This window comes from Bacteroidota bacterium, assembly GCA_038746285.1.
Taxonomy (GTDB): domain Bacteria; phylum Bacteroidota; class Rhodothermia; order Rhodothermales; family JANQRZ01; genus JANQRZ01.
In genome coordinates this window covers 1-45,131 of sequence record JBCDKT010000031.1, presented here as the reverse complement: position 1 = coordinate 45,131, position 45,131 = coordinate 1, and the positions used below count along the sequence as shown (strand labels likewise).

At 70.1% G+C, this 45,131-nt stretch carries 45 protein-coding genes; 21 read left to right on the top strand and 24 right to left on the bottom strand.

All coding sequences use genetic code 11. The features are described 5' to 3' along the window. Nucleotides 1-322: 322 nt before the first annotated feature. The 5 genes from AAGI91_11190 to AAGI91_11170 are packed head-to-tail and all read left to right on the top strand — an operon-like array spanning nt 323 to nt 4,486. On the top strand, nt 323-880 hold the full coding sequence (locus AAGI91_11190; protein MEM1043182.1) for a carboxymuconolactone decarboxylase family protein: 558 nt from the start codon (nt 323-325) through the stop codon (nt 878-880). 58 nt (nt 881-938) lie between these two features. Next, nucleotides 939-1,418: a MarR family transcriptional regulator gene (locus tag AAGI91_11185; GenBank protein ID MEM1043181.1), complete on the top strand. Its 480-nt coding sequence runs from the start codon at nt 939-941 to the stop codon at nt 1,416-1,418. Between the two features lie 59 nt (nt 1,419-1,477). Further along, a complete protein-coding gene (locus tag AAGI91_11180; protein ID MEM1043180.1) occupies nt 1,478-2,581 on the top strand; it encodes an alkene reductase in 1,104 nt (367 codons plus the stop codon). A gap of 32 nt (nt 2,582-2,613) precedes the next feature. Next, the gene (locus AAGI91_11175; GenBank protein MEM1043179.1) at nt 2,614-3,588 is read left to right on the top strand and encodes an MBL fold metallo-hydrolase; all 975 of its coding nucleotides are present in this window, start codon (nt 2,614-2,616) and stop codon (nt 3,586-3,588) included. A 13-nt stretch (nt 3,589-3,601) separates the two neighbouring features. Then, nucleotides 3,602-4,486 carry a hypothetical protein gene (locus AAGI91_11170; protein MEM1043178.1) on the top strand — a complete coding sequence of 295 codons (885 nt, stop codon included), beginning with the start codon at nt 3,602-3,604 and terminating at the stop codon, nt 4,484-4,486. A 1-nt stretch (nt 4,487) separates the two neighbouring features. Here AAGI91_11170 and AAGI91_11165 read toward each other — a convergent pair whose 3' ends face one another. The 13 genes from AAGI91_11165 to AAGI91_11105 all read right to left on the bottom strand — a co-directional run bounded on the left by AAGI91_11165 (nt 4,488) and on the right by AAGI91_11105 (nt 15,321). After that, on the bottom strand, nt 4,488-5,117 hold the full coding sequence (locus AAGI91_11165; GenBank protein ID MEM1043177.1) for a 4'-phosphopantetheinyl transferase superfamily protein: 630 nt from the start codon (nt 5,115-5,117) through the stop codon (nt 4,488-4,490). A 26-nt stretch (nt 5,118-5,143) separates the two neighbouring features. Beyond that, the gene (locus AAGI91_11160; protein MEM1043176.1) at nt 5,144-5,419 is read right to left on the bottom strand and encodes a hypothetical protein; all 276 of its coding nucleotides are present in this window, start codon (nt 5,417-5,419) and stop codon (nt 5,144-5,146) included. 113 nt (nt 5,420-5,532) lie between these two features. Next, nucleotides 5,533-6,024, bottom strand: coding sequence for a PaaI family thioesterase (locus AAGI91_11155; protein ID MEM1043175.1), 492 nt, complete (start codon nt 6,022-6,024; stop codon nt 5,533-5,535). A gap of 114 nt (nt 6,025-6,138) precedes the next feature. After that, entirely contained in the window at nt 6,139-7,014 is an 876-nt protein-coding gene (locus tag AAGI91_11150) for a T9SS type A sorting domain-containing protein (protein MEM1043174.1), read from the bottom strand. A 195-nt stretch (nt 7,015-7,209) separates the two neighbouring features. After that, nucleotides 7,210-7,824 (bottom strand): superoxide dismutase, encoded by a 615-nt coding sequence (locus tag AAGI91_11145; protein ID MEM1043173.1) that lies wholly within the window; start codon nt 7,822-7,824, stop codon nt 7,210-7,212. 135 nt (nt 7,825-7,959) lie between these two features. Next, a complete protein-coding gene (gene rpiA, locus AAGI91_11140) occupies nt 7,960-8,712 on the bottom strand; it encodes a ribose-5-phosphate isomerase RpiA (protein ID MEM1043172.1) in 753 nt (250 codons plus the stop codon). 50 nt (nt 8,713-8,762) lie between these two features. Then, nucleotides 8,763-9,995 carry an ABC transporter permease gene (locus AAGI91_11135; GenBank protein MEM1043171.1) on the bottom strand — a complete coding sequence of 411 codons (1,233 nt, stop codon included), beginning with the start codon at nt 9,993-9,995 and terminating at the stop codon, nt 8,763-8,765. Nucleotides 9,996-10,097: 102 nt separating this feature from the next. After that, nucleotides 10,098-11,330, bottom strand: coding sequence for an ABC transporter permease (locus AAGI91_11130; GenBank protein ID MEM1043170.1), 1,233 nt, complete (start codon nt 11,328-11,330; stop codon nt 10,098-10,100). A gap of 107 nt (nt 11,331-11,437) precedes the next feature. Then, complete coding sequence (locus tag AAGI91_11125) at nt 11,438-11,827, bottom strand: DoxX family protein (GenBank protein MEM1043169.1); 390 nt, start codon at nt 11,825-11,827, stop codon at nt 11,438-11,440. 94 nt (nt 11,828-11,921) lie between these two features. Then, a complete protein-coding gene (locus AAGI91_11120; GenBank protein MEM1043168.1) occupies nt 11,922-12,065 on the bottom strand; it encodes a hypothetical protein in 144 nt (47 codons plus the stop codon). 248 nt (nt 12,066-12,313) lie between these two features. After that, entirely contained in the window at nt 12,314-12,544 is a 231-nt protein-coding gene (locus AAGI91_11115) for a hypothetical protein (GenBank protein MEM1043167.1), read from the bottom strand. Nucleotides 12,545-12,603: 59 nt separating this feature from the next. Continuing rightward, a complete protein-coding gene (locus AAGI91_11110; protein ID MEM1043166.1) occupies nt 12,604-13,053 on the bottom strand; it encodes a GNAT family N-acetyltransferase in 450 nt (149 codons plus the stop codon). Between the two features lie 207 nt (nt 13,054-13,260). After that, nucleotides 13,261-15,321: an ATP-dependent helicase gene (locus AAGI91_11105; protein ID MEM1043165.1), complete on the bottom strand. Its 2,061-nt coding sequence runs from the start codon at nt 15,319-15,321 to the stop codon at nt 13,261-13,263. Between the two features lie 235 nt (nt 15,322-15,556). On the opposite strand from AAGI91_11105, the gene AAGI91_11100 reads away from it, so the two are divergent. The 7 genes from AAGI91_11100 (at nt 15,557) to AAGI91_11070 (ending at nt 22,046) form a co-directional block, all read left to right on the top strand. After that, nucleotides 15,557-16,441 (top strand): AAA family ATPase, encoded by an 885-nt coding sequence (locus tag AAGI91_11100; protein MEM1043164.1) that lies wholly within the window; start codon nt 15,557-15,559, stop codon nt 16,439-16,441. A gap of 24 nt (nt 16,442-16,465) precedes the next feature. Beyond that, nucleotides 16,466-17,425, top strand: coding sequence for a ParB/RepB/Spo0J family partition protein (locus AAGI91_11095; protein ID MEM1043163.1), 960 nt, complete (start codon nt 16,466-16,468; stop codon nt 17,423-17,425). A gap of 73 nt (nt 17,426-17,498) precedes the next feature. Continuing rightward, nucleotides 17,499-18,107, top strand: a complete 609-nt coding sequence (locus AAGI91_11090; GenBank protein ID MEM1043162.1) for a DUF5683 domain-containing protein — start codon at nt 17,499-17,501, stop codon at nt 18,105-18,107. Nucleotides 18,108-18,390: 283 nt separating this feature from the next. Next, a complete protein-coding gene (locus AAGI91_11085) occupies nt 18,391-19,710 on the top strand; it encodes a pyridoxal phosphate-dependent aminotransferase family protein (GenBank protein ID MEM1043161.1) in 1,320 nt (439 codons plus the stop codon). A 28-nt stretch (nt 19,711-19,738) separates the two neighbouring features. Further along, a complete protein-coding gene (locus AAGI91_11080; GenBank protein ID MEM1043160.1) occupies nt 19,739-20,104 on the top strand; it encodes a four helix bundle protein in 366 nt (121 codons plus the stop codon). Continuing rightward, nucleotides 20,101-21,306 carry a hypothetical protein gene (locus AAGI91_11075; GenBank protein MEM1043159.1) on the top strand — a complete coding sequence of 402 codons (1,206 nt, stop codon included), beginning with the start codon at nt 20,101-20,103 and terminating at the stop codon, nt 21,304-21,306. Before AAGI91_11080 ends, AAGI91_11075 begins: the two co-directional genes overlap by 4 nt. Nucleotides 21,307-21,359: 53 nt before the next feature. Then, entirely contained in the window at nt 21,360-22,046 is a 687-nt protein-coding gene (locus AAGI91_11070) for an HAD-IA family hydrolase (protein MEM1043158.1), read from the top strand. Between the two features lie 20 nt (nt 22,047-22,066). On the opposite strand, the gene AAGI91_11065 is transcribed toward AAGI91_11070, so the two are convergent. After that, entirely contained in the window at nt 22,067-22,690 is a 624-nt protein-coding gene (locus AAGI91_11065; GenBank protein ID MEM1043157.1) for a rhomboid family intramembrane serine protease, read from the bottom strand. 56 nt (nt 22,691-22,746) lie between these two features. On the opposite strand from AAGI91_11065, the gene AAGI91_11060 reads away from it, so the two are divergent. After that, nucleotides 22,747-23,238 (top strand): hypothetical protein, encoded by a 492-nt coding sequence (locus AAGI91_11060; GenBank protein ID MEM1043156.1) that lies wholly within the window; start codon nt 22,747-22,749, stop codon nt 23,236-23,238. Continuing rightward, a complete protein-coding gene (locus tag AAGI91_11055; GenBank protein ID MEM1043155.1) occupies nt 23,235-23,654 on the top strand; it encodes a hypothetical protein in 420 nt (139 codons plus the stop codon). The genes AAGI91_11060 and AAGI91_11055 overlap by 4 nt, the downstream gene beginning before the upstream one ends. Here AAGI91_11055 and AAGI91_11050 read toward each other — a convergent pair. After that, entirely contained in the window at nt 23,651-25,312 is a 1,662-nt protein-coding gene (locus AAGI91_11050) for a DUF2357 domain-containing protein (GenBank protein ID MEM1043154.1), read from the bottom strand. The genes AAGI91_11055 and AAGI91_11050 overlap by 4 nt on opposite strands. 80 nt (nt 25,313-25,392) lie before the next feature. On the opposite strand from AAGI91_11050, the gene AAGI91_11045 reads away from it, so the two are divergent. Next, nucleotides 25,393-26,019 (top strand): GNAT family N-acetyltransferase, encoded by a 627-nt coding sequence (locus tag AAGI91_11045; GenBank protein MEM1043153.1) that lies wholly within the window; start codon nt 25,393-25,395, stop codon nt 26,017-26,019. Between the two features lie 149 nt (nt 26,020-26,168). Here AAGI91_11045 and AAGI91_11040 read toward each other — a convergent pair whose 3' ends face one another. Continuing rightward, entirely contained in the window at nt 26,169-27,860 is a 1,692-nt protein-coding gene (locus AAGI91_11040) for an AAA family ATPase (protein MEM1043152.1), read from the bottom strand. Between the two features lie 106 nt (nt 27,861-27,966). Between AAGI91_11040 and AAGI91_11035 the strand changes: the two genes are divergently transcribed. The 5 genes from AAGI91_11035 to AAGI91_11015 all read left to right on the top strand — a co-directional run bounded on the left by AAGI91_11035 (nt 27,967) and on the right by AAGI91_11015 (nt 34,729). Beyond that, entirely contained in the window at nt 27,967-29,100 is a 1,134-nt protein-coding gene (locus tag AAGI91_11035; GenBank protein ID MEM1043151.1) for a pectin acetylesterase-family hydrolase, read from the top strand. A gap of 123 nt (nt 29,101-29,223) precedes the next feature. Further along, the gene (locus AAGI91_11030) at nt 29,224-30,339 is read left to right on the top strand and encodes a pectin acetylesterase-family hydrolase (protein MEM1043150.1); all 1,116 of its coding nucleotides are present in this window, start codon (nt 29,224-29,226) and stop codon (nt 30,337-30,339) included. Between the two features lie 174 nt (nt 30,340-30,513). Next, entirely contained in the window at nt 30,514-34,251 is a 3,738-nt protein-coding gene (uvrB, locus tag AAGI91_11025; GenBank protein MEM1043149.1) for an excinuclease ABC subunit UvrB, read from the top strand. A gap of 35 nt (nt 34,252-34,286) precedes the next feature. Continuing rightward, nucleotides 34,287-34,556: a hypothetical protein gene (locus tag AAGI91_11020; GenBank protein ID MEM1043148.1), complete on the top strand. Its 270-nt coding sequence runs from the start codon at nt 34,287-34,289 to the stop codon at nt 34,554-34,556. A 41-nt stretch (nt 34,557-34,597) separates the two neighbouring features. Next, complete coding sequence (locus AAGI91_11015) at nt 34,598-34,729, top strand: hypothetical protein (GenBank protein MEM1043147.1); 132 nt, start codon at nt 34,598-34,600, stop codon at nt 34,727-34,729. 18 nt (nt 34,730-34,747) lie between these two features. On the opposite strand, the gene AAGI91_11010 is transcribed toward AAGI91_11015, so the two are convergent. From AAGI91_11010 to AAGI91_10975, 8 genes are all read right to left on the bottom strand, one after another. After that, nucleotides 34,748-37,324 carry a TonB-dependent receptor gene (locus AAGI91_11010; GenBank protein ID MEM1043146.1) on the bottom strand — a complete coding sequence of 859 codons (2,577 nt, stop codon included), beginning with the start codon at nt 37,322-37,324 and terminating at the stop codon, nt 34,748-34,750. Beyond that, nucleotides 37,321-38,214, bottom strand: coding sequence for a FecR domain-containing protein (locus tag AAGI91_11005; GenBank protein MEM1043145.1), 894 nt, complete (start codon nt 38,212-38,214; stop codon nt 37,321-37,323). Before AAGI91_11005 ends, AAGI91_11010 begins: the two co-directional genes overlap by 4 nt. A 64-nt stretch (nt 38,215-38,278) precedes the next feature. After that, nucleotides 38,279-39,187, bottom strand: a complete 909-nt coding sequence (locus AAGI91_11000; GenBank protein ID MEM1043144.1) for a hypothetical protein — start codon at nt 39,185-39,187, stop codon at nt 38,279-38,281. Nucleotides 39,188-39,295: 108 nt separating this feature from the next. Beyond that, complete coding sequence (locus tag AAGI91_10995) at nt 39,296-39,904, bottom strand: sigma-70 family RNA polymerase sigma factor (protein ID MEM1043143.1); 609 nt, start codon at nt 39,902-39,904, stop codon at nt 39,296-39,298. Nucleotides 39,905-39,952: 48 nt separating this feature from the next. Next, entirely contained in the window at nt 39,953-40,561 is a 609-nt protein-coding gene (locus tag AAGI91_10990) for a hypothetical protein (protein MEM1043142.1), read from the bottom strand. Beyond that, a complete protein-coding gene (locus AAGI91_10985; protein ID MEM1043141.1) occupies nt 40,558-41,232 on the bottom strand; it encodes a DUF4230 domain-containing protein in 675 nt (224 codons plus the stop codon). The genes AAGI91_10990 and AAGI91_10985 overlap by 4 nt, the downstream gene beginning before the upstream one ends. 103 nt (nt 41,233-41,335) lie before the next feature. Continuing rightward, nucleotides 41,336-42,244 (bottom strand): hypothetical protein, encoded by a 909-nt coding sequence (locus AAGI91_10980; GenBank protein ID MEM1043140.1) that lies wholly within the window; start codon nt 42,242-42,244, stop codon nt 41,336-41,338. A gap of 108 nt (nt 42,245-42,352) precedes the next feature. After that, a complete protein-coding gene (locus tag AAGI91_10975; GenBank protein ID MEM1043139.1) occupies nt 42,353-43,342 on the bottom strand; it encodes a hypothetical protein in 990 nt (329 codons plus the stop codon). Nucleotides 43,343-43,529: 187 nt separating this feature from the next. Between AAGI91_10975 and AAGI91_10970 the strand changes: the two genes are divergently transcribed. Further along, a partial coding sequence (locus AAGI91_10970; protein MEM1043138.1) for a CRTAC1 family protein occupies nt 43,530-45,131 on the top strand: 1,602 nt, incomplete at its 3' end.

Sequence of the window (45,131 nt, the reverse complement as noted above, 5' to 3'; positions counted from 1 at the left end):
CGCGCAGGCGGGAATCCAGAGCTTGTAGTACGCCTTCTGGATTCCCGATCAGGGTCGGGAATGACTCGATGTGAGGAGGTAACAGTAGCAGAGCAGCGTTTCTGCGCCATCAGGGCCTCTCAAGTTGCTAACAAGCTCTAGAGGCACCCCGCCTCGACCCTTCCGGCCCGGTCTGCCACATGGCGGGCCGGGCTTTGCTGTGCTCTGCTGTGCTCCGAGACCGGACCGCTCTCCAGAGCGTAGGTGAGTTTTTTATTTGATGTCGAAATATTGATGTTTTGACTTTGATACAAGCTCCCATCACAACCAACCCCAGACGACCATGCCTCACTACACCGTTCCCACCCTCGACGACGTCGCCGACGCCGACGCCCGCGACACGCTGGCGCAGATCGAGCAGCAGCTCGGCACGCTCCCCAACCTCTACGCCTACGAGGCGCACTCGCCGAAGACCTTCCTGGCCGGCCTCGGGCTCTCCCACGCCGCCGAGCACGCCAACTTCTCGAACCGCGAGGCCCAGGCAGTCTACCTCGCCACGAGCGAGGTCAACAGCTGCACCTACTGCCTCGCCGCGCACACGGCGCTCGCCCAGATGAACGGCTTCTCGGAGGACGAGACGTTCGGCCTCCGCGCCGGCACCACCAGCGACCCGAAGCTCCGGGCGCTGACCCAGCTCACGCGGGCGTTCGTCGAGACGAAGGGCCGGCCGGGCGAGGCGCTCCTGGACGCGTTCTTCGACGCGGGCTACACCCAGGCCCACCTCGTGGACCTCACCGGGCTGATCGCCGTCAAAACCTTCTCGAACTACCTCCACAACGCGACCGACATCCCGGTCGACTTCCCGGAGGCGAAGCCGCTCCCGGCTGCCGTCCTCGCCTGACCTGACACGCGCGGAGCGCGAGGAGGGCTCTGGTCCTCCCCGCGCTCCCACACCGCTCATGGCTGACACCGATACGCACCCGCTCGCCGGCACGTTTGCCAGCCCGCACCACCGGCTGCGCGTGAACTTGCTCTACACGGCGACGTGGCTCCAGGACCGCATCCGCGCGTTTCTGGAGCCGCACGACCTGACGCAGCCGCAGTTCAACATCCTCCGCATCCTGCGCGGCCAGCACCGTACGGGAGCAGGGACGCTCAGCACCTCGTGCCTCCGCAAGCGGATGATCGACCGGGCGAGCGACACCTCGCGGCTCGTTGACCGGCTCGTTGCGCGCGGGCTCGTCAGCAAGCAGCCGTGCACCGAGGACCGCCGCCGCGTCGACGTCCGCATCACCGAGGCGGGTCTCGCACTGCTCGACGAGATCGACGCCGGCCTCGCCGGCCTCGACGCGGTGACCGGTGCCCTTTCGGACGCCGACGCCGAGCGGCTCAACGCGCTCCTCGACCGGCTGCACGGCTTCGTCCCGGAGACCGCCTGAACCCGTCGCCGCAGAGCGCGTTACCCCGTCTCACCTCTCTCCACCTCTCCTCCCTCTCCATGTCGCTCCTCTCCGCCCACACCCTCGGTCCGCTCCACCTCCCCAACCGGCTCGTCTACGCCCCGATGACGCGGAGCCGCCACGCCGGCACCGTTCCCAACCGTCTCGCCCCGACCTACTACGCGCAGCGCGCGAGTGCCGGGCTGATCGTCACCGAGGCGACGCAGGTCGCGCCGCGCGGGCAGGGCTACCCGCTCACACCCGGCATCCACTCCGACGCGCAGGTCGAGGCGTGGCGGGCGGTCACCGACCTCGTCCACGCGACCGGCGGGCGCATCTTTCTCCAGCTCTGGCACGTCGGGCGCGTCTCGCACCCGGCCTACCACGACGGCGCGCCGCCGCTCGCCCCGTCGGCGATTGCCGCTGAGGGTGAGGTGATGCTACCGGACTTCAGCATGGAGGACTTCCCCACCCCGAAGGCGATGACGACGGACGAGATCGCAGACGCCGTCCGCCAGTTCGGCCACGGCGCGCGGCGGGCGCACGAGGCCGGCTTCGACGGCGTCGAGATCCACGGTGCCAACGGCTACCTCGTCGAGCAATTTCTCTCGTCGTCGTCGAACCAGCGCAGCGACGCCTACGGCGGCTCGGCCGAGAACCGGGTCCGCTTCCTCACCGAGGTCACCAAGGCCGTGCTGGAGACGTGGGACCCGGCGCGCGTCGGCGTCCGGTTCTCGTTCGGCCAGGGCCGGCTCGGGACGACGGACGACAACCCGGCCGAGACCTTCGGCCTCGCCGCACGGAAGATGCAAGAGGTGGGGCTGGGGTACGTCCACGCCGTCCGCGCCGACGGGGCGGACATGCTCCGCGTCGTCCGCGAGCACTACGACGGCACCCTCATCGCCAACGGCGGCTACGACCGCGAAGAGGGCGAGCAGGCCCTCGCCGACGGCCGCGCCGACCTCATCTGCTACGGCCGCCCCTACCTCGCCAACCCCGACCTCCCGCTCCGCTTCGCCGCCCAGGCTGCCGGACTCGACGCCCCACTCAACGAGCCCAACAGCGATACCTTTTACGGCGGCGGCGCCGAAGGCTATACCGACTACCCCCTCTGGCCCGCCACCGGCGTCGCGCTCGCCCACGAAGAGCCGGCCGACGCGTAGAGCGCTTTTCCCTCACCTCAACCCACGCCGCCATGCATACCCTCTCCCGCCGCGACGCCCTCCGCAGCGTCGGCCTCGACGGCCTCGGCCTCGGCCTCGCTCCGCTCTCCGCAACGGCGACCCCGACGCCGGACCGCCGGCGCGACGACCACCCGGCTCCGTTCTACCAGACGGCCATCGGGGATACACGACTCACGGTGGTGCAGGACGCGGCGCTCGAAGCCCCGCTCGCGGCCGTCTCTGGCGGCGCACCCGAGGGGGCCGTCGAGGCGCTCTTCGCCGAGCACAACCTCCCGACTGACGCGGCGGCCGTCCCGGTAACCGTCGCCCTCCTCCAGCGCGGCGACCGCACGGTCCTCCTCGACACCGGCCTCGGCGACTACAGCCTCCCGATTGTAGCCGACGGCGGCGGACGGCTCCTCGACACCCTAGCCGCGCTCGGCGTCCGTGCCGAGGACGTGGACACGGTCGTGATCTCGCACATGCACCCGGACCACATCGGGGCGGTGACGCTCGGCGGCGCGCCGGTCTTCCCGAACGCGGCCTACCTCATGCCGGAGCCGGAGCGGGCGTTCGTCGATGGCTACACGATGACCGGCAACGAGGAGATGGACGGCACGATTCAGTTCGTGCGCAGCAAGCTCGATCCGCTCGCGGCGAGCGGGCAGCTCGATGTGTTCGCCTACGGCGACGAGGTCGTGCCCGGCCTCACGTCGGTTGCGGCACCGGGCCACACGCCGGGCCACTCCGCCTTCCTCGTTGCCGACGGCGACGCCCAGCTCATGCTCCCGATGGACGCGGCGAACCACTACGTCGCCCTCTTCCATCACCCCGAGTGGCTCTTCGCCTTCGACGCGATCCCCGAGCAGACCGTCGCCACGCGGCGGGCGCTCCTCGGCCGCGCCGCGGACGACGGCCTGCAGATCTGGGGACCGCACCTCCCGTTCCCCGGCCTGGGCTACGTCGTCCGCCGCGGCGAGGGCTTTCAATTCGTCCCTGCTCCCTAACGCCTCTATTCCTATGAAGCGCCTCATCTTCCTCGCCCTCCTCCTCGCCGGCTGCGCCGCCGAACCCGAACCGCCGACCGCCGAGCCCGCGACCAGCGACCGCGCCCGTCCGTCGGACGCGGTGATCGCCGAGCGCGTGGCCGAGGCTACGGCGCGGCTCGAAGCCACCGAAGGGGGCCGCCTGGTCCTCGCAGCGATTGACGCGCACGGTGGGCTGGAGCGGTGGTACGCCAACGGGCCGGTCCACTTCCGCTACCGCTACGAGCGCCTCACCGGCGACGACCCCATCGACACCGAGCAGACGGTCGACACCTGGAGCGCCCGGGCGCGGCACCTGATGAACCCAGACTCGTCTGTGCCGGACTCGTCGGCGGCGTTCGGGTGGACGGGCGAGGAGGCGTGGGTGATCGGCACCGACTCGCTCCCGACGAACGCTCGGTTTTGGTCGCTCACGCCGTACTACTTCGTCGCCATGCCCTTCGTCCTCGCCGACCCCGGCGTGAACCTGGAGGCGGCCGGGCAGATGACGGCTGAGGGCGAGACCTACGACCTCGTCCGCGCCACGTTTGAGGCCGGCACGGGCGACGCGCCGGACGACTACTACTTCCTGCTTCTCGACCCCGAGACGCGGGAGGTGGGCGGCGTGCGCTACGTCGTCTCCTACCCCGGCTTCTTCCCCGAGGGCGGCTCGACGCCCGAGCGGCTGATGCTCTACGACGGCGCGCAGACCGCGAGCGGGATCGTGCTCCAGGAGGGCTTCCGCTCGTTCGCGTGGACCGGCGACGGCACGGGCGAGGCCGCAGCGCGCGGCACCGTCACCGACCTCGAGTTCCTGCCCGACGCTCCGGCTAGCCTCTTTGCTATGCCGCCGGACGCTCGCGTGCAAGAGGCGATGTAGCTCAGGGCGCCGTCCCGAACGCGACGGCGACGAAGCAGCCCTCGACCTCGGCGAACTGCAGGTCCCAGAGCGCGCCCTCGTGCCGAAGCACGGCCATTCCTTCGAACGGGGGCACGACGAAGCGGAGCGCCTGGGGCGAGACGCGGAAGCCGGTCCGCATCGCCTTGAGCGCGGCCTCTTTCAGCGTCCACACGAGCACCTGCGCCGCGTCGTGCTCGAACGGAAGCGTCTCGATTAGCCCGTGCTCGTCCGGGTGCAAGATGCGCCGGTAGAGGTCGGGGCGGCGGGGACGGACGACCTCGAGGTCGACCCCGACCGGCAGCGGTGAGACGGCGGCGGCGGCGAGGGTCCGGTCGTCGGTCGAGGCGTGGGCAATCGAGAGATGCCCGGTCTCGGTCTCCGGCGCGCCGTCCTCGGCTACGCGCAGCGACACGGCCTCGGGCGGAGTCCCCACTTGCTCGGCGAGGAGCCGGCGCGCCACGTCGCGGCCGAGGGCGAACTCGCGGCGGCGCTTCGCGCTGCCGAACCCGCTGAGGCGCGCGCGCTCCTCGGCCGAGAGCACGTCGAGCGGAGGGTCGGCGGCGGCTTCGCAGACGGCGAAGCGGAGGGCGATGTCATCGGGCAGGTCCACCCTGCAAGGTACCGCGCCGTCAGCGGTCAGGCCGCCCGGCGCAGTCCTCCGTGCCCACCGACTGAGACCAGCACGCGGGCACCCGCAACGAACCGGCCTATCGTACCCTGAACTTCGTCGGCGACCCGGCGGCGGAGCGCGTGCGCGGTCGGTGCGTCGAAGAACCCGGCGTAGACGTTGCGCGGGAGGTCAGCCTCGTCGCCCTCGACTTGGTTGCGGAGCCCGAGGAAAGCCAGCTCGCGCTCGACGCGGGCACGGTCGGTGTCGGCAACGTCGAGGGTGGTGACAACGAGGTAGCTCATGGCGGCAGCGCTGGGTGAGTGATGCCTCAGGCTACGACGCGCCGGTGACACCCCTGCGTCACACTAGGCCAACGGAATTCGCTGGCGAGCCTCGCCTGCCGTAGGGCTCGGCTCTAGCGGCCGGCTCGCTCAGCGGCGGCGCCCATCCCCTCTGCCCCGACCTCGACGAACAGCCCCGATGCCTCGCACGCCGTCTGCCCTCCGCCGAGCCGCAGCGTAGCCTCGACAGGCGTCTTCACTCCGTCCGCCTCCCCGACGGTAGCCTCGACAGTTACCACGGCGCCGAGTGGCACGAGTGCCCGGAAGTCGACCTCGATCCGGGCACCCACGACGACCCGGCCGGTGGCGAGCACGGCCATCCCCATAACTTCGTCGAGGAGCGCTGCCAGCGCGCCACCGTGGGCGTGGCCGGGCGGCCCCTCGGCCGCCGCTCCGAACCACGCCCGTGCCCACGTCCGCCCGTCAGAGTCCGCGTAGTACCGGACGCGGATGGCATCGCCGTCTTCGGAGGACACGAACGACCGCGTTCCGACCGCTTCCCAGAACGGCGTGAGCGGGGTCCAGTCGGGGGAGGTCGCGGAGAGGTCGGGCGGGCTCGCGTGCATCGCCGCAGGGGTCAGGGGGCTTGGTGGGCAGACGTAGGCGAGGCCAAAGAAAGCGCAACGCCCTCCCGCCGCGGCGGGAGGGCGAGGGCGGAGTCTGAACGCCGCGAGGCGACGCTAGCGAACAACCGTTACGCGGCGCGTTTCGGAGAACGCCTCGCCGCGCGCCTGGATCACGTACAGGCCCGCCGGCAGCGCCTCGGCTTCGAAGGCGAGCGCCAGCACCTGGCCCGCTGCCAGGCCACCGTCGAAGAGGTCTGCCACGCGGCGGCCGAGGAGGTCGTAGACCGCCACGGTGACGCGCTGCGCCTGGCCCACGGTGAGGTTCAGCGCGGCGCGGGACGTGACTGGGTTCGGGGACGGCTGGCTGAGGCGGGTGGTGACGGTGCTGGTCTCTTCGCTGGAGAGGCCACCCGGCGTGCCCTCCGGCCCGGTAACCGCGAGGAGGACCTGCCCCTCCTCGCGCCCACCGCCGGAGTAGGTCGAGACGCGGATGAGGTACTCTTCGCCGGCGTCTACCCCGAAGTCCTCGATGCGGGACGTGAAGTCACCCGAGTCCGGCTCGTTGTTGGGATCGTCGTCGTTGCACTCGACCTCGAAACCGGCCTGATAGATCGTGACGATGGTGTCGGTGAACCCGGCTCCGTCAGGGAGCATGGAGCCGTCCGTGTCGAGCGTGAGGTCTCCGTCTGTGAGGGGCGTGTAGGACCACCAGACGGAGAAGCCGGAGTCGTCGTCGGGGGAACCGAAGGTGCAGGAGGCATTCTCTTCGTCCTCTTCGCTCGTCGCGCCGATGGTCGAGCTTTCGTAGACCTCGGCGGCGGTGATGACGGTAGCATTTTCTACGTCATCGTTCTCGGGGCCCCCTCGGTCGGAGACCTCTACCGGCGTGTGGTCGGTGATTTTGCTCGTGGCAGTGCTTTGCGCTGCGGCCAGCGGAGCTAAGGTCAGGATGGCTGCAAGAGCCAGGGTGGCAGTAGCGAAACGGTTCATGGCGTGTGGGTTGTTGGGTGAGAAGAAGTACGTGACGCGAGCACGCGGCGATAACATCAACAGGGGCTCGCCTTGTGCTCTGGCTGCAAGGTACGGCACGCTCACTTTCAAATCCCACCACGAGGCGTGCCTGCCTGTGCTAAAAAAGGGCGGCGAGCCTCCGGCCCACCGCCCTGTCTTAGGCTGCCCGCTGCCCTACGACGTGTACTTCCGGTACCGGCGGTCGGCCTCGTCCCAGTTGACCACGTTCCACCACGCGCTGACGTAGTCCGGGCGGCGGTTCTGGTAGTGGAGGTAGTAGGCGTGCTCCCACACGTCGATGCCGAGGATGGGCTTGTCGCCGTGCATTACCGGGTTGTCCTGGTTCGGCATCCCGTGGATGTGCAGGCCACCGTCCTCGTTGACCGCGAGCCACGCCCAGCCGGAGCCGAACTGGCCCTTCGCTGCGGACTCGAACGCCTCCTTGAACGCGTCGAACGAGCCGTACTTCTCGTCGATGGCTTCGGCGAGGTCGCCGGTCGGAGTGCCCCCGCCGTTGGGGGACATCGTAGTCCAGAAGATGCCGTGGTTGAAGAAGCCGCCGCCGTTGTTGCGGACGGCGGTCTGCTTGTCCTCGGGCAGCGAGTCCAGGGCAGCGAGGGTTTCTTCGATGGGCTTGCCGGCCCACCCGGTGCCTTCGAGCGCGGCGTTGAGCTTGTTGGTGTAGCCCTGGTGGTGCTTCGTGTGGTGAATCCGCATCGTCTGCTCGTCGATGTGCGGCTCCAGGGCGTCGTAGTCGTAGGGAAGGTCGGGAAGGGAGAACTGAGCCATGATTGGGAAGGGCTTGGGTGAATGGCGGTTGTGGAGGATGGTGGTACGGTCGTCCCGGCTCGGCGTTTCCCTGCGTTCGGTGGACGGTGGACAGTCAGACGGTCTTGGCGGCTCACCCGCGCCATTCGTCGTTCGTCACTCGGCGCTCGTCATTCGCCGCACCGTGCCGTCCGGCTCGCCGACGAGGACCTCGGTCGCCAGTCCGATGAACAGGCCGTGGTCGAGCACGCCGGGAATGGCATGGATCGACGCACCGAGCGCGGCGGGGTCGGCGATGGGCTCGAAGCGGGTGTCGAAGACCCAGAACCCCTGATCGGTCACGACCGGCCCGTCTTTCTTCTCGCCCATTCGCAGCGCCGGGTCGCCGCCGAGCGCCCGGAGCGCCCGCTCGACCGGCCCCGCCGCGAACGGCAGCACCTCCACCGGCACCGGCATCGTCGCCCCGAGCCGGTCTACCTCTTTCGAGGGGTCGATGAGGACGGCGAACCGGTCTGCCGCCGCCGCGACGACCTTCTCGCGCGTGTGCGCCGCGCCGCGCCCTTTGATGAGGTGGAGCGCGCCGTCGTAATCCGCTACCTCGTCGGCCCCGTCGAGGGCGAGGTCGAGCCGGTCCACCCCGCCGGAGCGGGGCGGGCAGTCGTCGAGCGTCGCGAGCGGGATGCCAACGGCGCGGGCGAGGCGCTCGGCTGCGAACGAGGTCGGCACGCCGACGACATCGAGGTCCTCGCTTTCGATCCGCTGCCCCAGGGCGCGGAGGGCTTCGGCGGTCGTCGAGCCGGTCCCGAGGCCGAGCCGCATCCCGGACTCGACGAGCCGGGCCGCGGCCGCGCCGACGACCTCTTTTGGGTTTCTAGTTCCGAGTTTCTCGTTTCTCGTTTCGTCTGGCATCGGTCTCATCCAAGAGAAACCAGAAACTATGCACCAGGAACCCGAAACGCCTACTCGTACCGCAGCGCCTCGATGGGACTGAGCCGCGCCGCCTTGTAAGCCGGATACACGCCGAAGACGAGCGCGATGACGGTCACGCCGACTACGCCGATCAACGCCCACGCCCACGGGAACGTCGCCCGCAGGTCGAAGGCGAAGGCGAGCGCGTTGCCGCCGAGCACGCCGAGGCCGATCCCGATCAGCCCCCCGATCTGGCAGAGGAAGACGGCCTCGAGGAGGAACTGGCTCAGCACGTCGCGCCGCGTCGCGCCGAGCGCCTTGCGGATGCCGATCTCGCGCGTCCGCTCCGTCACCGAGACGAGCATGATGTTCATGATCCCGATCCCGGCCGCGAGGAGCGCGATCAGCCCAATCGCCGCCCCGCCGACGGTGAGCGTAGCGGTGAACGAGTCGACCGGCCCGCGCATGAGGTCGTTGGTGACCACGTCGAAGTTGTCGTCGTCCTGCGGGGGCACGCCGCGGATGATGCGGAGGTGCCCCGTCACCTGGTCGATCGTCGCCTGCAGCATGGGCGCGCTCGGGGCGCGGATGTCGTACGAGATGTTGCGGTCGAGCCGGCCGTAGATGTCGAACGTCCGGGTGACCGGGGCCATCGCGATGTTGTCCGGCGAGTCGCCGAGGAGCGCGCCCTTCTCGACGAACGTCCCGACGACCTGGAAGCGCCGCCCGTCGATCCGCACGTTCTTGCCGAGGGGCTGCTCGACGTCGAAGAGTTGCTTGACAATCGGCGCGCCGAGCACGACGACGGGGCGGGCGTAGCGCACGTCGTCCTCGGTCAGGAAGCGCCCCTGCTCGATCTCGAACCCGTTGTTGACGGCCCAGTCCTGGTTGACCCCGCGCAGGCTGACGTTCGGCTCGGTCTCCTCGCCGCTGAACTTCACGGCGTGGCGCCCGAACCAGGCGTCGGGGGCAATCGAGACCGGGAGGTCAGCGCGCCGGCGGAGCGTCTCCATGTCGGCGTAGGTGAGGTTGGGCCGGTTGCGAAGGCTCGGGTCCTCCGGCCCGATCTGGATGCCGTTGCGGTCGACTTTGGTGACGTAGAACGTGTTGGCTCCCATCCCGCGGAAGGTGTCGTTGAAGTAGACCTCGATCACCTGCACCGCCGTCACCGCCGCGATCACAGAGAAGACGCCGATCACGATCCCGAGGAGGGTAAGCGCGCTGCGGAGCTTGCTGCTCCTGAGCGACTCAAACGCCATGCGGAGGTATTCGAGGAAAAGCACGGGGTTCTGGTTTGCAGTTTCTGGTTTACAGTTTCTAGTTTTTAGTTTGACGCTTCCGGTCCTTCTAGCTCGATCAGAAACGAGGAACCAGAAACTAGAAACTCATTCGTACCGCAGCGCTTCGATGGGGCGGCTCCGGGCAGCGGCCCAGGCGGGGATGAACCCGAAGAAAACGCCCACGCCGACGCAGATACCGAAGGCGAGCGCGACCGTCGCGGGCGAAAGGACGGCCGTAAAGACCTGGTTGATGAGGTACGTCACGACGCCGGAGAGCGCCACCCCGAACAGGCCGCCGATCATGCACACCACGACGGCTTCGAGGAGGAACTGCGTCAGGATCGCCCGGCGGCTGGCCCCGACGGCCTTGCGGATGCCGATCTCGCGCGTCCGCTCGCGGACCGAGACGAACATGATGTTCATCACCCCGATCCCGCCGACGAGCAGGGCAAGGCCGGTCAGGAACAGCCCGATCCCGTAGATGGCCGCCTTGACGCCGGCGAGCTGCGTGGCGAAGGCGTCGTTGCGGTTGATGGCGAAGTTGTCCTCCTCCATCGGGTCGAGGCCGCGCACGGCGCGGACGATGCCGGTCAGCTCGTCTTCGGCGGCGACCATGTTGTCGGCGTTGTCCACCTTGACCTGCACCGAGATCTGCCGCCACCGGCTGAGGCCGAACGCGTTCTCGAACACCGAGAGCGGCATCGTCACCTGGGTGTCGAACGAGACGAGGCCGAGGAACTTGCCCTGCTCCTCCAGCACGCCGATGACCTCCACCCGCTTCCCGCCGACGCGGATGTACTTGCCGATGGGCGTCTCGTTGAGGAACAGCGCCTCGGCCACGTCCCGCCCGATGATGCAGACCGGCCGGCCGGAGCGCTCCTCGATCTCGCTGTAGAACCGCCCGGCGGACAGGTCGAGGCTGTTGATCTCGGCGATCGCGGGCGTGGCCCCGCGCACGAAGACGGTCGATAGCTCCCGGTCCTTGTACTGGACGCCGCGCACCGTCCCGACCGCCGGGGCAACGGCGACGGCGTAGCGCGAGCGCGCCTCGACGGCCTCGGCGACGGCCTTCGTGATCGGCGGGCGGTTGACGTAGCGCCACCAGTCATTCTCGAGCGTCTGCGGGTTCTTGTCGATCGAGAGCGTGTTCGTCCCGAGCATCGCCATCGAGCGGTCGAACCCCTGCTCAATGCCGTTGATGGTCGTGAACATCGCCGTGACCGAGACGATGCCGATGATGATGCCGAGGGTCGTCAGGACCGCCCGGAGCTTGTTGGCCCAGATCGCCCGGAGCGCGATGCGGAGGCCTTCGGCGAATTCGAGAAGCGCGGTGCGCACGGGGGCGGGTCGGGAGTCCAGGGGCGAGAGTCGGGCGTCTGCCTCAGCAGGCCCGGACGCCTACGACCACGCCGAGCCGGAGTTGCGCGGCCGCGGGACCGGCTCGGTCAGACCGCCGGCTGGGCACGCTGGACGAGGAGCGGCATGAGCGCATCGCGGTAGGCCCAGAGCAGGAAGGCAGTCATCGCCGCCAGCGCGTAGGCCGGGACGCCGCCCGCCGGGTCGAAGACGAGGTGGTAGAGCACGATGCCGACGGCAATCGGGACGAGCATCACGAGTGCCAGCGGCACGAACCGGCCGGCGAGCAGGAGCGCCCCGATCACGACCTCGAACACCTTCACAAGCGGCATCACGCCGCCGGTGACGAGCGCGCCGAGGAACGCTCCCCCGGCCTCGGGCGGCGGGGGCTGCGGGATGGAGTTGAGGAAGCCGTTGAGGCCGAAGACGAAGAGCATCGCGCCCAGCAGGTAGCGGACGACAGTGGCGGCGGTGGCCATGAGCACCAGGGGTCTGGAGTGAACGCTTGTTGCGACAAGCGATCAACTAACCTCACCATGTCCCGTCGGTTCCACCATCCTCCTCACGGGCATCTCACATCGGTCCCCTGGTCGCTGTGCCGGCGGTAGATGAGGAAATCGCCTCCACCGTGACGACCTCGCAGTCCCGTCGCTGCTCGGTCATCCGCACGAGACAGGCGTCGGCGAAGTCCATTGGCACGTCGGCATGCTTCGCCATCAGCGCTGCCACGTTCGCTTCGTCACCACGAACCGTCTAAGCGATCTCCAGCACGCCCGACTCCAGAAGTCCGAGTACTCGCGCTACGCCGTCATGCTGACGCTGCGACAAGTGGCACGACTCTGTAATGACCGCTTCGCATGTCAGCAGAGATGGAAAGCGTTCCCACTGCTCAACGGCCCAACCGTGGTGCTGGTCGCGCGGGTTCAGGTAGGCGACAATCAGCCCTGTGTCAGCAATCCCAACGTTCACGACAGCGAACTTTTGCCGAGGTCCCTGAGGTAGTCCTTGTTGCTCGACAGATCACTCGGACCCGAAATGCTACCGATCAGGTGCTTGGCTTTGTCGTGGGCGCTGAGGGGCTTCGGAGCCGGGGCCGCTGGATCGGAGCGGCGCAGTTCGTCCAGTTCGGACCAGACCTTTCGGCGCTCCGCTTCGGGCAGGGCGGCAATTGTGGTGATGATTTCTTGGGTGCTCATGACGGCGCGGTTTGTAAGCCGGAAAACTGGTAAACGCGAACACGACCCTCCTGGTCCTGTCACAGCGCCTTCTCGAACCGGATGCGGTAGTCCTGGTAGGTCGCGTTGTAGCCGGCGGCCGTCACCTCGAAGCCCTCGCGCAGCCCGAGGACGGTCATGCCCGGGTGCATGTTGGGGAACGTGTCGTAGGCGAAGCGGGCGTAGCCGAGCGCCCGCGCCTCGCGCTCCATCGCGTGGAGCAGCGCCCGCGCCACGCCGCGCCCCCGGTGCGCCTCCAGCACGCCGCCCTTCGCGCTGTAGTACGTCGTCTCGCTCAGCCCGTAGCCGACCTTGAACCCGACCGGCTCGCCGTCGAGCCAGGCGAGGAACAGCAGCAGGTTGCGGCGGTCGAGTTGGTTGATGACGCGCGCCTCGCCGAAGACGGTCCGGTTGAGACGCCGGATCGTCGGGAAGTCCTCCATCCCCACGCGGGCGACGTGGAGCGTGCCGAGTTCGGTTACGGTCTGCACGGGGTTGAAGATTAGCGCACCGGAGGATACACCCGCCATCACCTCGTTCAAAGCCCCCTGTCGTTGCGAGGAAGCGCGCAGCGCTGACGCGGCAATCTCCTCAGGAACGCAACCTGACCCTTTTGCGCTCCATCGGTCTGCTCAAGCAGGGAGATTGCTTCGTCGCTACGGGACGAGTCCCTCCGCTTCTCGCAATGACAGGCAAGGTCAGAACGGAAGCCCGTCGTTGGTGTCGCGGGCAGGGGGAAGCTGAGGGCGGGGCGGGGCGTCGAGTTGGGCCGGCTCGGCGTCGCCTTCCTCGGCCAGGGTCCAGGGTTCGAGGAGCGGCTCGGGCACGTCGGCGAGGAATCGGCTGGGGTTGGTGAAAAAGTCGCCAGCGCGGCGGCGGGTCTGGACCGTCGGGTAGCTCACGAACAGGTTCCGCTCGGCGCGCGTCAGAGCGACGTAGAGCAGGCGCAGTTCCTCGTCCAGCTCCTCATCGCTTTTGGCCGCGTACTGGCTCGGGAGAATGCCGTCGAGCGCCTGGATCAGAAAGACGGTGTCGAACTCCAGCCCCTTCGCGCTGTGGATCGTCGAGAGGACGAGCGGGGCTTCGTCCTTGTGGGTGCCCTCCACGTCGGTCGCCGTGAGGTCGATGGGGTCGAGCGCGAGCGATTCGAGGAAGGCGCTGCGGCTGCCGCGCCCTTCGGCGAGGCCGGCGAAGCTCTCGAGGTCCTGCGCCCGCTTCGGATGGTCCTCGAAGTAGACCTGCTCCAGCACGGGCTGGTAGTAGCTCAGCAGCGCCTCGACTTGGGCCGGCAGCGGCACGTCGCCCGCGCGCATCCGCTGCAAGAGGTCGCCGAGGTGCCGGAGCTTCGCCTCGAAGCGCGGCGAGACGGCGGGCGCGGCGAGCGTGTACGGCTGCTCGGCCGCGAGCACCCAGTCGACGAGGTCGCGCGCGGTCCTCGGCCCGATCCCCTCGATCAGCTTCAGCACCCGGTTCCAGGCGACCACGTCGAGCGGATTCTCCGCGACCCGGAGGTGGGCGACCACGTCCTTGATGTGCGCCGCCTCGGTCAGCCGCAGCCCGCCGAACTTGACGAACGGGACCCGCCGCCGGTCGAGTTCGACTTCGAGGTCGTACGAGTTGTAGCCGCTGCGGAAGAGCACCGCCATCCGGCCCAGCGCGGTCCCCTCCTCGCGGAGCTGGAGGAGCATGTCGCAGACGAACCGGCTCTGCCAGCGGTCGTCGGGGGCGGCGATGAGCGCGGGCTTCTCGCCCTCGGGTGTCTCGGTGTAGAGCCGCTTCTCGTACTTCCGCTTGGCCCGGTCGAGGACGAAGTTGGCGAGGTCGAGGATGGGCTGGGTCGAGCGGTAGTTTTGCTCCAGCTTGAAGAGGCGCGTGCCGGGGAACGTGTCCGGGAAGGCGAGGATGTTGCCCACGTCGGCCCCGCGGAAGCGGTAGATGCTCTGCGCGTCGTCGCCGACGGCGGTGACGTTGCCGTGCACGCTCGCGAAGAGTTCGACGAGCCGCGCCTGGAGCCGGTTCGTGTCCTGGTACTCGTCGACCAACACCCACCGGCACGCGCCGGCGACCTTCTTCCGGACGGCCTCGTCGTTCTCCAGCAGGCGGACGGTGAGCGCGAGGAGGTCGTCGTAGTCGACGAGGCCGTGCCGCTGCTTGTAGGTCGAGAAGGCGCGGCCGAGGTCCTCGATCTCGTCGAGGTGAATGAGGAACTGCGGGTAGGTCTGTTCGAGGACGTCCGCGACGTCGAGGCCCCGGTTGGCGGCGGCGGAGTAGAGGTTCTGGAGCGTCCGCTTTTTCGGAAACCGCTTCTTCGACCGGTGCAGCCCGCGCTCCGACCGGAGGAGGTCGATCACGTCGGCGGCGTCCGAGGCGTCGAGGATCGTGAAGCTCTTGGGGTAGCCGACGGCCTCGGCATGGCGGCGGAGGACTTGGAGGCAGAAGGCGTGGAACGTCCCGCCGCGCACGCGCTCGCAGCGCCCGTCGAGCAGCCCCGCCGCCCGGCCGAGCATCTCCCGTGCGGCGCGCCGCGTGAAGGTCAGGAGCAGAATCTCCTCGGGCCGCGCGCCGGTCTCGATGAGGTAGGCCACGCGGTAGACGAGCGTCCGCGTCTTGCCCGTCCCCGCTCCAGCCACGATCAGCACCGGCCCCGGCCCGGCCGTCGCGGCGGCGTGCTGCTCGCCGTTGAGTTCCCCCGCGTAGTCGATGGTCAGGGTCGACGGCGCGGCGTCCGGCTCTTTTTTGAGGACGAAGCGGCGGGCCACGTTCTGGGTATGAGGGTATGGGCGGAAGAGGGTGTGGGGGTGGCAAAGTACGTGGACTGAGGCGACGATTTCGAGTGCCGCCCCGTCCTACCCTCCCATACCCCCACCTTTCCGCACTCCCACACCCGAGCCGTCTTCGCTTGCGGGGGCGGAGGCGCACGGGTATATTGCCGGGGCCGCTTTCCGCGACCTCGGCGCACCCACTCACGGACCCACTTTCACACCCAGCGACGACATGGGGAAGGTCATCGCCGTAGCGAACCAGAAGGGCGGCGTCGGCAAGACGACGACGGCCGTCAACCTCGCCTCGTCCCTCGCCGCGACCGAGCACCCGACGCTGCTCCTGGACATCGACCCGCAGGCCAACGGCTCGTCGGCCGTCGGCGTGGACCAGCGCGAGGTCGAGCACTCGACCTACGAGGTCCTCACCGGCGACGTGGCCCTCGAGGAGGCCGTCCTCCCGACCGAGATGCCGTTCCTCGACGTCGTCCCGAGCCACATCAACCTCGTCGGGGCCGAGATCGAGATGATCGACGTGATGGAGCGCGAGCGGGTGCTCAAGCGCGCCGTCAAGGGGGCCCGCCGGAAGTACGACTTCGTCGTGATCGACTGCCCGCCGTCGCTTGGGCTGCTGACGCTCAACGCGCTCACCGGGTCGGACTCGGTCGTGATCCCCGTGCAGTGCGAGTACTTCGCGCTCGAAGGGCTCGGACAGCTCCTGAACACGATCAAGATCGTCCGCCAGCACCTCAACCCGCACCTCGAGATCGAGGGCGTGCTCCTGACGATGTACGACACGCGGCTGCGGCTCTCGAAGCAGGTCGCGGCCGAGGTCCGGCGCTACTTCGGCGAGAAGGTCTTCAAGACCGTCATCCAGCGCAACGTCCGGCTCTCCGAAGCCCCGAGCTTCGGCAAACCGGTGCTGCTCTACGAGGCGACGAGCATGGGCTCGCGCAACTACATCGGCCTCGCCCGCGAGGTGATCGACGCCAACCGCTCCTACCTCCTCGCGCCCGACGAGCCGCTAGCGGGCAGTCCGGTCGCCGCCGGGCTCCGCGCCGGCAACGGCGCCCACACGGGCCCCGTCGCCGCCGACGTCTCCGCGCCGGACTCCCACTAACCCTTTCTTTTCGAGGCTACGCTCATGGCGACGAAAAAAGCAGCGCTCGGCAAGGGCCTCAACGCGCTGATCCCGTCTATCTCCGAACGGGCCGACGACGCGCCGGCACCCGAAGGCGGAGTCGGGCAGACGAAGCTCTACAACTTCGAGGACCGCGTCCGCCTCCTCGGCCGCGTCGCCGAACTCGACGTGGAGGCCATCCGCCCTAACCCCTACCAGCCGCGCCAGGACTTCGACGACGCGGCGCTCGGCGAACTCGCCGGTTCGATCCGCCAACTCGGCATCATCCAGCCGATCACCGTCCGCGCCCTCGGCGAGGGGCGGTTCGAGATCATCTCGGGCGAGCGCCGCCTACGGGCCGCCAAGCGCGCCGGCCTCGGCCGCGTCCCGGCCTACGTCCGCGAGGCCGACACCGAGGCGATGCTGGAGATGGCGATCGTCGAGAACATCCAGCGCGAGAACCTCAACCCGGTCGAGGTCGCCCTCGGCTACCACCGGCTGATGGAGGAGTGCGGGCTGACGCAGGAGGTGGTAGCGCAGAAGGTCGGCAAGAACCGCTCGACGGTGGCGAACGCGCTCCGCCTGCTCCGCCTCCCGCCGCCGGTGCTGGCCTCGCTCCGCGACGGCACCCTCACCGGCGGCCACGCCCGGATGCTGGTCTCGGTGGAAGACCCCGACGCGCAGCTTCAGCTTCACCGCAAGATCGTCGAGGACGCCCTCTCGGTGCGCCAGGTCGAGGCGCTCGTCCGCGCGTACCGCCAGCGGCTCGGCGAGGCCCCCGCCGCAGAAGCTGCCGACGAGGCCGCCGCGGCCGTCACCGCCCCAGGCCGCGACGCGCTCCAGATCGAGCAGTTCACCGACGCGCTCCGCGACCGGCTCTCGACGCAGGTCGCGATCCGCCACAAGGCCGGCGGCGCGGGCAAGATCGAGATCACTTATTACTCGCAGGACGACCTCGAACGTGTCCTCGACCTGCTGCTGTAACGGAGACAGAAGAGCGGAGGAGCGAAGGAGCGGAAGAAGGGCGACCGCACGCGCTCTGCTCGCCTTCGTCGCCGTGATTTGGGCCGGGGGTGCCTCGGCGCAAACCGACACGACGGCGACGGCCCCGGCGGTCGTGGCTCCGGGCCTCGCCGATTCGACGCAGGCCGAGCCGGTGGTCGCCGAGTCGCTTTCTCCCGCGCCGACACCGACCTATCCGGCCCCGAGTTCAGTGCTGCGGCGGAGCCTGCTCGTCCCTGGCTGGGGGCAGCTCACCAACCGCGACTACCTCAAGGTGCCGGTCGTGGCCGCGGGCGTGGGCGGGGCGGTGTGGCTCGCGGTGCTCTACGCCAACCGGACGGTGCTCTACCGCCGCGCCGCCATCTTCGCCGACTGCGACACCGGCGTGGCCGTGCCCGAGGGGACGTGCGACAACTTCGAGGACTTCCGCGACGAGTGGATCGAGGCCGGGCAGCCCGCGGCGAACGTCAGCCGCAGCATCCGCGACGACAGCCGCCGCAACCGGGACTTCTCGATCCTGCTCGGCACGCTGGCCTACGCCCTCCAGGCGCTCGACGCCTACGTCAGCGCAGAGCTGGCCGGCTTCGACGTGAGCGACGACCTCTCGCTTCGCGTCCTCCCGACGCCGACCGGCGCGGTGGCATCGCTCCGGTGGCAGTTCTAGGGCAGGGCCCCCGGCGTGCAACCTTCCGCCGGTGCCTCCGCTAGACGCGTGCCGCCCGGTTCCCCTCGGCGCGCCGGGGAACTCCTCCGCGGCGGACCGCATCGAAGCTGCTTGTGACAACAAATACCGCCTTACCGCCACCGATCCGGTCCAGCCGCAGGTCCCTGTTCCGGCAGCATAACAGCGTTTCACTGTATCTTGCTGCCCCCGTCCTACCCCCGGCCGTAGCTTGTGCCGACTGCGCGGCTGACCGCCCCTAGCGACCTGGAGAGCGCCTATGACGATGCCCGACCTCACGAAGCGGCCTGCACCGCCGACGCTGACCAGCGAGGAGCGCCCCATCTTCAGCAAGACGCGCAAGTTCCTCGCCTCCGACGGCGACTACGCACGCGTCAAGGGGGCCGACCTCTACCCCTACTTCCGCCCCATCGAGGTCGCCGAGGGCACCCAGGCCGTCATCCGAGGGCGCAAGGTCATCATGGCGGGGTCGAACAACTACCTCGGGCTAACGAACCACCCGCGCGTGGTCGAGGCCGCGCAGCAGGCCATCGCGGACTACGGCACCGGCTGCACCGGCAGCCGCTTCCTCAACGGCACCCTCGACCTCCACCTGGAGCTCGAGCGCCGGCTCGCGGCGTTCATGGGCAAGGAGAACTGCGTGCTGTTCTCGACGGGCTACATGACGAACCAGGGCGTCGTCCAGTGCCTCGCCTCGAAGGGCGACCTCATCTTCAGCGACAAGGACAACCACGCCTGCATCGTCGCCGGCACCCAGACCAGCCTCGCCGAGACCGTCCGCTACCGCCACGACAACGTCAGCCACCTGGAGCGCCTGCTGGAGAAGTACGACGAGGAGCGGCCCGAGGCGGGCAAGCTGATCGTCTCCGACGGCGTGTTCTCGATGAACGGGAAGCTCGCCAAGATCCCCGAACTCCTGGCCCTCGCCCGCGAGTTCGACGCGGCGCTCCTGATCGACGACGCCCACGCCATCGGCGTCGTCGGCGAGGGCGGGCGCGGCTCGGCCGACGTCTTCGGGCTGCGCGGCGAGATCGACCTCATCACGGGGACCTTCTCGAAGAGCTTCGCCTCGCTCGGCGGCTTCGTCGTCGGCTCGGACGAGGTCATGGAGTACATCCGCCACTCGGCGAGCACCCACATCTTCAGCGCCTCGATGCCGGCGGCCAACGTGGCGACCGTCCTCGCCTGCCTCGACATCTTGACCGAAGAGCCCGAGCGTCTCGACCGCCTCGACGCCATCTCGACCTACATGCGCGACGGCTTCCGCAACCTCGGCTTCAACGTGTGGACGAGCCAGACGCCGATCATCCCGGTCGTCGTGGGCGACATGATCACGTGCTTCCAGTTCTGGAAAGACCTCCTGGAAGAGGGCGTCTTCGTCAACGCCGTCGTCCCGCCGGCCGTCCCGAAGGGGCAATCGCTGATGCGGACGAGCTACATGGCGACCCACACCGACGAGGAGCTCGACTTCATCCTCGACGCCTTCGAGCGCGTCGGCCGCCGCCACGGCGTGATCGGGAAAAACGGCCAGCCCGGCCCGAACGGCCACGCCACCAACGGGCAGGGCCATTCGGTGACTGGGTGACTCGCCGATTGGTGATTTTCGGGGGCCGATGAGCGACTACGAGCAGCAGGCGGAGGCGCTCCGGCAACGCACGAAGGCATTCGCCGTGCGCGTCGTCCGGCTGTTCCGAACGCTCCCGAAAACGGATGGAGCTCGCGTCATGGGCAGGCAACTGCTTCGGTCCGCCACGTCGGTAGCAGCTAACTACCGCGCCGTCTGCCGCGCCCGCTCCCGGGCTGCCTTCGTCGCAAAGCTAGACATCGTCGTAGAAGAAGCCGACGAGTCTGTGCTCTGGCTTGAGTTGTTGGGCGAAACGGAGACGGTGTCTGCCAGCCGGCTGAACGACCTGCTGAACGAGGCCACCGAACTGACCAAAATCTTCGCCGCCGCTCGCCGAACGTCGCGCTCCCGATGACCTTGCCTGTCAATCAGCCAATCAGCCAATCAGCCAGTCAGCGAATAGTCGTCCGGCGCGTCGCCTCGGGCAAAGACAAGAGCCGGTTCATCGACTTCCCGTACCGGCACTACGCCGACCATCCGGTCTGGGTCGCGCCGCTGCGGATGGATCAGGCGAAGGTGCTGAACCCGAAGAAAAACCCATTCTTCGAGCACGGCGAGATCGAACTCTTCCTGGCCGAGAACGAGCGCGGCGACACTGTCGGCCGCGTCGCGGCGATCCGCAACGGGATGCACCTCCAGAAGTACGACGACGGCAACGGCTTCTTCGGCTTCTTCGAGTGCGCCGAGGACTACGGCGTGGCCGAGGCCCTCCTCGACGCCGCGACCGCCTGGCTCCGCGCGCGCGGTCTGACCGGCGTGCGCGGCCCGACGAGCCCGTCGATGAACGACACCTCGGGCCTGCTCGTCGAGGGGTTCGACCGCGAGCCGGCGATTCTGATGCCCTACAACCCGCCGTACTACGTCGACTTCCTTGAGCGCTACGGGTTCGAGCGCGCGATGACGATGTGGGCGTACTACGTCCACGAGGCCTACGTCCACAAGGACAAGCTCCGGCGCGGGGCCGAGGTCGTCCTTCGCCGCAACCCTGGGCTCCGCCTTCGCACGCTCGACACGGGCCGGTTCTGGGACGACGCGGCCGCCGTGCTCCGCATCTACAACGAGGCGTGGTCGAGCAACTGGGGCCACGTCCCGATGACCGAGCGCGAGTTCGAGCACCTCGCCAAAGACCTCAGGAAGGTCATCGAGCCCGAGCTGGTGTTCCTCCTCGAAAAAGAAGGAGACCCCGTCGCCTTCTCGATCTCGATCCCCAACCTGAACCAGGCGCTCAGGCACGTCCCGGACGGCCGCCTCTTCCCGCTCGGCCTGCCCACGCTGCTGGCGCGCGCCAAGCTCGGCGGGGTCTACGAAATCCGGCTCCCGCTCCTGGGCGTGCTCCCTGAGTTTCACGGGCGCGGGTTCGACGCCGTGCTCATCGACGCCACCATCCAGGACGGCCTCGCCCGGGGCTACGACGCCTGCGAGATGAGCTGGGTGCTCGACGTGAACGCGCCGCTCGTCAACGCGCTGGGCAAGCTCGGGGCCGTGCGCGACAAGGAGTACGCGATGATGGAGATGTCTATCGGAGGACTGGAAGATCGAGGGACCGGAGGATTGTGATGTCGCCCTCTCGCGCTCCCAATGCCCCGATCTCTCAGTCCCTCCTTCCCCCGATGGCACCTCGCTTCGTCTACTTCGACCTCGACGACACGCTCCTCGACCACCGGGCCGCCGAGCGGGCCGCCCTCGCCGACTGCTGCTCCGCGTTTCCTGCCCTCGCCGGGCGCGACGTGGCTGAGGTGCAGGCGACCTACCACGCGGGCAACGTCCCGCTCTGGAAGCAGTACGGCGCAGGCGAGATCGGGCGCGAGGACGTGCAGCGGCTCCGCTTCGAGCGGCTCTGCGCTGCCCTCGACCTGGATCTCGACCCCGCCGTGCTCGGCGCGGCCTACCTCGACCGCTACGCGGCCCACTGGCGGTGGATACCGGGAGCCGAGGCCGCGTTCCACGCCATCGCCGACCGCTACCCCGTCGGCCTGCTCACCAACGGGTTCGCCGAGCAGCAGCACGGCAAGCTGGACCGCTTCCCGGTGCTGCGCGAGCGGGCACAGGCCGTCGTTATCAGCGAGGAGGTCGGGGTGATGAAGCCGCACCCGGCGATCTTCGCGCACGCCACCGACCTCGCGGGGGTCGCGCAGAGCGAGGTGCTCTACGTCGGCGACTCGCTGCACTCGGATGTCGAGGGCGGGCGCGCCGCCGGGTGGCAGGTCGCGTGGTTCCGGGGCGCCGAGGGCCACGACGGCGTCTTCGCCTTCGCCGAGTGGACCGCGCTGACCCGGGCGCTCGGTGCCGCCTCATAGGGGTTTGATTAATCGAACCCCTACAGCCCGAGTTGCTGGAAGAAGATGGCGAGCGCGTCGGGGTAGACGAGGATCGTCAGCAGGACCCCGCCGAGCGCGCCGCCGAGGTGCGCCTCGTGCGCGATCCGCCCGCCGCCCTGCTGCGAGGCGTAGATCGACCCGACGACGTAGAGCACGGCGAACAGGATGGCCGGCATTGGAATCGCAAGGAAGACGTAGATCAGCTCCAGCGGCGCGAAGAGGCAGAACGCGAACAGCACGCCGGAGATCGCCCCCGACGCGCCGACGGCCGAGTAGGCGGGGTTGTTCTTGTGCTTGGCGAGCGTCATCAGGTTCGCCGCGATCTCGGAGCCGAAGTAGATCGCCAGAAACCGCGCCGGGCCGAGCAGCCCCTCGATCAGCGGCCCGAAGAAGAACAGCGTGATCATGTTGAAGGCGAGGTGGGCGAGCCCGGCGTGGACGAACCCCGCCGTGAGCATCCGCGCGTACTCGCCCTGGAGAAAGCGGACCGGCTTGAACGCCCACCGGTCCAGCACCTGGGGGTCCACGAAGAAGGTGTGGACCGCGACGAGCACGTTGAGGGCGAGCAGGATGAAGGTGACCGGCGTTTCGAAGAGCATGGGGGCGAGCTGGAGATCGCGCATCGGGAGTCGGTGTAACTTACCACTCCGCCGCGTTCGTCTCCCTCGCCGCCCTCGCCATGCCCCGCCCGTCCCGCGCCCTGGCCCTCGCGCTCTTCGCTACTGCCGCCCTCGCCGCCTGCGCCACCGAGGACGCGCCGCCGGACCCGGCCGCCCTCCTCGTCGGGACGTGGGAGGTGACGGGCGAGGCCGGCACGTTCAACCGCAACGGGCAGCGCTACATCTTCGGCGGGGACGGCGTGCTCCAGATCACGCGCCCCCGCGCCCTCGGCCCGGCCTCGACGATCAACGCGGCCTACGACTTCGTCGACGACTCGACGCTCCAGATCCGCACCGAGTTCGACGCCGAGCAGCTCCGCCCGACCGTGCGCACGGACTCGCTCCTGCTCCGCCCCCTCGGGACCGGCGACCCGCTTCTGCTCGTGCGGGTCTCCGACGACACGCCCGCCGCGACCCCGGCCCCGGTCGCCCTGCCGGTCGACTCGGTCTACTCGCCGCCGCCGGACGCGCCGCTCGACGAGCTGCCGCCCGCCCAGGAGCCCGCGCCATGACGTGTCGCACGGCCTGCCTCCTCGCCGCTCTCACGCTCGCCGCGTGCGCCGAGCCCGCCGAGCCGGACCCGGTCGTCGAAGCCGACACCGGAGCCGTGGCCCCTGCCGAGCCGGCGGTCGTGATCGAGGGGGCCGACGAGATCCTCGGCGAGTGGGTCATCACCGAGCAGACCGGGGCCGCGCCCGAGGGCCTGTACTTCGTCACGCTCGGGCGCGACGGCAGCTACCTCATCCGCAACGAGGCTGGGACGACGAAGCGCGCCACCTTCCGCCTCGACGGCGAGGGCATGATCGCCGTCACCGACAGCGCGGGCACCCACCGCTTCGCCTACGACGTGGAGGGCGACCTGCTGACCCTGTCCGTCCTCGGGGCCGAGACGCGGACCGTGATGGAGCGGCGCAGCGCGAACTTCTAGCCCCCGAGCGCGCGGCGCAGCCAGCGGCTCAGGTAGGCGGTCTCGCCCGGCACGAGCGGCAGCGCCCCGACGCCGATCCGCCCGATGGCCGTCCACAGTCGGCTCTCGCCGAATGCCTCGCCCCCGGCACCGGGAAAGAGCGCGACGGCTTCGTCGATGGTCCGCTCGGCCCGCCCTGCCTGCGTCTCGACAATCGCGTCGCGGTAGCGGTGGAGGTCGCCGAGGGCGTCTTCGGGCGGACCCGCCGCGCCGTAGCGGCGGGCATAGGCCGGGCTGTCGTCGCGGCGGTACTTGGCGTCGAGCACGAAGCGCCGAGGGCGTCCGCCGTCCTCGACGGTCATCAGGATGTCAGGCCGCTGCGCCATCAGACCCGTCCGGCCGGAGAAGTGCGGGTTGTAGGCGAGCCGCACCCGCCGCCCGCCCTGCTCGAACGCGACGCCGTGCCCCCGCCCGCGCCGCAGCAGGAACCGGATGCCCCGGTGCTCGGCCTGGAAGAAGGCCGACGGCGGGACGGGCTGCCCGAGCACGTCGGCCACGGCCTGGACGAGCGTGAGGTAGGTCCACAGTTCGTAGAGCAGGTGGAGGTTTTTGGTCGCGTGCGGCACGGGCCCGGCGGCGAGGGCGAGGCTGAGGTCGAGCACCCGGCAGGCGGCGTGGGCCTCGGCGTAGCCCGGCGCGGCGACGAGTCGCTGCGTCGGTGCAGGCACCGGGCCGGGCGAGGCTGCCACGAGCGGGGCGAGGCTGAGCATCCGGGCGAGGCGGGTCTCGGCCTCGTCAAGGTCGGCGAGGACGCGGCGGCGGCGGGCCGAGAGCGGGCGGGCCGCTTCGGCCGCCTGCAGCGCGGTGAGGGTGCGGCGCGCGGCCACGAGGCGGGCGCGGAGCCAGCGGTGCTCGGTCGTGTCGAGCGTCGCGAGGGCGCGGCGGGTCGGCAGGACGGAGCGCACGGGCCTCCCGGTTCGGAACCGCTCTACGGCCCCGCTCCCCTGCCCCTGGCGGACGGCGCGCAGCACGGACGGCCCCGCCCGCTGCACCTGCTCCACGCGGACCGGCCGCGCCTCGCGCCGCAGGTCCCGGTGCGGACGCGCCGCGACCTGGCCGAGCGCCTGTTCGAGGCCGGGCAAGGTGCGCCGCAGCAGCGTCAGCCACGTCGCGCGGCGCGGCGGCACAGCAGCTTCGATGGAAAAGGCCTGCGTCGCCCGGAGGTACTCGAAGGCCAGCCCGGCGAGGGCCTCGTCGATCTCGGTCCGCATCTGCTCCATCGCCCGGTGCGATACCTTCGTCGGGACTACGTCCAGCTCGAAGGCGACCTCGTCCTCGCCGCCCACCGTCACCATGAACCGGCTCCGCCCCACCTGCCCGCCGAAGTCGACCGGCCCGGCGACCACGCGCCCGTCGTCGTCCTCGGCCAGCCGCCCCACGATCACCGGGTCCCGGTGCCGGACCTGTACCGGTTCGCCGCAGCGGCTCGTCACGAACAGGCGGTACGGCGTCTGCTCCGCCAGCCGGAGCATGGGCTCGCCCTCAGCGCGCAGCGCGGCTCCCTCGCGGAGCCCACGCAAGGCAAAGCAGCCGGGCGGCGCGGCCGGGTCCGGCGGCGCGGGCGGCCCGCTCCACGTCAGCCGGAGGCGGTCGGTCGTGATCGTAAACAGGGATGGCATACGGTCGAATATCCGACACGGCGGCGCACCCCGGCGGCGTTTGCAGCGTGCCCACCCCTCGGACTACCTTGGCCCCCCTGATGCCTGATTCGCCCGATCCCGCTCTGCTCCGCCTACGCCTCGACGACGGCCGCCCCGTCGTTCTCCGACCCGTGCAGCCTAGCGACGCACCACTTCTGAAAAGGGGGCTCGACCGGCTCTCCGACGCGTCCCGCCTGACGCGGTTCTTCTCGCCCCTCGACCACCTCAGCGAGCAGCAGCTCGACTACCTCACCGACGTCGACCAGCGCACCCACGTCGCCTGGGGAGCGCTCGACCTGTCCGGGGACGAGCCGGTCGGGCTCGGCATCGGCCGGTTCGTGCAGCTACCGCAGGAGCCAGGCGTCGCCGAAGTCGCTCTGACCGTCGCTGACGAGGCGCAGCGGCACGGCTTGGGGAGCCGGCTTCTCGCGGTCCTCTTTCACCAGGCGCGGTGCCGCAGGATCGCGACGTTCCGCGCCGTCCTGATGGCGCAGAACCGGCCGCTCGCCCGGTACGCCCAGATGATCGGTGGCACGGCCGGTTTCGACGAAGGCGAGACCACGGTCGACCTCCCCGTCGCGGCAACCGCGGGCGACCTCCCCGAGACGCCGGAGGCTACCGCGTTCGGCCGCGTCCTCGAGGAGGTCGAGGCCGCCTTCGCGGGGCAGGGCTTCGGAGACTGTTGAGATTTCGAATGTGAAGGCGAGAGCGAGCGAAAACTGAACCCGCCGAGGCGCAGGCGGAGCCCGATGCCATGCATCGGGTGACGAGCGCAACGACGCTGGGGCGGTTTGTGGCCGCTCGTAGCCCGCGAGCGTGAATCCTCAGCAGGCTCTTACTCCCAGAACGACGCAAACCCGTCCGCCTGGAGCCGGTTCGCCATGAGCGCGAGGCGGGCGGCAGTACGCGGGTAGCGGGCTTCGGCGAGGGCGGACGCGCGGCCGGCCCGATCCCACGCGTCCACAACCTCGCGGGCGTCGTCTTCCGAGACGAGCGAGGTGCCGTCGGTGGCCCAGCCGAGGAGGGCGAAGAGCGCGCGGCGGACGCTCCGGCTCCCGCCTGCGATGCGCGGCAGGAGCTTCAGGAACAGGGCGAGGTCGAGCGGGGCGACGGGCTCGCCGTCGCGGGTGCGGAAGGCACCGGGCGTCTCGGCGGCGTGGAGGACGAAGAGAGCGGCCTCGTCGCGGAGCCGGTACCCCAGCCCGAGGCCGGCAGGCGCGAGGAGCGCGTCGGCCTCGGCGAGCACGCCGACCACGCGCTCGACGCGCTGCCGCTCCGGCTTCGAAAGCGCGCCGAGGCCGCCGAGCGTGACCGCGCGCGGCCACCACGCCGCCACCGGCCAGGGGTCGGAGGTTGGCGGCTGTGCTTGGGCAGCGTGCCAGGTGCCGAGATCGACGTCCGACAGTTCCAGCGTGAACGCCCGGTCCAGCACCTTGCGGCTGAACCCGAACGCGCTCTCGTCCATGTTCACCGTCCCCACGAGGCCGAGGTTGGCCGGGAGGCGCACGTCCGACGCAGCCGTGAGCGGGGCGCTCTCAAACCCACCGCCGGGAGCCGGCTGCCGCCCCTCGATCCGGCTGAGGACTTCGGCGAGGTAGTGCTCCGGGCGGGCGAGGTTCATCTCGTCGAGCACGGCGACGGCGTAGCGGTCCGGGCGCTCGGCCGCGGCGCGGGCGGCGGCGAGGAGGACGCCCGGCCGGAATGCGCCTGGGAGATCGGTGTAGCCCAGGACCTCGGCGCTGTCGGTCCAGTCAGGGCGGACCGGGAGGAGTCGCGTATGCCCGCCCGTCGCCTCAGCCACGAGGACCGGTAGGCGGCTCTTCCCGACCCCGGTGACGCCGGCGAGGAGGACGAACGGCTTCGTCCTGAGCGCCGTCACGTACGCCGCGACGTGCCACGGCTGGTAGACGAACCCCCGCGCCTCGACGGCGCCCGTCAGCCGGTCGAGGGCAGCGGCGCGGTCCCACGACGCAAGCGGCGGGGCCTCATAGCGGTCTGGAGCCTCGCGGACGACCGTAGGCGTGGCCTCGGGCTCCGCGCCCTGCGCGTGCCGCAGGCGCTCGTACGCCGTCATCACCGCCTCGAAGTCCGTCCCTTCGCGGGCGCGGACGAGGAACTCCAGCACCTTGCCGTCGACCGGCGGGAGCGGGTGGACCACGCGCTGCGCCACCGCCCGGAACTGCCGGTCCGGGTCGCCGAGGTGGGCGTACTCGTCGAGCACCGTGAGCTTGCCTGCGAAGGCTTCGTAGGAGACCCGGACCTCCTCGTTGAGCGCCGCGAGGGGGCGGACGCGCAGGCGGTGCGGGTAGGTCCCGCCGGAGACGAGGGCCGTCGCGTCCTCGAACGCCGCGCTCGTCGCCTCGAACAGCCCGGCTACGGCGCGCTGCCGCGAGAGGTAGGCCACGATGCGGTCGCCTGGGCGCACCTCCTGCATCGCCTTGCGCCCGACGCGTCGCACGGCGAAGGTGCTCGTGCGGACGAACGTCGGGTAGTGCTCGGGGCGGACGGACCAGATCCAGTAGCGCATGCGCCAACATACTCCTGTGGCGCTAGACGGATGCGCCGCTGGTCCTGGACACACGCCGCTGCTGCCTCTATCTTACCGGTCTCTCTCACCTATCCCCGGTCTTGCCATGCCCTTACCGACTCGCTTCCTGGCACTCGCCTGCTTCGGCCTCGCCCTCGCCCTCTCGGCCTGCGGCGACGCCTTCTCGCCCGAGGAGACGGCCCCCGAGGGCCTGTTCGACGACAGCCCGCTCCTCCCTGCCCTCTCGGCAGCCGATGCCGGCGACTGGCAGTGGATCCCCACCGACGGGATGCAGTGCCGCGACGGCTCGGACACCGGCTTCGGGCTCCGCCGCGCCGCCGGCTCGCGCGACCTCCTGATCTACCTCGAAGGCGGCGGCGCGTGCTTCGACTTTCTCACCTGCCTCCTCAACCCGCGCCGCTTCAGCGAGGCCGACTTCGACGCCCGCGTCGCGGAGGTCGGCGAGAGCGGCGCGTTCTCCTCCACGGCCGCCGCCAACCCGTTCCTCGGCTGGAACGTGCTCTACGTGCCCTACTGCACGGGCGACGTCCACAGCGGCGACGCCACCGGTGTCCGCGTCCCCGGCGTCGGCCGCCAGGACTTCGTCGGCCTCCGCAACATGGAGGCGATGCTGAACGTCATCGACGGCCCGGCCCGGCAGGCCGACCAGGTCGTGCTCTCGGGCAGCAGCGCCGGCGGCTTCGGCACCGTCGGGACCTACGGCCTCGTCTCGGACCGCCTCGCGCCGGCACCCGTAGACCTCCTCAACGACTCCGGCCCCTCGGTGGAGGACGACGCCGTCTTCCCGCCCAGCCTCCAGCAGACCTGGCGCGACCTCTGGGCGCTCGACGCGTCGATCCCCGCCGGCTGCCCGGACGCGATCTGCTCGCAGCCCGACGGCGACGGGCTGGAGGCCGTCCTGCCGTACTACGCGATCACCAACCCGGACCGCAACTTTGGCCTGTTCACCTACGACCGGGACCTCGTCATCCGCTCCTTCTTCGGCGGGCCGAGCGGGCCGGCGTTCGAGAACAGCCTGTTCGACCTCCGCCCGGTTCTCCCGGCCAACGCAGGGACCTACTTCGTCCCCGGCAGCGACCACACGTTCCTGCTCGGCGACGCGTTTTACAACACGACTGTCGAGGGCGTGCCGCTCACGAGCTGGGTGGCGAACCTGGTGAACGGCCAGGCGACAGATCTCCCGGCCGCGCAGTCCCTCATGGTCGCCCAGGGCAGGTAGTCTGCCGGCGAGGAGACCGAGCTACGGGGGAGGCTGCCGCGCAGGGTGCGGGGCCTCCCCTTTTCCTCGGGCCAGGTCCGGGCGTAGTTTGGGCGCTTCTCCCACCAGACCATCCTCTTTTCGATGACCCGTTTTCCCTTCCGTGCCGCCGTGCTCTGCCTCGGCGCGCTCCTCCTCGCCCTCCCGGCTTGCGACAGCGACGACCCTGACGGGGACGACCTCGGTGACACCTCTGCGCTCGACGAGGCGCAGGCCAACCCCGGCCAGTGGTTCTTCGTCGAGACCGAGGGCGCGCAGTGCCGCGACGGCTCCCCGACCGGCTTCGGCGTCCGCTTCCAGGAGGGCTCCGACGACCTCGTGATCTACCTCGAAGGCGGCGGCGCGTGCTTCAGCCCCGAGACGTGCTCGGTCAACCCGGCGGCCTTCGGCGAGGCCGAGTTCGTGAACCCCGTCACCGGGTTCGTCGCGACCGGCGGCAACCTCGGCCTCTTCAACGCCGACGATCCCAGCAACCCCATCGGCGACTGGAACGCGGTCTACGTGCCCTACTGCACCGGCGACGTCCACGGTGGCAGCGCGCCCGACGCGCTCGTCCTCGGGGTCGACGGCCTGCAGCAGTTCGTCGGGCACCGGAACATCGAGGCCTACCTCGCGCTCCTGCGCCCGGCCTTCGCCGACGTGGACGAGGTGCTGCTCACCGGCTCCAGCGCCGGCGGCTTCGGCTCGCTCGTCAACTTCGCCGCCGTCGCCGACGCCTTCGACGGGGCCAGCCTCACGCTCCTGGACGACTCCGGCCCGATCCTCTTCAGCGACGCCGTCTTCACTCCCACGCTCGGCGGGGCCTTTGCCCAGCTCTTCAACTTCCCCGCCTCGTTCCCCGACGACGCCGGCGCGCTCTTCCAGCCCGACGGCCTGCAGGGGGTCTACGCCTACTACGACCAGCGCTACCCCGACGCTACGTTCGGCCTGTCATCGTACACCCAGGACCAGACGATCCGCTTCTTCTTCGGGTTCGACCCGCTGACCGGCATGCCGTTCGAGATCACAGGCGAGCAGTTCGAGGCAGCCCTCGAAGAGACCGCGGCGACGATCCCCGACAGTTGGGGCACCTACCTCGCGGCCGGTGCCGACCACACCTTCCTCCGCTTCCCCGACCGCTACCCCGGCCCCTACGCCGACTGGCTCGGCGAGCTGATCGACGGCAACCCGGCCGACGTCGCCGTGGGCGGGACGCCGTAGCACGGCCCCCCTGGCCTGCTGGACCCAGCCCCGCTTTGGCCGCTGCCGGAGCGGGGCTCGTTGTGCCCCGGCGGTGGGGAACGCGCGCTGGCCCCGGCCGCGTATAGCTGACACACTGTTGGCACTCCGGGCCGCTAGGTTTCGGAGTTGCCCTCCTCGCTTCTCCCGTGCGCTATGGCTATCACCAAGATCGACACCCCGTTTCGCCTCGACGCGCCGTTCCGCCCGACCGGCGACCAGCCCGGCGCGATCGCCGAGCTGACCGAGGGCCTCTTCCGCGGCGACCGCTACCAGACCCTCCTCGGGGCCACGGGCACGGGTAAGAGCATCGGCCACGACGACCCGGTGTTTGTGGTCGAGGACGCAGACGGCGAGCGCGTCCCGCGCGTGTGCGCCATCGGTCCGTGGATGGACGCGCTGCTAGAGGACGATGCGGCGGAGGTAGCACGCTGGGGCGATACGGAGGAACTCGACGTGCGAGGCCGGGGGCTGCACACCCAGGCCTTCGACCCGGAGACGGGCGAGGTGCGGCTCTTCCCGGTCCACACACTCATCCGTCACGACGCACCGGCGGCGATGTACGGTCTCCGCACCGCGTGCGGACGCCGGGCGACGCTCACGGGGGACCACAACCTGTGGGTACTCCGAGACGGGCGGCTCACGCTCATCGAGACAGCAGACGCCCGCGCCACCGACTACCTGCCCGTGCCCGAGCAGTTAGAGTCCGGGGGCAGGCGCACGGACCTCGACCTGACCGATCAGCTCGGAGATACGAGCCTGTTCGTTCATGCGCAGGACCAGGTGCTGAGCTTTGTCGGAGACCGGGGGCCCGGGGCTTTCACTGGGCCGTTCGCCGCACTCAGCGGAGGCAACCCTTACACCAAGCTCCACGATATGCGGTCCCCAGAGCCCAGGCACGGCGGGGTAGCGGCTCCCGTGTTTCGGGGCGTGCTCGCAGCGACCGGAGGACTCGGCGGGCGCTGGCGTCCCGCAAGAGCTCAGGTCGGAGCAAACGTGCGCCTCCCGGCTACGCTCGCTCTGACGCCCTCGCTCCTCCGCCTGCTTGGGCTATACATCGCCGAAGGGCACGCTACGGCGTCGTACGTCGTCCTCGCCAGCCGCGACGAGGAGGTCCGGCGGGATGTCGAGGCTACGGTGGACACGCTCGGGCTGCCGGTTCGGGTACGCTCCTCCTCGGACTTCCAGATCGGCGGGCGCGTCTTCGCCGAACTGGCGCGCTCGGCGGGCGGCTCCGGCTCCGCGCAGAAGCACCTGCCGGACTTCTGGCCCTCGCTCTCCGACACCGACCTCGGCACGCTCCTGCGAGGCTACTTCGACGGCGACGGCACGGTCGAGCGCGCCGGGGCGGTCTCGGCGACGACGGCGAGCGAGCAGCTAGCCTCCGACCTCGCCTACGCGCTCCTGCGCTTCGGCATCTGGGCGCGGCTCCGGCGGCGCTTCAAGCGCGCCACCAGCAGCAACCATGCGGGCGGCTGGTACTGGCAGGTCACGGTCTCCGGGCAGGAGGACCTGCGCCGGTTCGCCGAGCACATCGGCTTCGGACTGACACGAAAGCGGGAGGCGCTGAACGCCCATCTCGGTCGCAAGAGCAACACGAACGTGGACGTGGTCCCGATCTGCGGGGCCGATCTCCGCACGCTCCGGCAGACACTCGGCGTGCCCACCCGCGTGCTCGGCGGCTGGGCCGGGGTCTCGCGGAGCGCCGTCCAGCACTGGGAGACCGAACAGCGCCGTCCGTGCCGCACGGTGCTCCGGTGCGCCCTCGACGCGCTGCGCCGCGAGGCCGTGCAGCGCAACGTCGCGGCGAGTTGGTGGGAGCGCTGGCAGCGGCTCCGCGCCCTCTGCGACGTACGCTGGACACCCGTCGAGGCCGTCGAGCCAGTCTCATACCCGCACCCCCACGTCTACGACCTCTCCGTCCCCGGCCCCGAGACCTTCCTCGCCGGGCACGGCGGCCTCTTCGTCCACAACACCTTCAGCCTCTCGAACGTCGTCCAGAACACCGGCAAGCCGACGCTCGTGTTCTCGCACAACAAGACCCTCGCGGCCCAGCTCTACGCCGAGTTCAAGGCGTTCTTCCCGAACAACGCCGTCGAGTTCTTCATCTCGTACTACGACTACTACCAGCCCGAGGCGTACATCGTCTCGAACGACACCTACATCGAGAAGGACTTCGCGATCAACGAGGAGATCGACCGCCTCCGGCTGCGCGCCACCTCGGCCCTCGTCTCGGGGCGCAAAGATGTCATCATCGTTGCGAGCGTGTCGTGCATCTACGGCCTCGGCGACCCGAAGGAGTACAAGGCCCAGGTCGTCCAAGTCCAGCCCGGCACCGTCGTCGACCGCGACGACCTCCTCCGCCAGCTCGTCAACGTCTTCTACAACCGCAACGACGTCGAGTTTGAGCCGGGCGCGTTCCGCGTCCGGGGCGACGTGGTCGAGGTCTTCCCAGCCTACCTCGAAGACGTGGCCTACCGCATCGCGTTCTGGGGCGATGAGGTCGAGACGGTCGCGTCGTTCGACCCGCTGACCGGGCAGGAGACGAGCAAGGAGGACCTCCTGACGATCTACCCGGCCAAGCACTTCGTCACCCCGAAAGACCAACTCGACCGGGCGATTGCGAGCATCGAGGAGGAGCTGCGCTGGCGGCTCGCGGTCCTCCGCAACGAGGGCCTGATGCTGGAGGCGCAGCGCCTGGAGCAGCGGACCATCTTCGACATCGAGATGATCAAGGAGATCGGCTACTGCTCGGGGATCGAGAACTACTCGCGCCACATGGACGGGCGCGAGCCGGGAAGCCGACCGCACTGCCTGCTCGACTACTTCCAGCAGAGCTACGGCAACGACTGGATGCTCGCCATCGACGAGAGCCACGTCACGATCCCGCAGGTGCGCGGGATGTACAACGGCGACCGCGCCCGCAAGCTGAACCTCGTCGAGCACGGCTTCCGCCTCCCCTCCGCGCTCGACAACCGGCCCCTCACGTTCGAGGAGTTCGAGGCCTTCCACAACCACGTCGTCTTCGTCAGCGCCACGCCCGCCGACTACGAACTGGAGCAGAGCGAGGGCATCGTCGTCGAGCAGGTCATCCGCCCGACCGGCATCCTCGACCCCGAAGTCGAGGTCCGCCCCGTGGACGGGCAGATCGACGACCTCCTCGACGAAACCCGCACGCGTGTCGAGCGCAACGAGCGCGTCCTCGTCACCACGCTCACCAAGCGGATGAGCGAGGACCTGACCGACTACCTCGACAGCTTCGGCGTCCGCGTCCGCTACCTCCACTCCGACATCGACGCCCTCGCCCGCGTGGACATCCTGCGCGACCTCCGCCTCGGCGAGTTCGACGTCCTCGTCGGCGTCAACCTCCTCCGCGAAGGCCTCGACCTCCCCGAAGTCTCGCTCGTCGCCATCCTCGACGCCGACAAGGAGGGCTTCCTCCGCTCCGAGCGTTCGCTGATCCAGACGGCGGGCCGGGCGGCGCGCAACGCGAACGCGTCGGTCATCATGTACGCCAACAAGGTGACCGACAGCATGCAGCGGATGATGGACGAGACCGAGCGTCGGCGCGCCCTCCAGGTGGCCTACAACGAGGAGCACGACATCGTCCCGCAGACCGTATCGAAGTCCACCGACCAGATCCGCAAGGGCACCGCGATCGCCGACCACAAGGCGGCGCAGGACGAGAAGCGCGAGGTCCACTACTACGCCGGCCCCGACCAGCTCCCCCGCGTTGCCGACCCCGTCGTGAAGTACCTCACCGACGACCAGAAGCGCGACCTCGTCGCCCAGCTGACGCGCGAGATGGAGACCGCCGCCGAGAACCTGGAGTTCGAGAAAGCCGCCGAGCTCCGCGACTCGATTGCCCAGATCGAGGCCGAGCTCGCGGCGTAGCGTACCTTCTCCCCTGCCCACCGGAGACCCGAGCCATGACCCAGCTACTCAAGCGAGCCATCGAGCGGCTGCACGACCTGCCGCCGGAGGAGCAAGACCGCATCGGACAGCGACTCCTGGACGAACTGCCTGCGGGCAACACGTCGGCTTCCGCCGAGCCGGAGACCCTGGCGGATGCCCTCGCGCCGTACATCGGCACATTCGACAGTAGCGAACACGTACCCGGCGGAGCGCGGATGTCTGAGGACACCGGTCGGAAGTTTGCCGAGGGCATGGCCGAGAAGCGGAAGCAAGGACGGCTGTGATCCTGACGGATGTCCGACTCGTCCTGGATGGCCTTACCCCGATGGACCTCGCGGATACCTCGCTCTGCGCACTCGCGGAGCGCCTAGACCTCCGCCGCGTGTTTACGCTCGACAGTGACTTTCTCGTCTACCGGCTCGGCGATGGGTCTGCCTTCGAGGTCATTCCGTCGTGAAACGCCTCCCCGTCTAGCTCACCACCGGAGCGCGAGGTCGAACGTCGGGAGGAAGCCGGCGTCGTAGAGGTCGAGCGGGACGACGCCCAGGCGGGTCTCGCCGCGGACGGTGCGCCGGACGAGGGTCGTCGGCTCGCGCGTGAGCACGTTGTCCTGGTCGAGCACGTTGCGGACGGCGAGGCTCATCGAAACCACCGCTCCGCCCCACCTGCGCTCCGCCGTGAGGCGAAGGTCGAGCCGGGATAGGGCGGGGAGCCGCTCGTCTTCCATCTGGAAACCGGCGAGCGGGTTGGGTGCGCCGGACGCCAGGGTCCACGACGACGCGAGGCGGAGGCCAGCGACGACCGGCCCGTCAGCAAGGAAGGTGACGCGGGCGAGGCGGTCCCAGTCGGCGGAAAAAGCCTCGCCGCCGTTGAGAAAGGGGTGCTGCAACTCAGCGCGGGCAAGGGCCGCGCTGACGCCGAAACTCCAGGGCCGAACCGGCACCCGGACGAGGGTTTCGAGGCCGTACGCGTTCGCCTCGACATCGGTGAGCCACGGGCGCGTGAGGACCGTACCCTCGTTGAGGCGGCGGGCCGACCGGTCCTCGACGTGAAGCCACTGCCCGCGCGTGCGCTTGGCATATCCCGTGATTTGGGCCGTCGCGGTGCCCGCGCTCGCGCTCAGCGTCACCTCGGCGAGGTCCGCGACCGTGACCGTCTCCCGGGAGTCGGACAGCGTCCACGACGCCGCGCCCGCCACGTCGCCGAGCGTGAGGCGGTGCACGAACTGAGCGCTCCGCCCGAGCGACGCTGCCACGCTGAGCCTGGGCGCGAGGTCGAACTGCGTGCGGAGGCGGGGGCTGAAACGCACGCCGCCCTCCGAATAGAGGTGCACTCGGAATCCCACGTCGAGGTCTAGCGCGGAAGCGGCCCGTCCGGCCCAGCCTGCGTGGAGGTCGAGGCGCGCTGCCGTCTGCTCGGTCGCAAACGTGGGAAGCGAAGCGGCCTGCTCCTCATAGCGCTGGCGGTAGGCGTGGAAGCTGTAGCCGCCGGAGGCTACGCCGTCGCCGAGCACGGCGTCGAGGCGCTGCGCAGCGACGGCTTCGGCGAGGCGGTTGTCGTACCCGAGCGTGTCGATGCGCACCGTCGGCACCTGCCGGATGGTCGTGTTGAAGCTGAAGTCGTCCTGGGCGAAGCGGGCGTCGTAGGTGCTGCCGCCGAGGCGGGTGGTGAGGACGAGTCGGGGCGAGAGCGGCCGCTGATCGAGGAGGCTGGCGGCGCGGCTGCCCCAGCGGTTCTGCGTCGCCACGGGCTGCTGATTGAGGTCGCCCTCGCTCTCACCCCGGAGCAGGCGGAGAGCGCCGAGGTCCGTGTCGTCCCCACCGGCGTAGACCGTCAGGGCGGTCCGCCCGCCGCCGGGCCGCTCATCGGCCGCGCCGGCGTGGAGGTCCCAGAACGACGCGCTCGTCTCCTGCACGTCGGTCACGCGGTCGGTCACCTCCGCCGCCGCCCTCGGGAGCGGACTCGTCCGCCGCGCCGCCCCCAGCCCCTGCTCCACGAGCGCGTCGCTCACCCCGAGCCCGATGCCAAGCCGCGAGGTGCGACCGCCGACGAGCACGGTCGTCCGTCCGGGCCGGACCGGGGCGGCGACGGCCCCTCGGGCGGCGAGGCTCGACACCCCGACCTCGGCGGTGGGGCGGCGCGGCGAGCCGGTCGCGGTGACATACTCGACCGCTCCGCCAGGGGCGACCGCGACGCGGGCCGGGGCTACGCCGACGTAGAGCGCCACGGCGCGGAGCGCGTCGCCGTTGAAGGCGTCCACGAGGCCGAACAGGTGGCGCGGGTTGTAGACCGGGACCCCGTCGAGGCGGACCTCGAAGGCGTCGCTCGGGCTACCCCGGACGACGGGCCCGTCCTCGAATGCCGCCGACGGCGCGACGGACGGCAGCACGTCGAGCGCGCGGAGCCCCCCGCCCTCACCGATAGCGTCGTAGCGGCCGGGCTGGAGCCGCGCCGCCCAGGCCGTATCGACTGCCGCCGAGAACAGCAGGCCATCCACCACGACCGCCGGCACCGCCGACGCCTCGGGCCGCAGCCGGAACGCGAGCGCCTCGCCCTGCGGCGCGGCCGTCTGCGCGTCGTACCCGACGAACGAGGCCGTCAGCGGGACAGATGAGGCCGAGGGCAGGGTCAGCACGAACCGTCCCGACTCGTCGGCGACGACGCCGCGCTGCCCGTCGTTCCACGTCACGGTCGCGTACGGCAGCGGCTCGCCGGTTTCCGCATCGAGCACACGCCCGCGTACGATGCGGGTTTCCCCGACCGGCTTCGGTCCGGCGGGCACGAGCAAGATGCGCTGCCGCTCGTAGTCGGCTTCGACGCCGATACCGTCCGGCGCGAGGACCTGCCCAAGCGTGTCGGGCAGCGAGGCTGCGTCGGTGCGCAGATCGACGGTGCGGCCTGCCACGAGCGCGTCGGAGTAGAGGAAACGCCACGGCGTGCGGCGCTCCACGTCCTCGATCACGTCGCGCAGCGCCTCGCTGTCGTAGACGAGCGGCTGGGCCTGCACGGCCCCGGCCAGCAGGAAGAGGCCAAGCGCGAGGCGTCGTCTCATGGCCGGACGAAGCGGTAGCCATCACCATCGGCCTCGAACCCTCCGCCGAGGATGCGGCCCAAGTCGCCGAGCGCTTGGCGCACGTCGTCCAGTCTGATCACGCCCGAGACCGTCTCGTCGGCTGCGGCCCCCACGGCCACGCGCACGTCGAAGTGCTGGCCGATCTCGTCCGCCACGCGCTGCACCCGCTCGCGCTCGAACGCCACCTCGCCGCGCTGCCAGTCGAGGTAGGTCTCCGCGCTCGGCGCTTCGACGCGTGCCACGCCTGCCGAACTCGCCGCCGCGGCCCCGCCCGCGCCGAGGACGACCTCCGCCGAGGCTCCCTCGACGGCCACGCGGCCTTCCTCGACGAACACGGCGGTCTCCCCGCCCCAGGTGCTCACGTCGAACCGGGTGCCGAGGACGCGGACCGTCCCCGGCCCAGCCTCGACGGTGAACGGACGGTCAGGGTCCGAGGTGACTGCAAAGAAGGCCTGCCCGTCGAGCCCGTAGGCGCGCTCGCCGTGGTGGACGAGGCGGCTGTTCGGGCGCAGCGTGACGGTCGAGCCGTCGGGCGCGTCCCACGTCACCGTCTCGGCCACGGCGACTGCCACGAGGTCAGGCTGCTGGGTCGTCCATACCGCTACGCCGAAGGCGAGCAGGACGAGAGCGGCAGCAGCCCATCGCACCACCGGCCGCTGCACGAGCCGGAGCGGGGGCCGCGCCGCCCGAGGGGCTGGCCCCATCTGTGCTTCGATCCCTGCCCACAGGCGCTCGCTCGTCCCAGCCTCGACCGAGGGCGCTGCCGGCCGGGCAGATTCGAGCGCGTGGCGCAGGGCGTCCGACCCGTCCGACGCCTCGCCCGCGTCGAGTTGGCGAGCGAGGCGAAGGTCGCGGTCGTCGGGAGGCAAGGTAGACACGGGGACAAGATAGGCCCTGCGCATCCGGCCCGGCCTGGACCGGATGCGCGAGCGGCTACGGGGTGAACTCGAGTGCGCCGTCGCCGAGCGAGACGCGGTAGAGGCCCCGGATGCCGATGATGCGGAGCAGCCCGAAGCCGCTGTTTTCGAGCTCGATGGTGCCCTCGACGGTCCGCGTCACGATTGCACCGTTGCGCTCGATCTCCATCTCGACCGTGTAGGACAGTGTCCCGACAGCAGCCATACCCAGCCCGTCGTCGCCTTCGCGGAGTTCAATTCCTTCGCCGCTCAGCTCGGCCGAGAATGTGCGTGTGCCGGAGCCGCCGGGGCCGGTCTGCGCGTGGATACCGCTGCGCTGCTGGCGGCCCGAGAGGATGGCAGGCGTCGTGTTGTCGGCGAGGCCGGAGAGCGTCCACGCGCCGTCCTGCTCGAACATGGACGTGCGGCTAAACTCGCCACGGCCGAACTGCCCCTCGCCCTCGCGGGTCCCGCCGAAGGCAACGGAGTCCACCGTGTCCCACTCCTCGACCGGACGGGCGACGAAGCCGCCGTCGGCGTCGCGGTACTGGTAGGTGAGTTGGGCGCTGTAGCTGCGCTGGGCCGTGCCGGTATCGACGCTGCACTCGTAGGTGACGAGGTGCGTACCGGTGACCTCGTCGTAGGTCAGCACGTAGTCTCCGTTGCGGCACCGCAGGTGGCTGCCGCGCCGGTCGCGGTGCCCGCCCAAAGCCTGGGGACCGCTCGCCATGCTGTCGTCTTCGAGCGCGGCGGTGAGGTCAGCGGTGGAGGCGAAGAAGCCACCGGCGTCCTCGGCGAGGGCTTCGGCGACGATCGCGGCGGCCTCGTCGGCCTCTGCTGCGGTCAGGTCCGCCGTGCTGTCGTCGACGGTGGCGTCGCACGCTGCGAGGAGAAACGCCATCCCGAGAGCGAGGACCGGCAGGCGGAAAAGAGAGAATCGAGTCATGGTTCGTATGGGTTTGGACGAATGAGGAACTGCAGGCGACGGGTCGCGCCGTCAGGGTTCCTACACCGTGCGCCCCACCGATCCCCTATTCATCCCTTACTTTTTCTCCTAGTCCTCCAGAAAGGGCGCAAGGTGGGTCCGAATCGCTTTCAGCGCGTGCGCCATCTGGTGCTCGACGGTCCGGGGGCTGACGTCCATCACCTCGGCGGCCTCGCGGTGCGAGAGGCCGTCGAAGAAGCAGAGCCCGAACGTCTCGCGGCGGCGCTCCGGCAGCGCGGCGACGGCGTCGGCGAGCGCGCGGCGGAGGTCGGCGAGCGCCGCTGGGTCGCCCGCGCCTTCGCCGGGCAGGTCGAGGTCCGGCAGCGCCTCGGTCCGCCCCGTGTCGCGGAGGTGGTTCAGCCCGCGCGTCAGCCCGATGCGGAAGAGCAGCCCCCGCAGCGACTGCGCCGGGTCGATGCGGTCGCGGTGCTCCCAGAGCCAGAGGTAGGCGTTCTGCGCCACGTCCTCGGCTGCCGCCACGTCCAGCCCGCGCCGCCGAAGCGCCCGGAGCAGGTCCGCGTGGGTCCGGTCGAAGAAGCGGCGGAAGGCGTCGGCGTCGCCCCGGCGGATCCGCTGAGCCAGCGCCCGGTCTTCGTCCTCGGACGGCCGGGCGCGGCCCGCCTGGGCCAGCATCAGGACGAGCCACACGGCGAGAGTCGAGGGGCCGGACGCAATCATGCGGCGAAGATACTCCTCGACGCTGCCGCCTCCGGGGCAAGCGCAGCCTCACCTGCGAAGCTCCTGCTTGAGGCGTTCGAGTTGGGGCAGCTTGATCCCATGCCGAAGCGCGGCGCGGAGGACGAAGGCGCGGAGCACCTGGTCGGGCGCGGGGAGGGTGTAGAGCGGGCGGCGAAGGATCTTCAGCGCCGACCGGAGCAGGAGCGGGAGCACGCGCCACCGCACGAGGACGAACCCGAGCAGCCCGGCTACGACGGCACCCAGCCGCCCCTCGGCCCCGAGCCAGCTCAGCACGGCTACGTAGAGCACGGCCTGCACGAGCGGCTTCTCCAAAACCCGGAAGGCCGACACCAACCGCCGGCTCACCACCGACGGCCCGAGCGTCTCCCACCCGAGGTAGACCGTCAGCGCCGCGAACGCGGCTCCGACCGGCGGCGCGACGAGCAGCAGCAGCGCCAGCGACCAGAGCGCGAGCGTCTGCCCCGAGCGCAGCCACACCTCGGCCCGGTCCACGAGCGTAGCCAGCGGCACGGCCTCCAGCACCGGCCCCGCGTAGCCTTCGAGGAGCGCACGCGTCGTGTGGAAGTGCACGCCCGAGGCCGTCATGATCCCGCTGGGCGTGTCGAGAAACGGAGGGTGCTCGTCGGCCTGTTTCATTCTAGCGAGGGTTCGAGCGTGAGGTCCGGCCCGAGGCGGAACCGGAAGCGCGGGGCCTCCAGCCCGGCGGCCCGGAGTGGCGGCCTCAGCATCGCCTCGAGCGCCTTCGAGGTGTTGACGGCCGGCTGGACGGAGTCCGCGAGGTGCTGCTCGGCCTGGCGCAGCAGCAGCGCCTCGACGTCGCGCAGCGCCTCGGCCTCGAGCTGGCGGCCGGCCCCGCCGCGCAGCACGCCCTCCTCGCTCTCGACCCGCAACCCGGCGAGGTCGGTGTCGACGGCGACGACGCGCAGCGGGGGCAGGGTCACCTCCACGAGTCCGCTTGGGTAGACCTCGATCATGTCCGGCGTGAGGGCGCGCACGTCGAACCCGTAGAGCGCCTCGCCGGTGGCCTCCACGCGCGCCTCAGCGTCGAGGACGTTTACGCCGGGGAGGTCCAGCCACGCCGGGAGCCACGAGAACTGGCCGAGGTTGCGGATCTCGCGCCGCGCCGCGATCCCCACGCGCCCCGTGACGAGGTCCGAGGCCGGCGCTTCCGACTGGATCGTCGTCACGACCGCGTCCCGGACGCCCTCGACGGACCACCGAGGCCGCGCCAGCCACACCGTGAGCGCGAGCGCCGCCCCGACGAGGAGCAGCGCGAGGACGGGCAGCAGGCGGCGGGACTGTGGCATGGCGACGTGCAAGGGTCGAGCGACGAGTCGAGGTCCAAAGGTCCAGCGTGGACAACGTTCCCGGCGCGTCTGTTCGTCGCTCGGCGCTCGCGGCTCGCCGCGTCTACCATCCCATCAGCACAAGCGCCACGACGGCCAGCCCCAGGCCGAGGCGGTTCGCCCCAGACACCCGCTCGCCCCAGACGAGCACGCCGAGGAAGGCGGCCCCGATGACGATGGCGATGTTGTTGACCGGAAAGACGAACGGCCCCGAGAGCCTGGCGATGGCTTGCAGCAGGAACTCGACCGAGGCGTAGTTGGCGAGTCCCAGCAGGCCTCCCCACCCGACCGCCGCTGCGCGTGGCCAGACGCCCTCCCGCACCCTCCGCCGCACGACGAGCGTCAGCCCGGTCCCAAACGCCACTCCAAAGACCATCAGCAGAAACAAAGCCCGGCTGTTCGTCGCGGCGAACAGTTCGTCGAACGCCTTGAGCGAGACGTCTACGGTCCCGCCTACCAGGAAAAGCAGACCGAGGACGAGGGCCACCTGCCATCCACCGTGCGCGTCTGCCTCCTGTGACTCGCCGCTGGCGACGTGCGCGGCCGACGCCGGGGCCTCGCGCCGTGCGATCAGGAAAAAGGCCCCACCCGCCACAGCCATCCCGCTGGCCTGGGCTGCGCTCGGTACCTCCCCCCAGATCAGCCATGAGGCCAGGAACGGCAGCGCCACCGCCAGCCGCATCACGCCCGCCGCCAGCGACATGCCCGCCACGCGGATCGCGTACGAGAACAGCACGAACCCACCGATGAAGAGCACGCCGGTCCCGACGCCGAGCGCGAGCAACCCTGAGCTCAGAGCGAGTCCGCCCGCCGCCGTCTCTACCCCCGTCAGCAGCAGACCGCCGGCCAGGGCAGAGGCCACCGCGTAGTTCACCGTCAGCAGCGCCATCCGGTCGAGGCCGTGGCGCTCGCTGTACTTGAAGATCGTTGCGATGCCGAGGCTGGAAGCGACCGCGAGGGCAAGGTAGAACATGCAGAGATGAGCAGAGGGGAGGACGGGCGGAAGCTGGAAAAGCAGCGTGGCGACGAATCCCGGACTTCTTCCGCTCTTCCTTCCCCCGCTCGTCCGCTCCTACACGTCCTACTCGACGAGGATGCGGTATTCCAGGCGGCGCGGCGTGATGCGCGCGTTGCGGACGTGGAGCTCCTGGGGCAGGTTCAGCATGGGCTGCACAGTGCCCGTCGTGTCGTTGATGGCCGAGGCGTAGTCGACGACAGCGTAGAACCGCTCGGACGTTTTGGCGCGGGCGAACTCGTCCATCGGGACGCTGTAGGTCACGGTCACGCTCGAGGGAATGAGGCGCACCGGGTTGCCGCCCGGCGGCGTGCCCTCGGTCCGCACCTCCAGGTCGCGCTTGGCCTCGGTGAACACCGCCACTGCAGCCGACAGATTGACTTCGCGGAGGCTCAGGCTGACCAGGCCCGCGAGCGTGTCGGAGAGCGCGACCGGCGCGGTGAACGACGCCCCGACATCCTCGCGCACGAGCCGCTCGGTGGGCCAGAAGCTGAGGCTGTTGACGATCGAGCGCGCTCCGGCCACGACGACGGTGTCGGGGTCTACCGTCGGCTCGCCGAGCAGCTCGTAGAGCGAGGACACGGCAAGCTGCGTGCGGGGCCGGACCGGCAGGGCACGCTCGATGCGAGGCTCCAGGTCGGGCTCGATGACGTCCGGCACGACGCTCTGCACCGAGACGCCGGGCGGCAGCCGCCCCCCTTCGGACGCTGCCGAGAAGACGTCGAACTGCGCCTCCTGCGCGTTGATCTCCAGCGTGGGCGGGCTGCGCCGGAGGTTGAACAGCTCCCACCCCTCGCCCTGGACGGTCACCCGCGCCGTCGGGTTCGGGAGCCGACGGAGCGCCTGTCCGTCCGGCAGGTCCCGCACGACGAGCGGCATCTCGACTACGACCGAGTAGGACTCCAGCATGCTGAAGGAGAACCACAGCGCGAAGGCCACGCAGCCGGAGAGCGCCATCGCGGTCCACCGCCGCCGCGCTTCGTTCTCGGCCCCGTCGAGGCGGGCGGCCCGCTCGGCGAGAAACACTTTGAACCGGTCGGAAAACGACGTGGGCATGGCGCTTCGGGGATAGAGCCGGAAGATACGGGCCGGCCGGCACGCCGGCTGCGCGCTGCCGAGGCAAGCCCATGGCGCGTCGGGGCATCCAGTTCCGGCGCATCCGCCTGCCGGCCCTTGCACTATTCCGTGCTGTGTCCTATCCTTCGCAAAGCCAATCTTCACTGTCACAAATACTCCTGCAGCTATGACACGCTCCCTGTACGTCCTTATCCTGCTGGCGCTGCCCGCGGCAGCCTTCGCCCAGCCCGGCCCATTCGTCCAGGACACAAACAGCCTGCTCACCCAGGTGGCCAAGCCCTCCCTCTCCGCGCTCTGGGGTGACTTCGACGGCGACGGCGACCTCGACCTCGTCGTCTCGAACAACACGCCGGGCAACGACGACGACCTCTACCGCAACAGCGGGGCCGGCACCTTCACCCGCATCGACTTCGCCACAAACGAGGACCCCTTCGCGGTGACCACCTCCGGCGCGTGGGCCGACTTCGACAACGACGGGCGGCTCGACCTCTCGACGGCGAGCCTGATGGACGGCGCGCTGTTCCTCAACCGGGGACCGACCAACTTCCGCTACATCCGTCTGCCGCTCGACAGGTTCGAGCGCACGCGCGACGTGCTCGTTGCCGACTACAACGGCGACGGCCTACTCGACGGCGTGCTCAGCCGGGGCCTCGCGCCGGGCATCGGGTTCCGGAACGTCCTGATCGAGAACATCGGCAACACAGGCATTGTGGTCGACGACACCGAAATCAACGACAACGTGTTCGAGTCCACGACCGGGTGCTGGGGCGACATCAACGCCGACGGTTTCGCGGACCTCCACGTAAACACCAACGGGGGTGATCCGAACGAGCTCTACATCAACGAGGCTGGCACGCTCGTGCGGGCCGCCGACCCCTCGCTGAGCGTGGACTACGGGCGTACCCAGAGCTGCTCGTGGGGCGACTTCGACGGCGACGGTGACCTCGACATCGTGACAACCAGCTTCGAAGCTCCGACCCGCCTTTTCCGCAACGAGGGCGTGTTCACCGACGCGACTGCCGGCCTCGACACCAATCCGGTCAGCTCTGTCGGCAGCGCCTGGGGCGACGTAGACAACGACGGCGACCTCGACCTGGTGATCGTCCGCGACGATGCCATCAACACGCTCTACCTCAACGACGGCGCCGGCCAGTTCACCGGCATCGATTTTGGACCGTCAGACAGTGAGTCTCCCAGGGTGGTGCTGGCCGACGACGACGGCGACGGCGACCTCGACATCTACGTGGCACGCGGCGGCTTCACGCGCAGCCAGCGCAACCTGCTCTACCGTAACACCACCACCGGCGCAGCCAACCGCCTCTCCACTGCCCAGGGCACGGCCAGAGGCGGCTCCGCCAACTGGCTCGAGGTCGACCTCCAGCGCACCAGCGGACGCAACCGCTTCGGCGTCGGTGCCCTCGTCACCGCCTACGCCTCCATCGGCGGACAGCAGGCTAGGCTCCTACGCTCCGCGACCATCCGCTCGGGCTTGGGCGCGCAGAGCGGGTACCGGCTGCACTTCGGCCTCGGCGACGCCGCGACGGTCGACTCCCTCGTCGTCGCATGGCCTGCCGGCGTCGGGGTCGGAGGCGCAGGTGACCAGCCCACCGTGCTCACCGGCGTCGCGGCCAACCAGATCCTCACCGTCACCGGCGACGAGGACGAGGCCGCCCGCGCCCCCGTCGCCGCCAGCACCGCGCAGCCGGCCGCCTTCGCCGTCGAGGCGGTCTACCCCAACCCCTCGGCCGGCGCCGTGACGATTGCCGTG

Excerpts from the sequence above, each read along its gene's own strand:
- AAGI91_11070 (MEM1043158.1), top strand. The coding sequence starts at position 21,360 with ATGGCACCTCGCTTCGTCTACTTCGACCTCGACGACACGCTCCTCGAC.
- AAGI91_10995 (MEM1043143.1), bottom strand. The coding sequence starts at position 39,904 with ATGATTGCGTCCGGCCCCTCGACTCTCGCCGTGTGGCTCGTCCTGATG.
- AAGI91_11120 (MEM1043168.1), bottom strand. The coding sequence starts at position 12,065 with ATGGCGAAGCATGCCGACGTGCCAATGGACTTCGCCGACGCCTGTCTC.
- rpiA (MEM1043172.1), bottom strand. The coding sequence starts at position 8,712 with ATGCCAGACGAAACGAGAAACGAGAAACTCGGAACTAGAAACCCAAAA.
- AAGI91_11060 (MEM1043156.1), top strand. The coding sequence starts at position 22,747 with ATGCCCCGCCCGTCCCGCGCCCTGGCCCTCGCGCTCTTCGCTACTGCC.
- AAGI91_11170 (MEM1043178.1), top strand. The coding sequence starts at position 3,602 with ATGAAGCGCCTCATCTTCCTCGCCCTCCTCCTCGCCGGCTGCGCCGCC.
- AAGI91_11055 (MEM1043155.1), top strand. The coding sequence starts at position 23,235 with ATGACGTGTCGCACGGCCTGCCTCCTCGCCGCTCTCACGCTCGCCGCG.
- AAGI91_11160 (MEM1043176.1), bottom strand. The coding sequence starts at position 5,419 with ATGAGCTACCTCGTTGTCACCACCCTCGACGTTGCCGACACCGACCGT.
- uvrB (MEM1043149.1), top strand. The coding sequence starts at position 30,514 with ATGGCTATCACCAAGATCGACACCCCGTTTCGCCTCGACGCGCCGTTC.
- AAGI91_11100 (MEM1043164.1), top strand. The coding sequence starts at position 15,557 with ATGGGGAAGGTCATCGCCGTAGCGAACCAGAAGGGCGGCGTCGGCAAG.
- AAGI91_11050 (MEM1043154.1), bottom strand. The coding sequence starts at position 25,312 with ATGCCATCCCTGTTTACGATCACGACCGACCGCCTCCGGCTGACGTGG.
- AAGI91_10980 (MEM1043140.1), bottom strand. The coding sequence starts at position 42,244 with ATGTTCTACCTTGCCCTCGCGGTCGCTTCCAGCCTCGGCATCGCAACG.
- AAGI91_10975 (MEM1043139.1), bottom strand. The coding sequence starts at position 43,342 with ATGCCCACGTCGTTTTCCGACCGGTTCAAAGTGTTTCTCGCCGAGCGG.
- AAGI91_11185 (MEM1043181.1), top strand. The coding sequence starts at position 939 with ATGGCTGACACCGATACGCACCCGCTCGCCGGCACGTTTGCCAGCCCG.
- AAGI91_11010 (MEM1043146.1), bottom strand. The coding sequence starts at position 37,324 with ATGAGACGACGCCTCGCGCTTGGCCTCTTCCTGCTGGCCGGGGCCGTG.
- AAGI91_11085 (MEM1043161.1), top strand. The coding sequence starts at position 18,391 with ATGCCCGACCTCACGAAGCGGCCTGCACCGCCGACGCTGACCAGCGAG.
- AAGI91_11020 (MEM1043148.1), top strand. The coding sequence starts at position 34,287 with ATGACCCAGCTACTCAAGCGAGCCATCGAGCGGCTGCACGACCTGCCG.
- AAGI91_11175 (MEM1043179.1), top strand. The coding sequence starts at position 2,614 with ATGCATACCCTCTCCCGCCGCGACGCCCTCCGCAGCGTCGGCCTCGAC.
- AAGI91_11125 (MEM1043169.1), bottom strand. The coding sequence starts at position 11,827 with ATGGCCACCGCCGCCACTGTCGTCCGCTACCTGCTGGGCGCGATGCTC.
- AAGI91_11155 (MEM1043175.1), bottom strand. The coding sequence starts at position 6,024 with ATGCACGCGAGCCCGCCCGACCTCTCCGCGACCTCCCCCGACTGGACC.
- AAGI91_11045 (MEM1043153.1), top strand. The coding sequence starts at position 25,393 with ATGCCTGATTCGCCCGATCCCGCTCTGCTCCGCCTACGCCTCGACGAC.
- AAGI91_11180 (MEM1043180.1), top strand. The coding sequence starts at position 1,478 with ATGTCGCTCCTCTCCGCCCACACCCTCGGTCCGCTCCACCTCCCCAAC.
- AAGI91_11095 (MEM1043163.1), top strand. The coding sequence starts at position 16,466 with ATGGCGACGAAAAAAGCAGCGCTCGGCAAGGGCCTCAACGCGCTGATC.
- AAGI91_11035 (MEM1043151.1), top strand. The coding sequence starts at position 27,967 with ATGCCCTTACCGACTCGCTTCCTGGCACTCGCCTGCTTCGGCCTCGCC.
- AAGI91_11065 (MEM1043157.1), bottom strand. The coding sequence starts at position 22,690 with ATGCGCGATCTCCAGCTCGCCCCCATGCTCTTCGAAACGCCGGTCACC.
- AAGI91_11115 (MEM1043167.1), bottom strand. The coding sequence starts at position 12,544 with ATGAGCACCCAAGAAATCATCACCACAATTGCCGCCCTGCCCGAAGCG.
- AAGI91_11145 (MEM1043173.1), bottom strand. The coding sequence starts at position 7,824 with ATGGCTCAGTTCTCCCTTCCCGACCTTCCCTACGACTACGACGCCCTG.
- AAGI91_10985 (MEM1043141.1), bottom strand. The coding sequence starts at position 41,232 with ATGCCACAGTCCCGCCGCCTGCTGCCCGTCCTCGCGCTGCTCCTCGTC.
- AAGI91_11075 (MEM1043159.1), top strand. The coding sequence starts at position 20,101 with ATGACCTTGCCTGTCAATCAGCCAATCAGCCAATCAGCCAGTCAGCGA.
- AAGI91_11080 (MEM1043160.1), top strand. The coding sequence starts at position 19,739 with ATGAGCGACTACGAGCAGCAGGCGGAGGCGCTCCGGCAACGCACGAAG.
- AAGI91_11150 (MEM1043174.1), bottom strand. The coding sequence starts at position 7,014 with ATGAACCGTTTCGCTACTGCCACCCTGGCTCTTGCAGCCATCCTGACC.
- AAGI91_11015 (MEM1043147.1), top strand. The coding sequence starts at position 34,598 with ATGGACCTCGCGGATACCTCGCTCTGCGCACTCGCGGAGCGCCTAGAC.
- AAGI91_11040 (MEM1043152.1), bottom strand. The coding sequence starts at position 27,860 with ATGCGCTACTGGATCTGGTCCGTCCGCCCCGAGCACTACCCGACGTTC.
- AAGI91_11000 (MEM1043144.1), bottom strand. The coding sequence starts at position 39,187 with ATGACTCGATTCTCTCTTTTCCGCCTGCCGGTCCTCGCTCTCGGGATG.
- AAGI91_10990 (MEM1043142.1), bottom strand. The coding sequence starts at position 40,561 with ATGAAACAGGCCGACGAGCACCCTCCGTTTCTCGACACGCCCAGCGGG.
- AAGI91_11190 (MEM1043182.1), top strand. The coding sequence starts at position 323 with ATGCCTCACTACACCGTTCCCACCCTCGACGACGTCGCCGACGCCGAC.
- AAGI91_11030 (MEM1043150.1), top strand. The coding sequence starts at position 29,224 with ATGACCCGTTTTCCCTTCCGTGCCGCCGTGCTCTGCCTCGGCGCGCTC.